The 57671-nt window shown below is 74.4% G+C and carries 46 protein-coding genes (2 of these 46 cut by a window edge); 23 read left to right on the top strand and 23 right to left on the bottom strand.

The features are described from left to right. The 5 genes in view from ACTMTB_RS00460 to ACTMTB_RS00440 are tightly spaced (at most 8 nt apart) and all read left to right on the top strand, a layout consistent with a single transcriptional unit that may run on beyond the window. Positions 1–2902, top strand: partial view of an ATP-binding protein gene (locus ACTMTB_RS00460; protein ID WP_441141982.1) — the 3' portion only. 602 nt of this gene lie to the left of the window's left edge; only the last 2902 of its 3504 coding nucleotides appear in the window; its start codon lies beyond the left edge, outside the window; its stop codon occupies positions 2900–2902. A 1-nt stretch (position 2903) separates the two neighbouring features. Then, entirely contained in the window at positions 2904–4853 is a 1950-nt protein-coding gene (locus ACTMTB_RS00455) for an MFS transporter (RefSeq protein ID WP_441141981.1), read from the top strand. A 4-nt stretch (positions 4854–4857) separates the two neighbouring features. Next, the gene (locus ACTMTB_RS00450; RefSeq protein ID WP_441141980.1) at positions 4858–5406 is read left to right on the top strand and encodes a hypothetical protein; all 549 of its coding nucleotides are present in this window, start codon (positions 4858–4860) and stop codon (positions 5404–5406) included. An 8-nt stretch (positions 5407–5414) separates the two neighbouring features. Beyond that, positions 5415–6602 carry a M23 family metallopeptidase gene (locus ACTMTB_RS00445; RefSeq protein ID WP_441142590.1) on the top strand — a complete coding sequence of 396 codons (1188 nt, stop codon included), beginning with the start codon at positions 5415–5417 and terminating at the stop codon, positions 6600–6602. Further along, on the top strand, positions 6599–7201 hold the full coding sequence (locus ACTMTB_RS00440) for a hypothetical protein (protein ID WP_441141979.1): 603 nt from the start codon (positions 6599–6601) through the stop codon (positions 7199–7201). Before ACTMTB_RS00445 ends, ACTMTB_RS00440 begins: the two co-directional genes overlap by 4 nt. A 4-nt stretch (positions 7202–7205) precedes the next feature. On the opposite strand, the gene ACTMTB_RS00435 is transcribed toward ACTMTB_RS00440, so the two are convergent. Beyond that, positions 7206–7760 carry a hypothetical protein gene (locus ACTMTB_RS00435; RefSeq protein ID WP_441141978.1) on the bottom strand — a complete coding sequence of 185 codons (555 nt, stop codon included), beginning with the start codon at positions 7758–7760 and terminating at the stop codon, positions 7206–7208. Positions 7761–7962: 202 nt separating this feature from the next. Here ACTMTB_RS00435 and ACTMTB_RS00430 point away from each other — a divergent pair, with 202 nt between their 5' ends. Both ACTMTB_RS00430 and ACTMTB_RS00425 read left to right on the top strand, forming a co-directional pair. Beyond that, positions 7963–10530, top strand: coding sequence for an FtsK/SpoIIIE domain-containing protein (locus ACTMTB_RS00430; protein WP_441141977.1), 2568 nt, complete (start codon positions 7963–7965; stop codon positions 10528–10530). Next, a complete protein-coding gene (locus ACTMTB_RS00425; protein ID WP_441141976.1) occupies positions 10527–11261 on the top strand; it encodes a hypothetical protein in 735 nt (244 codons plus the stop codon). Before ACTMTB_RS00430 ends, ACTMTB_RS00425 begins: the two co-directional genes overlap by 4 nt. Before the next feature lie 59 nt (positions 11262–11320). Here the strand turns inward: ACTMTB_RS00425 and folE are convergent, their stop codons facing one another. The 4 genes from folE to ACTMTB_RS00405 form a co-directional block, all read right to left on the bottom strand. After that, the gene (gene folE / locus ACTMTB_RS00420) at positions 11321–11986 is read right to left on the bottom strand and encodes a GTP cyclohydrolase I FolE (RefSeq protein WP_210774414.1); all 666 of its coding nucleotides are present in this window, start codon (positions 11984–11986) and stop codon (positions 11321–11323) included. Between the two features lie 35 nt (positions 11987–12021). Beyond that, complete coding sequence (ftsH, locus tag ACTMTB_RS00415) at positions 12022–14025, bottom strand: ATP-dependent zinc metalloprotease FtsH (protein WP_441141975.1); 2004 nt, start codon at positions 14023–14025, stop codon at positions 12022–12024. A 441-nt stretch (positions 14026–14466) separates the two neighbouring features. Next, positions 14467–15042, bottom strand: a complete 576-nt coding sequence (gene hpt, locus ACTMTB_RS00410) for a hypoxanthine phosphoribosyltransferase (protein ID WP_179802179.1) — start codon at positions 15040–15042, stop codon at positions 14467–14469. A gap of 100 nt (positions 15043–15142) precedes the next feature. Beyond that, complete coding sequence (locus ACTMTB_RS00405) at positions 15143–15280, bottom strand: hypothetical protein (RefSeq protein WP_210774141.1); 138 nt, start codon at positions 15278–15280, stop codon at positions 15143–15145. A 150-nt stretch (positions 15281–15430) separates the two neighbouring features. On the opposite strand from ACTMTB_RS00405, the gene ACTMTB_RS00400 reads away from it, so the two are divergent. Then, positions 15431–16396: a GlxA family transcriptional regulator gene (locus ACTMTB_RS00400; RefSeq protein WP_441141974.1), complete on the top strand. Its 966-nt coding sequence runs from the start codon at positions 15431–15433 to the stop codon at positions 16394–16396. Between the two features lie 312 nt (positions 16397–16708). Here the strand turns inward: ACTMTB_RS00400 and ACTMTB_RS00395 are convergent, their stop codons facing one another. The 4 genes from ACTMTB_RS00395 to dacB form a co-directional block, all read right to left on the bottom strand. Continuing rightward, complete coding sequence (locus ACTMTB_RS00395) at positions 16709–18343, bottom strand: gamma-glutamyltransferase family protein (protein ID WP_441141973.1); 1635 nt, start codon at positions 18341–18343, stop codon at positions 16709–16711. 141 nt (positions 18344–18484) lie between these two features. Next, positions 18485–19480 (bottom strand): tRNA lysidine(34) synthetase TilS, encoded by a 996-nt coding sequence (gene tilS / locus ACTMTB_RS00390; protein ID WP_441141972.1) that lies wholly within the window; start codon positions 19478–19480, stop codon positions 18485–18487. Between the two features lie 10 nt (positions 19481–19490). Continuing rightward, entirely contained in the window at positions 19491–20558 is a 1068-nt protein-coding gene (locus ACTMTB_RS00385; protein WP_441141971.1) for a zinc-dependent metalloprotease, read from the bottom strand. Between the two features lie 66 nt (positions 20559–20624). Beyond that, a complete protein-coding gene (dacB, locus tag ACTMTB_RS00380) occupies positions 20625–22475 on the bottom strand; it encodes a D-alanyl-D-alanine carboxypeptidase/D-alanyl-D-alanine endopeptidase (protein ID WP_441141970.1) in 1851 nt (616 codons plus the stop codon). Between the two features lie 228 nt (positions 22476–22703). Here dacB and ACTMTB_RS00375 point away from each other — a divergent pair, with 228 nt between their 5' ends. After that, positions 22704–23210, top strand: a complete 507-nt coding sequence (locus ACTMTB_RS00375; RefSeq protein ID WP_280837316.1) for an inorganic diphosphatase — start codon at positions 22704–22706, stop codon at positions 23208–23210. Between the two features lie 71 nt (positions 23211–23281). On the opposite strand, the gene eccD is transcribed toward ACTMTB_RS00375, so the two are convergent. Then, entirely contained in the window at positions 23282–24682 is a 1401-nt protein-coding gene (eccD, locus tag ACTMTB_RS00370) for a type VII secretion integral membrane protein EccD (protein ID WP_441141969.1), read from the bottom strand. Positions 24683–24783: 101 nt separating this feature from the next. Between eccD and eccCa the strand changes: the two genes are divergently transcribed. From eccCa to ACTMTB_RS00350, 4 genes are all read left to right on the top strand, one after another. Next, positions 24784–28734, top strand: coding sequence for a type VII secretion protein EccCa (gene eccCa / locus ACTMTB_RS00365; protein ID WP_441141968.1), 3951 nt, complete (start codon positions 24784–24786; stop codon positions 28732–28734). A 75-nt stretch (positions 28735–28809) separates the two neighbouring features. Continuing rightward, complete coding sequence (gene mycP / locus ACTMTB_RS00360; protein ID WP_441141967.1) at positions 28810–30171, top strand: type VII secretion-associated serine protease mycosin; 1362 nt, start codon at positions 28810–28812, stop codon at positions 30169–30171. Between the two features lie 41 nt (positions 30172–30212). Further along, positions 30213–31013, top strand: coding sequence for a phosphatase PAP2 family protein (locus tag ACTMTB_RS00355; protein WP_441141966.1), 801 nt, complete (start codon positions 30213–30215; stop codon positions 31011–31013). Positions 31014–31043: 30 nt separating this feature from the next. Then, on the top strand, positions 31044–31766 hold the full coding sequence (locus ACTMTB_RS00350) for a phosphatase PAP2 family protein (RefSeq protein WP_441141965.1): 723 nt from the start codon (positions 31044–31046) through the stop codon (positions 31764–31766). 35 nt (positions 31767–31801) lie between these two features. Here ACTMTB_RS00350 and ACTMTB_RS00345 read toward each other — a convergent pair whose 3' ends face one another. Genes ACTMTB_RS00345 through ACTMTB_RS00320 form a run of 6 tightly spaced genes read right to left on the bottom strand, consistent with a single transcriptional unit; the run spans position 31802 to position 37085 of the window. Continuing rightward, positions 31802–32980, bottom strand: a complete 1179-nt coding sequence (locus ACTMTB_RS00345; RefSeq protein ID WP_441141964.1) for a MarP family serine protease — start codon at positions 32978–32980, stop codon at positions 31802–31804. Between the two features lie 58 nt (positions 32981–33038). Next, entirely contained in the window at positions 33039–33734 is a 696-nt protein-coding gene (locus ACTMTB_RS00340; protein ID WP_441141963.1) for an NUDIX hydrolase, read from the bottom strand. Then, positions 33731–34381: a TlpA family protein disulfide reductase gene (locus ACTMTB_RS00335; RefSeq protein WP_441141962.1), complete on the bottom strand. Its 651-nt coding sequence runs from the start codon at positions 34379–34381 to the stop codon at positions 33731–33733. The genes ACTMTB_RS00340 and ACTMTB_RS00335 overlap by 4 nt, the downstream gene beginning before the upstream one ends. Beyond that, positions 34378–35157, bottom strand: a complete 780-nt coding sequence (gene nth, locus ACTMTB_RS00330; RefSeq protein ID WP_441141961.1) for an endonuclease III — start codon at positions 35155–35157, stop codon at positions 34378–34380. Before nth ends, ACTMTB_RS00335 begins: the two co-directional genes overlap by 4 nt. 51 nt (positions 35158–35208) lie before the next feature. Further along, complete coding sequence (locus tag ACTMTB_RS00325) at positions 35209–36366, bottom strand: CapA family protein (RefSeq protein ID WP_441141960.1); 1158 nt, start codon at positions 36364–36366, stop codon at positions 35209–35211. 56 nt (positions 36367–36422) lie between these two features. After that, positions 36423–37085, bottom strand: coding sequence for an adenosylcobinamide amidohydrolase (locus ACTMTB_RS00320; RefSeq protein WP_441141959.1), 663 nt, complete (start codon positions 37083–37085; stop codon positions 36423–36425). A gap of 222 nt (positions 37086–37307) precedes the next feature. On the opposite strand from ACTMTB_RS00320, the gene ACTMTB_RS00315 reads away from it, so the two are divergent. The 9 genes from ACTMTB_RS00315 (at position 37308) to ACTMTB_RS00275 (ending at position 48579) form a co-directional block, all read left to right on the top strand. Next, on the top strand, positions 37308–37985 hold the full coding sequence (locus ACTMTB_RS00315; RefSeq protein WP_067306583.1) for a Crp/Fnr family transcriptional regulator: 678 nt from the start codon (positions 37308–37310) through the stop codon (positions 37983–37985). Between the two features lie 121 nt (positions 37986–38106). Further along, entirely contained in the window at positions 38107–38850 is a 744-nt protein-coding gene (locus tag ACTMTB_RS00310) for a metallophosphoesterase family protein (RefSeq protein WP_441141958.1), read from the top strand. A 417-nt stretch (positions 38851–39267) separates the two neighbouring features. Beyond that, on the top strand, positions 39268–39924 hold the full coding sequence (locus ACTMTB_RS00305) for a TetR/AcrR family transcriptional regulator (RefSeq protein ID WP_441141957.1): 657 nt from the start codon (positions 39268–39270) through the stop codon (positions 39922–39924). Between the two features lie 41 nt (positions 39925–39965). Continuing rightward, positions 39966–40823 (top strand): TIGR03084 family metal-binding protein, encoded by an 858-nt coding sequence (locus ACTMTB_RS00300; protein ID WP_441141956.1) that lies wholly within the window; start codon positions 39966–39968, stop codon positions 40821–40823. After that, positions 40820–42538 (top strand): acyclic terpene utilization AtuA family protein, encoded by a 1719-nt coding sequence (locus tag ACTMTB_RS00295; protein WP_441141955.1) that lies wholly within the window; start codon positions 40820–40822, stop codon positions 42536–42538. Before ACTMTB_RS00300 ends, ACTMTB_RS00295 begins: the two co-directional genes overlap by 4 nt. Then, on the top strand, positions 42535–43731 hold the full coding sequence (locus ACTMTB_RS00290) for an acyl-CoA dehydrogenase family protein (RefSeq protein ID WP_441141954.1): 1197 nt from the start codon (positions 42535–42537) through the stop codon (positions 43729–43731). Before ACTMTB_RS00295 ends, ACTMTB_RS00290 begins: the two co-directional genes overlap by 4 nt. Continuing rightward, positions 43728–45329, top strand: coding sequence for an acyl-CoA carboxylase subunit beta (locus ACTMTB_RS00285; RefSeq protein WP_441141953.1), 1602 nt, complete (start codon positions 43728–43730; stop codon positions 45327–45329). The genes ACTMTB_RS00290 and ACTMTB_RS00285 overlap by 4 nt, the downstream gene beginning before the upstream one ends. Positions 45330–45340: 11 nt before the next feature. After that, complete coding sequence (locus ACTMTB_RS00280) at positions 45341–47392, top strand: acetyl/propionyl/methylcrotonyl-CoA carboxylase subunit alpha (RefSeq protein ID WP_441141952.1); 2052 nt, start codon at positions 45341–45343, stop codon at positions 47390–47392. Further along, entirely contained in the window at positions 47389–48579 is a 1191-nt protein-coding gene (locus tag ACTMTB_RS00275; RefSeq protein WP_441141951.1) for an acyl-CoA dehydrogenase family protein, read from the top strand. The genes ACTMTB_RS00280 and ACTMTB_RS00275 overlap by 4 nt, the downstream gene beginning before the upstream one ends. Positions 48580–48683: 104 nt before the next feature. Here the strand turns inward: ACTMTB_RS00275 and ACTMTB_RS00270 are convergent, their stop codons facing one another. From ACTMTB_RS00270 to ACTMTB_RS00255, 4 genes are all read right to left on the bottom strand, one after another. Then, positions 48684–49724 carry a hypothetical protein gene (locus ACTMTB_RS00270; protein ID WP_179802206.1) on the bottom strand — a complete coding sequence of 347 codons (1041 nt, stop codon included), beginning with the start codon at positions 49722–49724 and terminating at the stop codon, positions 48684–48686. After that, the gene (locus ACTMTB_RS00265) at positions 49721–50659 is read right to left on the bottom strand and encodes a transporter substrate-binding domain-containing protein (RefSeq protein ID WP_154941329.1); all 939 of its coding nucleotides are present in this window, start codon (positions 50657–50659) and stop codon (positions 49721–49723) included. Before ACTMTB_RS00265 ends, ACTMTB_RS00270 begins: the two co-directional genes overlap by 4 nt. Positions 50660–50809: 150 nt before the next feature. After that, a complete protein-coding gene (locus ACTMTB_RS00260; RefSeq protein ID WP_441141950.1) occupies positions 50810–52612 on the bottom strand; it encodes an alpha/beta hydrolase in 1803 nt (600 codons plus the stop codon). A 170-nt stretch (positions 52613–52782) separates the two neighbouring features. Then, a complete protein-coding gene (locus ACTMTB_RS00255; protein WP_441141949.1) occupies positions 52783–53241 on the bottom strand; it encodes a hypothetical protein in 459 nt (152 codons plus the stop codon). Between the two features lie 118 nt (positions 53242–53359). On the opposite strand from ACTMTB_RS00255, the gene ACTMTB_RS00250 reads away from it, so the two are divergent. Continuing rightward, entirely contained in the window at positions 53360–53680 is a 321-nt protein-coding gene (locus ACTMTB_RS00250; protein WP_441141948.1) for a hypothetical protein, read from the top strand. Here the strand turns inward: ACTMTB_RS00250 and ACTMTB_RS00245 are convergent. The 3 genes from ACTMTB_RS00245 to ACTMTB_RS00235 all read right to left on the bottom strand — a co-directional run. Beyond that, entirely contained in the window at positions 53667–55190 is a 1524-nt protein-coding gene (locus ACTMTB_RS00245; protein ID WP_441141947.1) for a serine/threonine-protein kinase, read from the bottom strand. The genes ACTMTB_RS00250 and ACTMTB_RS00245 overlap by 14 nt on opposite strands. A 31-nt stretch (positions 55191–55221) precedes the next feature. Then, a complete protein-coding gene (locus tag ACTMTB_RS00240; RefSeq protein ID WP_441141946.1) occupies positions 55222–55713 on the bottom strand; it encodes a hypothetical protein in 492 nt (163 codons plus the stop codon). Positions 55714–55928: 215 nt separating this feature from the next. Next, positions 55929–57671, bottom strand: partial view of an adenylate/guanylate cyclase domain-containing protein gene (locus ACTMTB_RS00235; protein WP_441141945.1) — the 3' end only. Its footprint extends 1851 nt past the window's final position; only the last 1743 of its 3594 coding nucleotides appear in the window; its start codon lies off the right edge, out of view — the gene reads right to left on this strand; the stop codon is at positions 55929–55931.

The following is a 57671-nucleotide window of genomic DNA, read 5'->3' as shown; positions in this document are numbered from 1 at the left end:
CGAACGCAGCCGGCGGGAGGCCGTCGAACGGGCCCGGCGGGAGGCCGCCGCGCGGGCCCGCCGGGAGACCGTCGCACCGGTCCGTCCCGAGCCGGCCGAGCCGGCCGAGCCGGACTGGCCGGAGCCGGAGGAGCTGCCCCGGTCTGCGCCCGTCGGGCCGTCACGACGCGAGATCGAGGAGCCGGCCCGGCACGCGATCGCCGAACCGGGCCGGCGCGAGCTGGCCGAGCCCGGACCGCAGGAGCCGGCGGAACGGGCGTCCCGGGAGCTGGCACCGCCGCGCCAGCGCGCGGCCAGCCGGCGCACCCCCGCCAAGCCCGTCCGGGTACGCCCTCCGAAAATCAAGTTCGGTGACCGGGACCCGTCGATCGACCTGGCGATCACCGAGATCGCCGGCCACCTGACCTTCACCCCCAACACCGTCACCGCCTGGTACTGGCTGCCCGAGGTGCGCTGGGCGTTCCGCCCGGACGCCGAACGGGAGGCGCTGCTCTCGGCGATCTCGGAGCAGTACGCCGGCCTGGCCGGGTTCCGGCTGCACCTGCGCCGCACCACCCGCCCCTTCCCGGCCGACGAGTGGGCCCGCACCATCGACGCGCACACGGCCACGCCGCTGCCCGACGTCCCCGGCACGCCCGGCTGGGCCGACCACCTGGTCGCCGCCCAGCGGCACCTGATGTCGGTCAACCACGCCGAGGGGCAGACCTACCTCGGCGTCACCTTCGCCCGGCGCTCGCTCGGCGACTCGCTCACCGAGCGGCTGCTGCGCACCTTCGGCCGGGGCACCGCCGACGGCGAGCGCCGCAGGCTCGGCCGCACCGTCGAGCAGTTCGACGAGGTGCTGGGCGCGTTCGGCATGCGCGGCCGCCGGGTCACCGCGCAGGAGCTCGAATGGCTGCTCTACCGCTCGGTCGCGCTCTGCATGGCGCCCCCCGGCACGCTCTCCCCGGTGACCAACGGCCGGTGGGAGCGGGGTGACCTGCTCGCCCTCACCGAGCAGGTCGAGCGGTACCGCACCCCGTACGGCTCCACGGTGAAGCTGGTCAACCGGATGACCGGCGAGGAGCGGCACGTCGCCGTGCTCGCCGTCGGCCGGATGGAGCCGCTGGAGATCCCCGAGCGGCACGAGCCGTGGCTGCACTTCCACGAGCGGCTGCCCTGGCCGATGGAGATCTCCACCCGGGTCGACATCCTCGGCTCCGGCGACTCCTTCCGTAACCTCGAGCACCGGCTGCGGATGATCCGCTCGCAGCAGCTCGACTACGCCGAGCACGGCATCGACGCCCCGCCCGAGCTGGAACGACTGGCCAAGCGGGCGCTGGTGATCGGCGACGAGATGACCACCGGCCTGCCGGTGGACTCGGCCCGCGCGCACGGCTGGCACCGGATCGCGGTCGGCGGCCGGACCAGGGAGGAGTGCCTGGAACGGGCCCGCCGGCTCATCCAGCTCTACTCCCGCGAGCTGCGCATCTCGCTGCAACACCCGAAGAGCCAGGACTGGCTGGCCCGCGAGTTCATCCCCGGCGAGCCGATCGCCAACACCGGCTACGTCCGGCGGATGCCGGTCAACCTGCTCGCCGCCGCGCTCCCGCAGGCCGCCTCCACCGTCGGCGACCGCCGGGGCGACCTGATCGGGCGTACCGCCGGCACCTGCCGCCGCCCGGTCTTCCTCGACCTGCACTTCCCGATGGAGGTCCGGGAACGCTCCGGCCTGGCGGTCTTCGTCGCCGAACCCGGTGGTGGCAAGTCGACCCTGCTCGGTGCCCTCGGCTACCTGGCCGCACGGCGCGGGGTGCAGGTGACCCTGCTGGACCCGTCCGGCCCGCTGGCCCGGCTCTGCGCGATGCCGGAGCTGCGACCGTACGCACGGGTGCTCAACCTGACCGGGTCGGAGCACGGGACGCTGGCCCCGTACTCGCTCATCCCCACCCCGCTGCGCAGCGAGTTCGGCAGTGGCGCGGCGGGCGACCGGGAGTTCGAGATCGCGGTCTCCAACGCCCGGGCCGAGCGCCGGATGCTCGTGCAGGACATCTGCATGATGCTGGTGCCGCCACAGGTGGCCCGCGAGGCGTCCACCGCGACCCTGTTCCGGCACGCCGTACGCCAGGTGCCGGCGGAGGAGACCTCCACGCTGGACGACGTGGTCGCCTGCCTGCAGGGGATGGACGACGACGCCGGCCGGGAGCTGGCCAACCTGCTGCTCGACACCGCCGAGATGCCGCTGGCGATGCTCTTCTTCGGCCGTCCGCCGGAGGGGCTGCTCGGCGCCGATGCGGCGCTCACCGTGATCACGATGGCCGGCCTCCGGCTCCCCGACCTCAAGATCGAGCGGGAGTACTGGTCCGCCGAGGAGGCGCTGGCCCTGCCGATGCTGCACACCGCGCACCGGCTCGCGGTGCGCCGCTGCTACGGCGGGTCGATGTCGTCGCGCAAGCTGGTCGGCCTGGACGAAGCGCACTTCATGGAAGGCTGGCGCTCCGGCCGGTCGTTCCTGGTCCGGCTCGCCCGCGACTCCCGCAAGTGGAACCTCGCCGCCCTGGTCGCCTCGCAGAACCCGAAGGACATCCTCGGCCTCGACGTGCAGAACCTCGTCTCCACCGTCTTCGTCGGGCGGATCGCCGAGGACGCCGAGATCGCCTCCGAGGCGCTGCGGCTGCTCCGGGTGCCGGTCGACGACGGGTACGAGGCCACCCTCGCCTCCCTCTCGGCCGTGGACGCCACCTCGGCGGACCGGCTCGGCTTCCGCGAGTTCGTGATGCGCGACGTGGACGGCCGGGTGCAGAAGGTCCGGGTCGACGTGTCGTACGTCGAAGGGCTGCTGGCACACCTGGACACCACCCCCGGCGGGGTCGCCCAGGTGGCCGGGCAACTGCCGACCGTCCTGGCTGACCTGGAGGCGTGACATGGCGAGGGCCCGGGCACGGATCGCGGCGCTCCTCCTCGCGATCGGCGTACTCGCCGGTGCCACGATCGCCTGGCCGGTGATCGGGGCGACACCGGCCTCGGCGGCCCCGCCGGTGACGGCCCAGGCGGCGGCGGAACTGTGCAGCACCAAGGAGTGGCAGGCCGACTTCCGCGCCTGCGTCGCCAAGCTGCAGGACGTGACCAGTGCTCGCGCGGAGTGCCTCGATCCGCCCACACCGGGCGCTCCCGACGCCGGTCTGGCCGGGTGGTTCGCGAGCGAGCCACCCGCGTCCTCGACCGGCGGAGTCACCGGGCGGTACAGCCTCTACGGCTATGCCGGCTACAGCTACAACACGTATGACCTGGGCTGCGGATCCTCCGTGCTTCATGCGGACTACAAGTTCACCACGACGGTGGCCAACGGCGAATTCATGTTCGCCACGGCCATCATCGGTGCGTCGAACGCCCTGCGGGAGCGGGCGTGGGACCCGCGCTCGATGTGGGGCTGGGCCGACCCGCTGGTGGAGAAGGCGACCAAGGCCGTCTACCAGAAGGTGTTCAGCGTCTTCGGCATCGTCACGCTCTGCGTGGTGGGCCTCTACCTGCTCTGGCGTTCCCGCCAGTCGGACATGAGCAACGCGATGACCACCGCTGGGTGGGCCCTGCTGGTGATGGTCGCGGTGACCGCCCTGGCCGCCTGGCCCGTCAAGTCCGCCAACATCGCTGACGGCACGCTCATCACCTCCCTCGGCGTCGTCCACGACGCGGTGGGTCCGCAGGCAACGGAGCCGGCACCGGGACGCTGCATCGATCCCAATCCCGACCGCTGCAAGGACCTCCGCCCGCCGGCCGTTCGCGCCAGCGACACGGCAACCGAGACCATGCTCTACCGGAACTGGCTGCGTGGCGTGCTCGGCTCCGCGGACAGCGAAACCGCGAAGAAGTACGGCCCCGCGCTCTACGACGCCCGCTCACTGACCTGGGGAGAAGCCAAGTCGATCCGGGCGAATCCGGCTACCCGCCCTGCCACGATCAAGGCCAAGCAGCAGCAGTGGATGAAAGTCACCGAGCAGATCAGCAGGGAAGATCCGGAGGCGTACGAGTACCTCCAGGGCACCCGTGACATGGACCGCATCGGAGCGGGTTTCATCGCGGTGCTTGCCTCGCTGCTCTTCGCGATGTTCGACCTGACCGCGTCCCTGCTGGTGCTGCTCGGCTTCCTGATCTTCCGCTGGGCGGTCATCGCGGCACCGATCCTGGGCACGGTCGGCCTGCTGAGACCGGCCAGCGCCGGGCTGCGGCGACTCGGCAACGCGGTCGTCGCGGCGGTGTTCAACATCGCCATCTTCGGCACCGGGGCCGCCATCTACCTCTTCGCGGTGGACCTGATCATGAGTACTCCCACCCTGCCCGGGTGGCTGCAGGTGGTGCTGGTCTGGCTCTGCGGCGTGGTCGGCTGGCTGCTGCTGCGGCCGTACCGGCGGATCACCCAGCTCGGCGGCAAGGACAGCAGCGAGGCGGTCAGCTCGGCCGGCTCCTGGCACCGTCGCTTCTTCCGGGACATGCGCGTCGCCGCCCGGCTCGACGTGGTGGAGCCGGGGGGCACGGCCGAACCGGCCCTCGCCCGGCGGCGCGGACTGGCGCTGGAACCGTCGAAGCTGCGCCCCGAGGCCCGCCGGGAGGACCCGTCGCACTCCTCCACCACTCTCGCCGTGCGGGAACGACCCGACGGCCGGGAGCGGGCGGACGAGACCGAGCAGCCGGAGGTGCGGTCCGGTGGCGGCGAGCGGCCCTCCGCACCGCGCCCCCGCCGGCAACAGCCGGCGAGCTGGACGGAGCCGGACGTGCCCGAGGAACCGCCGTCCTTCGTGGTGTACCGACCCGACTCGGCCGAGCGCGCACCGGCCAACAACAGGCCCGGCCCTCGAATCCGGTCCGAGGCACGGTGACGGCATGCGTCGAGGCATCGAGTTCCTAGTCACCCGGGTCCTGCGATCACGGATCGGCATCGCGCTCGCGATCGCCGTGCTGGTCTTCGGAGTGATTGGTACCGCCCGGCTGGTCAGCGGCCCGGCCGACTCGACCAGTGGGCTCAGCAGCCGGCCACGCGGACCCATCACGACGGTGGAACCGGAGACGGGCGACGACGGCGTGATCGGCACGCCGTTGCCACAGTCGCCCAAAACGCGTGCCGGGGAACTCACGCCTGAGCAGACGGCGAACCGCTTCACCTCGGCCTGGCTCGGCGGACCGGCCACCACAACAGAGAAGTGGCAGGCAAACCTGCGGCCACTGTCGACGGTATCGCTGACGGAGAAGTTGACCGGCGTGGACCCGACGGAGGTGCCGACGGTGAAGGTGATCGGTGAACCGACTGTTCGACCACGCACGGAAGCCTTCGTCGAGGTGCTGATTCCGCTTGATGCCGGGCGACTCCGTCTGGAACTGGTGGCACCGGACGGACGTTGGTTGGTCGATGCGGTGGATTGGGAGCGAGAGTGAGTGCCGACCTGGCGGGCGCGGATCAGCCCCTCCGCCGCCGGCTCCGCCTCGGTGTCCTGCTCTCCGCACTCACCGCGACGCTCGCTCTGCTCTGTTGCGGTGGCGGCACTGCGGCGTTCTTCCTCACCAACCTCGGTAACGAGCAGAAGAACCTGACTAGCGAGGAACTGAGCTGCGAGAAGGATCATCGGGTCAAGGTCACCGGTGACATGCCTCGACTGGCCAAGTACGGTCCGACCCAGATGCGCAACGCTGCTGTGATCATCAAGGTCGGCCAGGAGATGAAGGTTCCGCCCCGCGGTTGGGTGATCGCCGTGGCGACCGCCATGCAGGAGTCCGCGCTCCGCAACCTTGCCAACAGCATGGTCGCGGGTTCCGGCCGGTACTCGAACGAGGGCGTAGGAGCGGACCACGATTCGGTCGGCCTGTTCCAGCAGCGGGCCGGCTGGGGCAGCGTCGCGCAGCGGATGAGCCCGGACTACGCCGCCCGCAAGTTCTACGAGAAGCTGCTCAAGGTCGACGGTTGGGAGCGGCTCCCGCTGACCCTCGCCGCCCAGCGGGTCCAGATCAGCGCCTACCCGGACGCGTACGCCAAGCACGAGGACACCGCCGGCCGGATCGTGAACGCGCTGGCCAAGGGTGCCGCCCGGACGGTGCAGATCGCTGACAAGACCGTCTGCGACCGGGCGTCCGCCGAGACGATCGCCGCCTCCGGCTGGACCTCGCCAATCCCCGGCAGAGTGGGCTCGGGCTTCCGGACCGCGAGCCGACCGCAGCACAACGGGGTGGACATCGGCGCGCCGAAGGGGACCACGCCGATCCACGCGGCGGCCGCCGGGCGGGTGCTCGTGGCGCGCTGCGACCCCGACCACCGGGGCCGGCTCGACTGCGACGTAGACGGCTACCCCGGCAAGGGCGGCTGCGGCTGGTTCGTCGACATCCTGCACGCCGGCGGGTACATCTCCCGCTACTGCCACATGGTGGAGAAGCCGCTGGTCGTCCCCGGTCAGGAGGTGCGGGCCGGTGAGGTGATCGGGCGGGTGGGCAGCAGCGGCAACTCCTCCGGCCCGCACCTGCACTTCGAGGTGCACCGCGACGGCGACCGCAGCTCCCATGGGGCGATCGACCCGGTGCCGTTCATGCGGCAGCGGGGTGCGCCCCTCAACGGGTCGAGCGTGAGGCAAGCAGCACGATGACCGGTCCGCTGCCGGATCCCTTCGCCGGCCAGCCCGACTGGGCGCCACTGACCCCCCGGCCGGTCGAGATCGTGCCCGCCACCGGGCGGGTCGAGCTGCGCGGCCGGCGGGTCCTGGTCGGGCTGCCGGGCCTGGGCTGGCGGGGTGACCTGCGGGCCGACGAGCGGGTGGTGCAGGGCAGCCGCACCTACGTGCCGGTGATCCCCGAGCACGAGTGGTACCGGGCCGAGTCCGACCAGGTCGAGGTGTTCGCGCCGTTGATCCCGGTGGAGCGGGTCTGGGTCGAGACGCTCGGCGAGCGCCCGTCGCCGGGGGCGGCCGCCCGGGAGCAGGGCATCCGGCTGGTCTCGTTGGACGAGCCGGCCAACCGGATACCGACGCCGGTCTTCGAGGCCGACACGGTCAGCGGCCGGCGGGTGGTGCACGTCGAGGATTCGGTCGAGCACCGGGATCTGCGCGCGGTGACCGAGACCTACTCCGGCGCCGACGGCGACATCTGCGTCCGGGTCACCCCGGAACTCGAGTGGTATCGCTGGGCCTGGCGCGGGCAGCCACCGACCACCCTGGAGGTGCCGGTGCACCTGTTGTGGATCGAGTGAAGCGCTAGGCGGAGGCAGCCGAGCAGACCCGCCACCCCTCCTGCTGGTCGGCGACTTCAAAGCGCCAGGTGTCCGTCAGACTCTGCTGGACACCGTCGATCGTGGCGCTTCTCCTGATGACAGCGTCGACGACGGCAGACTTGTCGCCGGTTTTGGTTACGGCGACGTTCTCGATGTTGACGGAAAATGCGGTGTCTAGCTGTTGCTCGCGGGCCGCCATCCGGTCTCGGAACTCATCGACAGCCGGCAGCGGACCGCCACAGGTGAAAAGGTTGGCCTTGCTGTCGTCCCGCGCCACCAACACCGCCTGCAGGTAGTTGACGACGACCACGTCCGGCGCGCTGCGGTCCGGCGCTGTCGCTCGGTCGTACAGCACGTAGCCGATCACCGCGCCGCTCACGCACAGCAGCGCCAGCACCCCCGCGACCACGGTGAGGACGGTGCGGGTCCGGCGGGGCTGCTGCTGTGGCGCCGGCGGGGCGGCCGGGGGCGCCAACTGGTCCGGCGGGGTCCGCTGCGCCGGTACGCGGGAGACCTGGGAACCGGCGGGGGGCTGCACTGATTCCACCCCCTGAGGCTATCGGCTGAGCGCCCCGCACCCAATGCCCCAGATCCTGCGGATCGTGACAGGACGAACCCGTGACGTGAGAGTTCGCCACGCTTTGCGACAAGACGGTCCCGCACCGCCGCGCTTCCCGGGTGAGCGGTCGGACCTGGGATACCGTCGGGGCTCGGGGAGGTTTCCAACCTCGGAAAGAGGGGTGGACACGGTGGCCGGTCCGAAGTCGCGTACGAACCGTGCCGCCGCCCTGCACCGGCGGGCCGCCGCCACCGCCGTAGCCGCCGCCGGCGTGCTCGACGAGACCCGCCCGGCCCCCGCCGACCAGCGCCGGCAGTACGAGCTGGCCGATCGGCTGCGGACCGCGGCGACGGTGCTCGCGCCGGGCTGGGCCGGTGCCCCGCTGGACACCCTGCCGCCGGACACCCCGGCCGGCGAGGAGAACCCGCCGTTCGTCCGGGTCGGCACCGCGGCCCCGCTGGACGACGCGCGCTTCCCCGCGCTGGTGCCGCTGCTCGGCGCCGGCCACCTGACGCTCGACGTCGATGCCCGGGAGCCCCGGGCGGTCGGCCTGCTCCGGGCCGTACTGCTGCGGCTGCTGGCCGCGACGCCGGCCGGCTGCCTGCTGGTACGCGCGGTGGACGGCGCGAGCGCGGGCGACACCTTCGCGTCCTTCGCGCCGCTGGCCGACGCGGGCCTGCTGCCGCCGCCGGCGGTGGACGTGGCCGGCCTGCGGGCGGTGCTGACCGAGGCCGAGCAATGGGTCTCCCCGGGCACCGGCCGGCCCCGCCGGCACGACCGGACGCTGCTGCTGGTGATCGCCGGGCTGCCGGAGCTGACCGGCCCGAGCGACCTGGCCCGGATCGAGGCGCTGGCCGCCCAGGGCCGCCCCGCCGGCCTGCACCTGGTGGTCGCCGGCTGGCCCCCACCCGGCCCGTACGCGGCCCGCCCGCCGCTGCCGGAGGCCACCCGGCTGGAGCTGCGGACCGCGTACGCGCTGCTCGGCGATCCGCCCGGCAGCCCGTTCGGTGGGCCGGGCGGCGACGGGCCGGGCGGCTTGAACTCTCCGGTCTTCGTGGACGAGGACCCGGGGCCGGACCTGATCGGGCAGGTCTGCCGGCGGTTGGCCGCGCAGGTGGAGGAAGGTTCCCGGCTCTGCCTGGCCGAGCTGCTGCCGCCGCCGGAGGAGCCGCTCTGGCAGGCCGGCTCGACCGACGGGCTCTCCACCACGGTGGGCGACGCCAACGGGCGGCCGGTGACCGTCGGCTTCACCGAGCTGACGCCGCACTGGCTGATCAGCGGTCGCTCCGACGCCGGCCGGTCGGCGTTCCTCACCAACGCACTGCTCGGCCTCGCCGCGCGGTACGGCCCGGACGAGCTGGTGCTGCACCTGGTGGACCTCGGTGACGGCGAGTCCTTCGTGGAGTTCCTGCAGACCGAGCGGGACCGCTCGTGGGTGCCGCAGGTCCGGGCCGCCGCGATGGCCGCCGACCCGGAGTACGTGCGGGACCTGTTCGACCAGTTGGCGGCGGAGACCCACCGGCGGGAGGAGGCGGGCGCCCGGGCCGGCGGGCAGCGCTACGCGCAACTGCGGGAGCACCAGTCGCTGCCCCGGATCGTCTGTGTGATCGACAACTTCCCGCTGCTGCTGGCGACCCGGGATCCGGTCGCCGCGGACGTGCTCGCCCGGCTGGACGGCCTGGCCCGCGCCGGGCGCGCGTACGGCATCCACCTGGTGCTGGCCGGCGCGGGTGACCTGGGCATCGGGGCGGGCCCGGCGCCGCGCGACTCGGTGTTGGGCCAGTTCCCGGTGCGGGTGGCGCTCTCCGGTGGCGGGGCGGTGCTCGCGCCCACCAACGACGCGGCGGCGGGCCTGGCGGTGGGCAGCGCGGTGGTCAACACCGCGGGCGGGTTGGGCGGGCCGCGCGGCGCCACCCGGGGTCACGAGCGGCTGGTCCGCTTCCCCGACCCGCACGACGCCCCGGAGACGATCGAGCAGCTCCGGCACCGGCTCTTCGAGGCCCGCCCGGAGGGGACCATCCCGCCGGTGGTCTTCGCGGGCTGGGCCCGGCCGCTGCTGCGCAACGACCCCCGGCTGCGGGCCGCCCTGGCCGGCCGGGCCGGTGGGCCGGCCGCTCTGCTCGGCCGAGCGGTGGACGTGGCCCGGACGACGGTCGCCGTCCCGCTCGGCCCGGTGGCCGGCCGCAACCTCGCCGTCCTCGGGGCGGGTACGGGGGCGGCCGGGTTGCTGGCGAACGCCGCGCGGAGCACCGCTGCCCACCATCCACCGGGTGCCGCCCGGTTCGTGCTCGCGGCGCTGGCCGAGGGCTCCGCCGCGCTGGCGGCCGGGTTGGCGACCGAGCTGGCGCAGCGGCAGCGGGTGGAGACGGTCGACGCGGCGGGCCTGCTGGCGGCGATGGACGGCGACGGGCCGGCCTACCTGGTGGTGTTCGGGGTGGACCTGGCGACGGCGGAGGAGCTGCCGGTGGAGCGGTTGCGCACGCTGCTGCGCGAGGGTCCGCCGACCGGCATCCACCTGCTGGGCTGGTGGCGTACCGTGCCGCCGTTCGCGGCGCTGCTGGAGCCGGACGGCGAGGTCGACAAGCTGGCCGCGGTCGCCGCGGTGGACGTGCCGGGGGCGATGCTCGGCGCGGTCTTCGGGCGACCGGTGGAGTGGCGGCCGCGCCCCGGCCGGGTGGTGCTCTGGGACGGCCCGGGTGAGCGGGGCACGGTGCTGGTGCCCTTCGCGGACGGGGAGGAGCCGGCGTGAGCGGGCGCGACGAGCGGGCCGGCGCGGCGGGCGTCGACGAGGCGTCCCCGGCGACGCCGGTCCGGCAGCGGATCGGGAACGAGCCGGTCGGCGCGGTGGCCGCCGCCTGGACGGACTACCTGGCCGCCGCGCGGCAGCTGGACGGGGTACGCCGCGCCGCCGCCACCGCCGCCGCCGAGCAGGCCCGGGCGGTGGAGGCGGCCCGCGAGGAGCTGGCCGGGCTGCACGCCCGGTTGGCGCCGCAGCAGGCCGGGCTGCGGGAGCTGGGCGTACCGGCGATCACGCTGACCCCGACGCCGCCGGAGCTGACCGAGGCGGCCCGGTCGATGGTCGGTGGCCCGGCCGCCGTGCTGGCCGCGTTGCGGGTGGCCCGCGGCTGGGCGGACGCGGCCGACGCGACGCTGGCCGCGCGGGGTCCGCTGCGACCGGCGGCCTGGCCGCCCCGGGCCCGCAACCTGCTGGTGTACGGCCCACTGGCGCTGCTGGTACCGATGGTCCAGCTGATCGTCCTCGCGGCCGCCGGGGCCGGCGCGGCGAGCCTCGTGGCGCTGGTCGTCGGGCTGCCGATGCCGGCGGTCGCCTTCGGGGCGGGCTGGGTGGCGGTGGGTCGGCTCTTCCCGCCGCGCCCGGGCGAGCGGCTGGACCGGACGGCCCGGCTGGGGGCGCTGACCTGCCTGCTCCCGGCGTTGGTGACGGCCAGCGTGATCATGCTGGCGCTGCTGGCCGGCTGAGACGCGACGGCCGCCCCGCCCCCACGGGGGAGCGACGCGGCCGGTCGGGATGCTACGGGTCAGCGCGGAATGATCAGGGCCATCGCCTCGGCCCGCGACTTCGCGTCGTGCTGGAGGGTGCCCCGCACCGCGGAGGTGATGGTCTTGGCGCCACTCTTCTGGATGCCGCGCATCGCCATGCACATGTGCTCGCACTCGAGCACCACGACGACGCCGCGCGGCGCCAGCTTGCTCATCAGCAGGTCGGCGATCTGCGAGGTGAGCCGCTCCTGGACCTGCGGGCGGCGGGCGAAGACCTCGACCAGCCGGGCCAGCTTGGACAGCCCGGTGATCCGGCCGTCCGGCCCGGGGATGTAGCCGATGTGCGCGCTGCCCCGGAACGGCAGCAGGTGGTGCTCGCAGAGGCTCATCACGTCGATGTCCCGGACGAGCACCAGCTCCTGGTGGTTGGCCTCGAAGGTGGTGCTGAGCACCTGGGCCGGGTCGACCCGGAGGCCGGCGAAGAGTTCCGCGTACGCCCGGGCCACCCGGGCCGGGGTCTGCTGGAGTCCGTCCCGGTCGGGGTCCTCCCCGACCGCGATGAGGATCTCGCGGACGGCCTTCTCGATCCGGGCGAGGTCCATGGTGTCCTCGATCGGACGGCCGGTCAGCTTGCCGCTGATCAGCCGGGCCGCGACGTAGTCCAGGGCCTCGTCGCCGTCGGGCTCGGTCGACGAGGCGGCCAGCCCCGAGTTCTCGGGGCTGGCCGCAGCGTCCGTGTTCAGTGGGTACCGTCCGAGTTGTTCGAGCCGCCGACCGACGCGCCGTCGGCCTGCGCCTGGGCCTTGAGCTTGTCCTTCTCGGCCGGGGTGAGCACCGGGGGCTCGGTGGAGGGCTGACGCTTGCCGAAGCCGTTGTAGGGGGCCATCGGCGGACGCTTCGCCACCCGGGCACAGATCCGGGCCATGTCGGCGGTGGAGAGGGTCTCCTTCTCCATCAGCTCCAGGACGATGTTGTCCAGGACGTCCCGGTATTCCACCAGGATCTCCCAGGCCTCGTCGTGGGCCAGCTCGATCAGGGCCCGCATCTCGCCGTCGATCTCGGCCGCCACCACGTCGGAGTAGTCCCGCTCGTGGCCCATGTTGCGGCCGAGGAACGGCTCGTCGCCGCTGGTGCCGTACTTGATCGCACCGAGCTTGGAGCTCATGCCGTACTGGGTGATCATCGCGCGGGCCAGCTGGGTGGCCTTCTCGATGTCGTTGCCGGCGCCGGTGGTCGGCTCGTGGAAGACCAACTCCTCGGCGGCCCGGCCACCCAGCGCGTACGCCAGGGTGTCGACCATCTCGGCGCGGGTCTGGGTGTACTTGTCCTCGGTCGGCAGGACCAGGGTGTGGCCCAGCGAGCGGCCGCGGGACAGGATGGTCACCTTGTGCACCGGCGCCGCGTGCGGCAGCGCCCAGGCGACCAGCGCGTGGCCACCCTCGTGGTACGCGGTGATCTTCTTCTCCTGGTCGCTCATCACCCGGGTCCGGCGCTGCGGACCCGCGATCACCCGGTCGATCGACTCCTCCAGGGAGTCGTTGGTGATCGCCCGCTGGTCCTTACGGGCGGTGAGCAGTGCCGACTCGTTGATCACGTTGGCGAGGTCGGCGCCGCTGAAGCCGGGGGTACGCCGGGCCACCGAGTCGAGGTCGACGTCGGGGGTGAACGGCTTGCCCTTGGCGTGCACCCGCAGGATCGCCTTGCGGCCCTCCATGTCGGGGGCGTCCACCGGGATCTGCCGGTCGAAGCGGCCCGGGCGCAGCAGCGCCGGGTCGAGGATGTCCGGCCGGTTGGTGGCGGCGATCAGGATGACCCCGCCCTTGGTGTCGAAGCCGTCCATCTCGACGAGCAGCTGGTTGAGGGTCTGCTCGCGCTCGTCGTGGCCGCCGCCCATGCCGGCGCCACGGTGCCGGCCGACGGCGTCGATCTCGTCCACGAAGACGATCGCCGGGGCGTTCGCCTTGGCCTGCTCGAAGAGGTCGCGGACCCGGCTGGCGCCGACACCGACGAACATCTCCACGAAGTCGGAACCGGAGATCGAGTAGAACGGCACCCCGGCCTCGCCGGCCACCGCGCGGGCGAGCAGCGTCTTACCGGTACCGGGCGGGCCGAAGAGCAGCACGCCCTTGGGGATCTTGGCGCCCAGGGCCTGATACTTCGCCGGGTTCTGCAGGAAGTCCTTGATCTCGTGCAGCTCCTCGACGGCCTCCTCGGCCCCCGCCACGTCCGCGAACGTGGTCTTCGGCGTGTCCTTGGTGATCATCTTCGCCTTGGACTTGCCGAAGTTGAGCACCCGGGAGCCGCCGCCCTGCATCTGCGACATGAAGAAGATCAGCAGGAGCACCAGCAGGGCGATCGGGAGCAGGTTGACCAGCAGGCTCACCCAGATGCTGTCGGACGACACCTTGGCGTCGGCCGGGCCGGTGACCCGGTTGGCCGCCTTCGCCGCGAGGACGTCGTTCCAGACCTCGTCGCCGACCTCGTACGGGAACTGGGCCTCGATACGGTCGGTCGTGGTGTCGCCGAACTTGGCCTTCTCGGCCAGGTTGAGCTGGAGCGTCTGCTCCTTGTCCTGGAAGACGACCTTGTTGATCTTGGCAGTGTGGAGCTGGTCGAGCGCAACGGAAGTGTCCACGCGGTGGTAGCTGGGACCAGCGGTGAACAGCTGACTGAGCACAACGGCGCCGAGGATGACCAGGATGATCCAGACCACCGGTCGGCGGAAGAAACGCGTACGTTCCATGCTGTTGTCGAGCGCCGAGACGCCCGCATCCTCCTGATCGACGTCCTGACCGTCTGAATGGTGTCGCCGCGTTGGCGGCGCCGAGCCGCCGTGCGGGCCGGCCTCGACCCCGAGGCGCGCCAACTGCCGCGCCGCGGTCATTCGACGGTACACCGTGTGCGCCAGGAGTGAGCTTCTGAGCCCAGCACTTACGCGGACGGCGAACCGGGGTTCAGCCGGCGTGGCGGGAGCTCCGCACCCGGCCACCCGACCGCCGGTCACACACCAGTCGAGGGGTCGGGCGTGGAGATTGCCTCCACGCCACCGGCACCTACCGTAGTCCGATTTGCTGAGAGCCCGCTGAACGTCCGCTCGATGGACACCGATACGAGCAGCTCTCGGCCCGGCCTGACGGGACCACCGCCGGGCCGGCGGCGGGAGCGGACCCGGCCGGCGAGGGGCTCAGGCCCGGGCGTAGACCTCCGGCTTAAGCACGCCGACGTAGGGCAGCTCGCGGTAGCGCTCGCCGAAGTCGAGGCCGTAGCCGACCACGAACTCGGTCGGGATGTCGAAGCCGACGTACTTCACCGGGACGGGGACCTTCACCGCCTCCGGCTTGCGGAACAGGGCGACCACCTCGACGCTGGCCGCGGAGCGGGACTCCAGGTAGCGCAGCAGCCAGGAGAGGGTCAGCCCGGAGTCGACGATGTCCTCGACCACCACCACGTGCCGGCCGGCGATGTCCCGGTCCAGGTCCTTGAGGATGCGGACCACGCCGGAGGAGGTGGTGCCCTGGCCGTACGAGGAGATGGCCATGAAGTCCAGCTCGGCCGGCGGACCGTTCCGGCCCAGCGCCCGGGCGAAGTCGGCCATGAACATGATCGCGCCCTTGAGCACGCAGACGAGCAGGAGTCCGTCCTCGACGCCGGCGTAGTCCGCCGAGACCTGCTTGGCCAGTTCCGCGGTCTTCTCGCGGATCTGCGCCTCGGAGATGATCACGTGATCGATGTCGGCGTCGTACCAGGAGCCGTCAGCCATGACTCCTAGCCTGCCGTACGCCGGCTGGCCTCCGTCGGCGGGGCCGCCCCTTTTGGAGCGGTCCCGCCAGGGATTTTTTCGGCAATCCGGACCAATCACCTCAGCAGGTGCGGGACTGCCAGCGGCGGCCCTGGTCGGTCGGCTTCCAGTCGGCCGAGTCGTGGCTGTCCGCGGTGAGGCCGGCGGCCGAGGCGACGGCCAGACCGACGAGGAAGAGCAGAAGCAGCAGGAGTTCCATGGCGGCGCTCGCTTTCGCGTTGTTTGGAGTGTTATCGCCGCCGGTGCGCACCGGACTGGTACCAGTTTCCGTCCGCCACGAGGAGCCGGACAGTGGCAGAAATGCCATTGCCCCTCGATTTCCTGCCACCGGCGGGGTTACCCTCGTCACATGCTCCGATCCGTCGCCGTCCTCGCGCTGGACAAGGTCGCCCCGTTCGAGCTCGGCGTGCTCGCCGAGGTCTTCGGCACCGACCGCACGGCGGACGGGTTCCCCGGTTACCGGTTTGCCGTCTGCACCGCCGACGGCGGCCCCGTCCGCACCTCCTCCGGCTTCGGGCTGACCCCGCACGCCGACCTCGGCCCGGTCGAGGAGGCCGACCTGGTCGCCGTGCCGGCGCACAGCCAGGGCTGCGCGGTGCCCGAGCCGGTGCTGGACGCGCTGCGCCGGGCGGCCGACCGGGGGGCGTACCTGCTCAGCGTCTGCTCGGGCGCGTTCGTGCTGGGCGCCGCCGGGCTGCTCGACGGACGCGAGTGCACCACCCACTGGCGGTACGTCGACGAGCTGCAACGCCGCCACCCGGCGGCCCGGGTCCGGTGCAACTCGCTCTACGTCGCCGACGGGAGGGTGCTCACCAGCGCCGGCACCGCCGCCGGCATCGACGCCTGCCTGCACCTGGTACGCCAGGAGCACGGCTCCGCCATCGCCACCCGGCTGGCCCGCCGGATGGTCGTCCCCCCGCACCGCGACGGCGGCCAGTCCCAGTACGTCGAGGCGCCGATCCCGGTCACGCCGGAGGCCCCCACGCTGGAGCCGGTGCTGAGCTGGCTGATCGGGCACCTGGACCGGCCGACCACGGTGGACGAACTGGCCGCCCGGGCCGGCATGTCGGCGCGGACCTTCGCCCGCCGGTTCCGGGCCGAGACCGGCACCACCCCGCACGACTGGCTCACCAACCAGCGCGTGCTGCTGGCCCGCCGGCTGCTGGAGGAGACCAAGCTCAGCGTCGACACCGTCGCCGACCGGGCCGGCTTCGGCGACGCCGCCGCGCTACGCCACCACTTCACCCGCCGCGTCGGCACCACCCCGCACGCCTACCGCACCACCTTCCGCGACCGCGTCACCACCACCACCTGACCCACACCCAGCCCCACGTCGACCGCAACCAGCCCCACGGCCACCAGCCCCCGCCACGACCGGAACGACCGCGCCCACCCCGCGGGCTACGGACCTGCGGAGAAGGCTGGTTCCAACCACCGCGACCACCGCGACCACCAAAAGATCCACCCACCCGACCGGCGGGACCCACCCAGCTCGGCCACCCGGGTTTCGCCGGAGCCCGACCCGCGCAGGGATCAAGCCTGACCGCCCGGAGCGGGTCGGGCTCCGGCGAAACCCCACCCCGCCCCCGACGAACCGAAAGCGCCAGAACCACCCGGCAACCGAAGATCAGAACCCGACCGCAGCCCCGTCCACCCGCGACTCCGACCCCACCACGTACCCGCCGGACGGACCCCGCCACACCGCCTGCCCGTACCCGAAGACCGAAGGCTCCTCCGCGACGGTGACCTCGTGCCCCCGCGAGCGCAACCCCGCGACCAGGCCGGGCACCGCCGCCAGTGCCGGCTCGACCAGCAGGGTCCGGCCGGCGTGCCAGTACCAGCGGGGAGCGTCCAGCGCGGCCTGCGGGTCGAGGCCGGCGTCCAGGGTGGCGGAGACGAGCTGGACGTGCCCCTGTGGCTGCATGTGCCCGCCCATCACGCCGAACGGGCCGACCGGCGCGCCGTCGCGGGTCAGGAAGCCCGGGATGATCGTGTGGAAGGGCCGCTTGGCCGGCCCGACCACGTTCGGGTGCGCCGGGTCGAGACGGAAACCGAGGCCCCGGTTCTGCAACGCGAAGCCGTGCCCGGGCAGCACCACCCGGGAACCGAACGCCAGGTAGGTGGACTGGATCAGGCTGACCATCATCCCGCCCGCGTCGGCGGTGCACAGGTAGACGGTGCCGCCGCGCTCCGGGTCGCCGGCCACCGGGTCGCCGGCCCGGTCGGTGACCAGGGCCCGCCGGGCCGCCGCGTAGCCGGGGTCGAGCAGGGCGGCGGTCGGCACCGGGGCCCGCTCCGGGTCGGCCACGTGGGCGTGGGCGTCGGCGAAGCCGAGCTTGACCGCCTCGATCTGGCGGTGCAGCCGCTCCCCGGCGTCGAGCGCGGCGAGGTCCGTGCCGTCCAGGATGTTCAGCGCGAGCAGGGCGGCGATCCCCTGCCCGTTGGGCGGCAGTTCCCAGACCTCGTGCCCCCGGTAGCGGGCGCCGACCGGGTCCACCCAGGTGCCGGCGTGCCGGGCCAGGTCGTCGCCGGTGAGCAGGCCACCCGTGCGGGCCGCGTGGGCGTCGAGCGCGGCGGCGATGTCGCCCCGGTAGAAGTCCTCCGCGCCGGTCTCGGCGATGCGGCGCAGGGTGCGGGCGGCGTCCGGGTTGCGCCACCGCTCGCCGGGGCGCGGCGCCCGCCCGTCGATGGTGAACACCCGGTCGAACTCGGCGTACTCCTCGCCGCCCGGCTCGACCCGCGCGGCCAGCGCCCGGTCCCAGGTGGCGGCGGTGCCGGCGGCGACCGGGTAGCCGTGCTCGGCGTAGGAGATCGCGTCGGTGAAGAGGTCCGCGAAGGGCAGCGACCCGAACCGGTCGTGCAGGTCCCGCCAGCCGGCCGGCGCGCCGGGCACGGTCACCGGCAGCCAACCCCGGGCCGGCATCGCCGGACCGCGCGCCTGCGCGCCGCCGAGCGCGTCCACCGCCGCCGGCGCGCGCCCTGCGGTCGCGGTGAGCACCACCTCCCGGGTCAGCGCGGCCGGGGACCGGCCGGAGGCGTTCAACCCGTGCAGCCGCTCGCCGTCCCAGACGATCGCGAACAGGTCACCACCGATGTCGTTGGAGGGCGGCTGCACCACGGTGAGCGCGATCGCCGTGGCCAGCGCGGCGTCGACGGCGTTGCCGCCGCGCCGCAGCACGGCCAGACCCGCGGCCGCCGCGAGCGGCTGGCTGGTCGCGACGGCACCGTTCGGGGCGAAGAGCGGCTGTCGCGGGTACGCCATCCGCCATGTCTACCGCCTCCGGCGGCTCCCGGGGAGGGCCCGCCTCGCCTCCCCCGTGATCGGAACCCGGGAACCGGGACGACCCGCCGTCGGACCTCCTCGGAAATCGTCACCCGATCGACCGGCGGCCACGGCCCTGCCTCAGTCGACCCGGAGCAGACGGCCGGCGCGGCGGGCCACCCGCAGCCCGCCCGGCAGGTGCGTCGCGCCCTGCCCGCGCCAGTCGGTGACCAGCGCGTCCAACGCGGCCACGTGCCGGTGCGACAGCGCCGCTGGAGAAGCGCCCAGTTCCCGGGCCCAGGCGTGCAGCACCCGGGTACGCACCGCCGGGGCCAGCGCGGCCAGGGCCGCCACGGAGAGTCCACCGTCGACGGCCCGTACCCCGGCCGGGGCGGCGAGCGCGGCGGCGGCCAGGTCGTCCAGGGCGGCGGTGTCGGCGGCCACCAGTCGGGCGGTCCGGGCCAGGTTGTCCAGCACCCCCGGGCCGAGCGCCCGCAGCAGCACCGGCAGCACGTCGGCGCGCACCCGGGCGCGGGCGTACGAGGGGTCGGCGTTGTGCGGGTCCTCCCACGGGGTCAGCCCGAGCGCGGCGCACGCCTTGCGGGTGTCGTCCCGGGTGACGTCGAGCAACGGGCGCAGCAGCGGCACCCCGTCCAGTTCGCGGCGCTCGGGCATGCCGGCCAGTCCGCGCGGTCCGGCACCCCGGGCCAGCGCGAGCAGCACCGTCTCGGCCTGGTCGTCGCGGGTGTGCCCGACCAGCAGCGCCGCCGCGCGGTGTCGCCGGGCGGCGTCGACCAGCGCCTGGTAGCGGGCCTCGCGGGCGGCCGCCTCCGGGCCGCCGGGGCGTCCGGCCACGGTCACCGGCACCGCCTCGACCGGGTCGAGACCGGCCTCGACGGCCCACCGGGCCACCGCCTCGGCCCGCCCGGCCGAGCCCTCCTGCAACCCGTGGTCCACGGTCACCAGACCGGCCCGCCGGCCGAGCCGAGGCGCCACGAAGGCGGTCGCGGCGGCCAGCGCGAGCGAGTCGGCCCCGCCGGAGCAGGCCACCAGCACCGGCCCGTCGGCCGGCAGCGGGGTCAGCGCGCGGCGGACGGCGATCCGGATCGCGGCGACCGGCGGGGCGAGGGCGGCCACGGCCGTCCGCTCAGCCGGCGGTCGGGGTGGCGCCGGCCGGCCCGTGCACCCGGGCCACCCAGGCGTCCGGGTCGCCCAGCTCGTTGAGCCGGGGCAGGGTCAGCGGGGAGCCGAAGATCTTGTTGAAGCCGTCCATGCCGACCCGGTCGACCACGCCGTGCACGAACTTGCGGCCCTCGGCGTACTGGCGCATCTTGACGTCGACGCCGAGCAGCCGGCGAATCGCCTTCTCCAGTGGGTTGCCGGCCTCGCGGCGTCGGTTGAACCCCGCCCGGATCCGCTCCACGCTGGGGATGACCTGCGGGCCGACGCCGTCCATCACGAACTCGGCGTGCCCTTCCAGCAGGGTCATCAGCGCGGTGAGTCGGTCCAGCACGGCCCGCTGGGCCGGAGTCTGCACGATGTCCAGCACACTGGTGCGGCTCTCCGGGTCCTTGATCGCGTCGGAGAGGGTGGCGACGCCCCGGCGCAGCCGCTCCAGCAGGTGCTCGTTGCCCTGCGCGGCGTCGACGAAGGCGTTCACCTCGCCGAGGAAGTACGCCCGCATCCAGGGCACCGAGGTGAACTGGGTGCGGTGGGTGACCTCGTGCAGGCAGACCCAGAGCCGGAAGTCGCGCGGGTTCGCCTCCAGCTTCCGCTCCACCTCGACGATGTTCGGCGCGACCAACAGCAGCTGCCCCGGGTCGGCGGAGAACACCTCGTACTGGCCGAGGACCCGGCCGGAGAGGTAGGCGAGCACCGTGCCGGCCTGCATCCCGGTCAGCCGGGAGCCGATCGCCTCGGTGAGCGGCCCGGGACGCTTGTCGCCGGAGAGCCGGTTGACCAGCGGGGTGATCACCTCGCGCAGGCCGGCGATGTTGGCGGCCGCCCAGTCCCGGCGGTCCACCACCCGCACCGGCGGGTGCGTCACCTGCGAGCGCAGCCCGGTGTAGTCGGCGACGTGCCCGGCCGCCTCCTCGGTGAGCCGTCGCAGGTCGACGACCACGTCGGTGGCCTCGGCGTACGACACCCGGGGGCCCGACTTGCCCAGCGCCCCCGCGGTCGCGGCGGCCAGATCCCAGTCCACGAACTGCGCCATGCACCCACCGTACCCGCGCCGGAACACCCCGGCCCGGCGTGCGAGCAGGGGCTCCGGCGGTCCGGGTCAGCGGCAGCCGCAGCCGGCCAGGGCACCGGCGATCCGGTCGAGGGCCTGACGGCTGACGTCCGAGTCGCCGGCCGGGGCCCGGTCAGTGAGGACCGCGAAGGTGAGCAGCCGCCCCTCGGCCGTGGTGACCAGTCCGGCGATGGCGTGCACCCCGGTCAGCGTGCCGGTCTTGGCCCGGACCACCCCGGCACCGGCTTCGGTCGCGTCGACCCGGTAACGGTCACCCAGGGTGCCGGACCACCCGCCGACCGGCAGGCCGCCGAAGATGGCGCCCAGTTCCGGGTGGTCGCCCTTGCCGGCGAGCGCGATCAGGTCGGTGAGCAGGGACGGGCTGATCCGGTTGTTCCGGGACAGCCCGCTGCCGTCGGAGAGGCTGATCTCGCCGGCCGGCAGGCCCAGCTCGCCGATGACCTCGTCCATCGCCGCCGCCCCGCCGACGAAGCTCGCCGGCTGGTTGCGAGCCAGCGCCACCTGCCGGGCCAGCGCCTCGGCGATCACGTTGTCGCTGTCGCTGATCATGATGTCGACCAGGCGGATCATCGGCAGCGACTCGACCTTGCCCAGCTCGGTGCCGGGCGCCGGGGCGCCGCTGGCCGCGGCCCCGCCCCCGGCCGGTGGGGCGGTGCCCCGGGTGACCTGGGCGTCCCCGCCGAGGCCGAGGAGCCGGGCGAAGGAGCGGCCGGCGGTCAGGTCGGGCTCCGGGGCCCGCTCGGCCGCGCCGTGGGTGTCGTCGAAGGTCTTCCGGGCCGCCTCGGGGTCGCTGCGCGCGCCGTCGGTCATCAGCGCGGTGATCGACGCGCCGTAGCCGCCGGTCGGGATGTCGTCGTCCCAGCCGGGGCCGTGCACCGGGCCGGGGAAGAGCGAGGAGTCGACGACGACCTTGGTGGGAGCGGTGCCGCCGAGCGCCTGCTTCACCTGCTTGGCCAGCGTGTCGAGGCGGGCCGCACCGGGGTAGAAGCCCTTGCCGTCCACGGCGAGGGTCGGGTCGCCGCCACCGACGAGCACCACCTCGCCCGGGTTCGCCCCGGCCACCGCCCGGGTGGGGATGCGGTACCCGGGGCCCCGGGCCTCCAGCACGGTCACACCGGTCGCCAGCTTGGTCACCGAGGCGGGCACCGTGCCGTCGTCGCCGCCCCGGGCGTAGATGGACTGCCCGGTGGTCAGGTCGGCCACCGAGATGTTCACCCGGCTGCCCAGGGCGGCGGCCCCGAGCAGCGGCTCCACGGCGGCGCGTACCCCGGCGGCGGTGGGCAGCGGGGCGTTGGCGTCCGGGCCGGCGAGCACCGGCGACGGGTCCGGCTCCGGCGCCTGAGCGGCGGCGGCCGGTCCGGCGGCGTCGTCGCCCAGCCACCCGGCGACCGGCCCGGGGCGGAGCACCACGGCGACCCCGGCCAGCGCGAGCAGCAGCACCGTGGCGAGCGCCGCCACCGGCAGCAGCCGGCGACGCCGGCGCGGCGCGGGGGGCGGCGGAGCCAGCGGCCCGGCGCCCGCCGGCGGCGGGGAGACGGGCACGGAGCCGGCGGCCGGGGAGACCGGACCCGACGGGGGCGAGACCGGCGCGGCGCCGTAGACGTGGCCCTGGCCGGCGCGGTGCACCTGGCCGGGCCCGGTGGCCGGGGCGTCCCAGGTCGGCGGCGGGACCCGGGCCGACCCGGCGGCCGGCGGCGGCCCGGACGGCACGCGGGCGGAGCCGGCGGCGGGACGGCCGGGCGGGTTCACCTCGGGGAACCGGCCGGTGTTGCGGGAATCGCCCGGCCAGGCCGGCGGAACCGGCCCCGACGGCGGCTGCCCGGCGCCGGGCCCGGGCGGTGCAGAACGGTCGGACGGGTGCACACCGGGCACCGGCATGCGCCCGCTCGCGGATCCACCGGACCCGCGCCCGTCAACCCCCTCCGGGCGGTAGTGTGAATCTTCCCTCCCCACGACCCCCTCCTCCCGCCTCCGGAACCAGCCTGGGTGACACTACTTCGGTCCGAAGACTATGCGGCGTCCGGAGCCGGTGGGTGGCCAATCACCCGTACCGGGGGCGTCTGTGGTTCCGTTCAGCCAGCGTGGGCAGACGAGGGAGCGTGGGAGATGGATTTCGACGTCACGGTTGAGATCCCGAAGGGTCACCGAAACAAGTACGAGGTGGACCACGTGACCGGCCGGATCCGGCTGGACCGCACCCTCTTCACGTCGACCCAGTACCCGGCCGACTACGGCTTCATCGAGGGCACCCTCGGCGAGGACGGCGACCCGCTGGACGCGCTGGTGCTCGTCCCCGAGCCGACCTTCCCGGGCTGCCTGATCCGCTGCCGCACCATCGGCATGTTCCGGATGACGGACGAGAAGGGCGGCGACGACAAGGTCCTCTGCGTGCCCTACGAGGACCCGCGCCAGGAGCACCTGCGCGACATCCACCACCTGGGCGAGTTCGACCGGCTGGAGATCCAGCACTTCTTCGAGGTCTACAAGGACCTGGAGCCGGGCAAGTCGGTCGAGGGCGCCACCTGGGTGGGCCGGGTCGAGGCCGAGGCCGAGATCCACGCGTCGTACCAGCGGGCCAAGGACGCGGAGGAGCGCGGCGACACCGCGCACTGACCAGCACCGCCACGTTGGGCCCGGGTTCACCCCGGGCCCTTCGTCGTCCGCTCAGGGCCGGTGTCAGAGCCCTAACCGAGCAGGCCGCGCGCGGCGTCGTAGAGGCCCAGCACCGCGCAGGCCACCGGTACCACGGAGACCACCAGCGCGGTGTCGGTCAGGTCGGCCACCCGACCGACGTACGGCGACACCGGCCGCCGGGCGTACGTGGTGCCGGCCGCCACGGCGGTGAGCGCCACCAGCAGCCCGCCCACGGTCAGCGCCAGCACCCCCGCATCGCCGGCTCCGGCGGCCAGCACCACGCCGAGCACCGCGAACCCGGCCAGCCCCGCCAGCACGGGCGGCACCCGGTGGCGGACCGCCACGAAGAGCCGGGACCGCAGCAGCAGCACCGCCGAGACGACGGCCACCAGCAGCCGCCCGGCCAGCCCACCGGTCACGCCGAGCACCAGCGCCGCGGCGAGCGCCAGCGCGCCGTGCCCGATCAGCATCCCGGTCAGCATCTCCTCGGTCCGGGCCACCGCCGCGTGCACCCGCGCCCGGTCGGGCAGGTCCCGCACGCCGTCCGGGCCGCCGGTCGGGCCGGTGGGCAGGGTGATCGGCGGCAGCGGCAGCTTGCCCAGCCGGATCGCCAGCAGCGGCAGCCCGCCGAGGGCGAAGACCAGCACGCAGAGCAGCACCGCCGCGGTCTCCGCCGGCCCGAGCAGCAGCCCGCCGAGGGCGGCCGCCGCGCCGACCGCGCCGAGGGTCGCGCCGGCCACGAAGACCCGCAGCCGGGTGGCGGTGCCGAGCAGGCCGAGCACCGACACCAGCAGCAGCGCCACCGCGCCGGCCAGCAGCTCGGGGGCGCCCAGCCAGGGCAGCGGCCGGAACTCACCGACCGGGTCGCCGGAGCTGACCGCGAGGGCGCCGGCCGCCGCGGCGTACGGCAGCGCGTACCCACCGAGGGTGGCGCCGGTCGGGCCGTCCCCGTAGGCGCGGGAGGCGACCGTGCCGGCGAGCGCGAGCAGCAGCGCGACGGTGACCGCCAGCGGCCAGCCGGCCCGGTGCTGCGGCCCGCCGGCCAGGACGGCGACCAGTCCGACGGCCAGCGGCACGGCGGCACCGGCGAGCGCGGCGGCCCGGGTGGCGGCCGGGGACCAGGCACTGCCGCGCCGGCGGGCGCCGTCGGCGATCGCCTCCACCACGTCGTCGTACTCCAGCTCGGGCCACTCGGCGTGGGCCGGCACGAGGTGCAGCACCTCGCCGTCGCGCACCCCCTGCGGGAGCAGCGCCTGCGCGGTCGCCAGCACCGCCCCGTCGGTGCGGCGCAGCACCCAGCCGCCGTGCCGCTCGCCGTCGTCGGCCAGCCCCTCGCCGGCGTGCCGCAGCACCTCGGGCAGCAGCTCGGCGAGGGGCACCTGCTCCGGCAGGGCCACGTCGACGCGTCGTTGCGGGGCGCTGATGGTGACCCTTGCCAGCCCGGTAGTCATCGACTGATCTCCATATCGAGCGGGAGCGGTGGCTGACGGACGACAGGACTTTACCTACCATGAGCCAGGCTCGGGTTACCGAGCGCCACCTTGGAGGGTCAGTGTCCACTGTCGTCATCAAACGACCGCCGCGCCGTCCGGCGCCGGAGATACCGGTCGGTGAGCTGCCCGTCGAGGCGCCGCCGGAGATCCCCGCGGTGACCGGCGGCCGCTGGCAGCAGGCGCTGATGGTGCTGCCCATGCTGGGCGGCACGGTGGCGATGGCGATGATGTTCGGCCGCGGCGGCGGCGCCTACTCGTACGTGGTGGGCGGCATGTTCGGGCTCTCCTCGGTGGCGATGCTGGTGACCTCCTGGGGCAGCGCCGCCGGCACCCCGAAGAAGTCGGAGATGATGGCCGCCCGCCGCGAGTACCTGCGGCACCTGGCCGCGCTGCGCCGCCGGGTCCGGCAGACGGCCGGCCAGCAGCGGGCCGGGCTCTTCTACCGGCACCCGGATCCGGGCCGGCTCTGGTCGACCGTCGACAGCCACCGGGTCTGGGAGCGCCGGCCGGGTGACCCGGACTTCGCCGTGGTCCGGGTGGCCGTCGGCCCGCAGACCCTGGCGACGCCCCTGATCCCCCCGGTCACCCGGCCGCTGGAGGAGCTGGAACCGATGACCGCGGGGGCGCTGCGGCGCTTCCTCGACGCGTACTCGGTGGTGCCGGACCTGCCGGTGGCGCTGTCGATGCGCAGCTTCGCCCGGGTCTTCGTCCGCGGCGAGGCCGGGGACGCGCGCGGCGGCACCGGCTCGCCCGGGGCGCAGGCGCTGGCCCGGGCCATGCTCACCCAGCTCGCCGTCTTCCACGCCCCGGACGAACTGCTCATCGCGGTCTGCGCCGGGCCCGAGCGGCGGGCGCTCTGGGAGTGGGTCAAGTGGCTGCCGCACGCCCACCACCCCGGCCGCACCGACGCGCTCGGCCCGGTCCGGCTGGTCACCAGCTCCGCCGCCGAACTGGAACGCCTGCTCGACGAGGTGCTGGCCAGCCGGTCCCGGTTCAGCCCGGCCGGCCCGGCCACCGACGGGCCGCACGTGGTGGTCCTGCTCGACGGCGGCGACCTGACCGGGGCGACCGACCTGGCCGGGGACGGCGGCATCGACGCGGTCACCGTCATCGACCTGGACACCCCGCCGCCACGGCTGCTCGACCGCTTCGCCCTCCTGCTGGAGCTGCGCGGCGACCGGCTGCACTCCCGGTCGGCCGAGGGGCACGCCGAGGTGGGCACCGCCGACCGGCTGGAGGTCGCCGACGCCGAGGCGGTGGCCCGCCGGCTCGCGCCGCTGCGGCTGGCCACCACCGTACGCGGGGGCGAGACCGCGCCCGGGGCCGAGCTGGGCCTGCCCGAGCTGCTCGGCATCGGCGACCCGGAGGGCTTCACCGCCGAGCAGGGCTGGGCGCCCCGGTCGGGGCGGGACCGGCTGCGGGTGCCGATCGGGGTCGGTGCCGACGGCGGCGCGATCGAGCTGGACCTGAAGGAGTCGGCGCAGGACGGCATGGGTCCGCACGGCCTGCTGATCGGCGCGACGGGCTCCGGCAAGTCGGAGCTGCTGCGCACCCTGGTGCTCGGCCTGGCCGCCACGCACAGCTCGGAACAGCTCAACTTCGTGCTGGTCGACTTCAAGGGCGGCGCCACCTTCGCCTCCTTCGACCGGCTGCCGCACACCGCCGCCGTGATCACCAACCTGGCCGACGCGCTGCCGCTGGTGGACCGGATGGTGGACGCCATCAACGGCGAGCTGATGCGCCGCCAGGAGCTGCTGCGCCGGGCCGGCAACTTCGCCAGCCTGCGCGACTACGAGCGGGCCCGGGCCGCTGGCACTCCGCTGGCCCCGCTGCCCTCGCTGCTGCTGATCTGCGACGAGTTCTCCGAGCTGCTCTCCGCCAAGCCGGACTTCATCGACCTGTTCGTCCAGATCGGACGGCTGGGCCGGTCGCTCGGGGTGCACCTGCTGCTGGCCAGCCAGCGCCTGGAGGAGGGGCGGCTGCGGGGGCTCGACACCCACCTGTCGTACCGGATCGGGTTGCGCACCTTCTCGGCGCTGGAGTCCCGGACGGTGCTCGGGGTGCCGGACGCGCACGAGCTGCCCCGCTCGCCCGGGCACGGCTACCTGCGCGCCGGCACCGACCCGCTGGTCCGGTTCAAGGCCGCGTACGTCTCCGGGCCGGTCCGCCGGCGCGGCGCGGCGGCCGGCGGCGCGGGCGGCAGCACCCGGCTGCTCACCTTCTCCACCCACCTGGTGCCGGTGTCGGAGCCGGCCACCCCGGCGCTGCCCGCCGTCGAGGAGGAGACGGAGAAACTGCTCGACGTGCTGGTCGGCCGGCTCGCCGGGCAGGGCCCGCCGGCGCACCCGGTCTGGCTGCCCCCGCTCGACACCGCGCCCACCCTGGACGAGCTGCTCGGGCCGGCCGCCATCGACCCGCAGCGCGGCCTCACCGTGGCCAACCCGGAGCTGCACGGCGCGCTCCAGGTGCCGGTGGCCGTGGTGGACAAGCCCTTCGAGCAGCGCCGCGACCTGCTCTGGCTGGCGCTGGACGGCGCGGCCGGGCACGTGGCGGTGGTCGGCGGGCCGCAGAGCGGCAAGTCGCACCTGCTCCGTACGCTGGTCTGCGCGCTGGCGCTCACCCACACGCCGGCCGAGGCCCAGGTCTACTGCCTGGACTTCGGCGGTGGCGGGCTCGCCGCGCTGCGCGACCTGCCGCACGTCGGTCAGGTGGCGGGGCGGTCCGACCCGACCGTGGTGCGCCGGACCATCGGTGAGATCGCCACCCTGCTCGCCGAGCGGGAGCGCCGCTTCGCCGAGCTGGGCGTCGAGTCGATGGCGGCCTGGCGGCAACGCCGGTCCGGGTTGGCGGGGGCCGGCCAGCCGACCGTCGACCCGTTCGGCGACGTCTTCCTGGTGGTCGACGGCTGGGCCACCCTGCGCGGCGAGTACGACGACCTGGAACCACTGGTCACCGACCTGGCCACCCGCGGCCTGTCGTACGGGGTGCACGTGGTGGCGAGTGCGGTCCGCTGGATGGACTTCCGGCCGGCCATCCGGGACCTGTTCGGCTCCCGACTGGAGCTGCGCCTCGGCGACCCGGCGGACTCGGCGGTGAAGCGGGTCGCCGCGGCGGGCGTGCCGGAGAAGTCACCCGGCCGGGGCATCACCGCGCAGAGCCTGCACTTCCTCACCGCGCTGCCCCAGCTGGCCGGGGCCGAGCCGGCCGACCTGGTGAAGGCGGTCGCCGGAGCCTGGTCCGGTCCGCCCGCCCCGCGGGTGCGACTGCTCCCGCCGGTGCTCCCCTACGCCGACCTCGACACCTCCGCCGCCACCGGGCTGGCCTTCCCGATCGGCGTGGCCGAGGCGGACCTGCGCCCGGTGGCGGTGGACTTCGCCAGCGAGCCGCACTTCGTCGTCTTCGGCGACGCGGAGTGCGGCAAGTCCTCGTTCCTGCGCGCACTGGCCACCTCGATCATCAACCGGTTCACCCCGGAGCAGGCCCGGATCATCCTGGTCGACTACCGGCGCAGCCTGTACAGCCTGATCGACGACCCGCACGTGATCGGGTACGGCAGCGCGGCGGCGCACACCGCCGAGCTGGTCGAGTCGGTCGCCGGCTACATGCGGGCCCGGCTGCCCGGGCCGGACGTGACCCCGGCGCAGCTGCGGGAGCGGTCCTGGTGGTCGGGGCCGGAGCTGTTCGTGCTGGTCGACGACTACGACCTGGTGTCCAGCGGCCCGGCGAACCCGCTGCGCGGCCTGGAGGAGCACCTGCCGCAGGCCCGCGACATCGGGCTGCACCTGGTGCTGGTCCGCCGTTCCGGCGGTGCCGCCCGGGCCCAGTACGAGCCGATCGTGCAGCGGCTGCGCGAACTCTCCACCGCCGGGCTGGTGATGAGCGGCAGCCCGGACGAGGGACCGCTTGTCGGGCAGGTCCGTCCCGGGCCGCTGCCGCCCGGGCGGGGCCGGCTGGTCACCCGGCGTGAGGGCGTACGCCTGCTCCAGTTGGCACATCTGCCCCCACCGTGAGCGTGTCCGGCGGAACGCCCCGCCGGGGAGGGGAAAACCGGTAATCTGCCGAGCAGCACGTGTCATGGACGATGAATGGCGGAGGATGTGACCAGGGTTCGGCACGGCTCCCCGACTGCGCTCAACCGGTTCGCCGGCCGGGCGTTGCTCGGTGTCGCGGCGACCGCCGTGACGGTCGTCGGCGCGGTGCCACCACCGGCGTCGGCCGCCCCGTCCCGACCGGTCGCCGTCGCCGCGCGGGCCGCCGGCGCGCCGCTGGCCGAGCCGGGTTTCGTCCCGCTCGAGACCACGGCCCGGGCCGACCGGGTCCGCGACGACCAGTGGCAGCTCAATGAATTGCGGGCCAGCACCGCGTGGAGCGCCTCCACCGGCCGGGGGGTCACCGTCGCGGTGATCGACTCCGGTGTGGACGCCGCCCACCCGGATCTGGCCGGCCAGGTGCTGCCCGGCATCGACCTGGTCTCCCCCGCCGGCGCCGACGAGCCGGACCCGGTGGGTCATGGCACCACGGTGGCCAGCCTGATCGCCGGGCGCAACGACGACCGGAAGGGCGTGGCCGGGCTGGCCCCGGGTGCCCGCATCCTGCCCGTCCGGGTGCTCGACGACGAGAACCGCTACGACGACGCGATGATCGTCGCCAAGGGGGTGCGCTGGGCGGTCGACAACGGCGCCCGCGTGATCAACCTGTCCCTCGGTGGCAGCGGCGACAGCCCGGCGCTGGCTGCCGCGCTCGACTACGCCTTCGCCCGGGACGTGGTCGTGGTCGCCTGCACCGGCAACCTCGCCACCTCGTCCAGCCCCAAGGTCTGGTACCCGGCCCGGGAGCCCGGCGTGATCGCCGTGGCCGGGCTGGAGGGCAGCAGCGAGAACCTGTGGTCCGGCTCGATCACCGGGCACGCCACCACCCTCACCGCACCGGCCACCCGCCTGGTCGGGGCCCGTCCACCGGACGGTTACTGGGGGGTGCAGGGCACCAGCTTCGCCGCACCGCTGGTGGCGGCGACCGCCGCGCTGGTGCGCGCCCGGTTCCCGGAGATGTCCGCCGGGGACGTGGTCAACCGGCTGCTGACCACCGCGAAGGACATCGGCCCCACCGGTCGGGACGACCGCTTCGGGTACGGCCTGGTCGACCCGGTGGCCGCGGTGACCGCGGACGTGCCGCTGGTGCACCGCAACCCGCTCGACGACCAGGCCTCCCCCGGCGTGGTCGGCTTCGGCCCGGCACCCGGGTCGACCGACGACGCCCAGGCCGGCGGCACCGGCTCCGAGCCGCTCGGCTTCACCGCGCCCCGGCAGCACACCCGCTGGTCCGCCCAGCCGGCCGGCGCGGAGGACGACACCGCGCCGCGCCGGCTCTGGACCGGCGTGGCCATCCTCGTCGCCCTGGTCACCGGCACCGCGCTGATGATCCGCCGGTTCCGTCTCTGGGGCCGCTGACCCGGCCTGATCGGCCACCTCGCTGGGTAAGAGCTGACGCCATGAGCAATTCCGGCCAGCGCACCTCCGTACGCCCGTCGACCCGCTCCTGGCGGGGTCGGCGCCTGGACCGCGACCACTCGCTGGGTCTGCGGCTGACCCTGGCCTCGGCGGCGGCGTTCCTGGTGCTGGTGCCGTTCGCGCTGCTGGCCGTGCTGGTGGTGGGCGCCTGGCCGCCGCTGCACCACCTGGACGCGGTGGTGACCGACGCGCTGTACCGCTACGCCGTCGACCACCCCGCCTGGGTGCGGGCGATGAACGGGTGGACCAACCTCTTCGGCCCGGGGCCGCTGCGGGTGGCGGCGCTGGCCCTGGTGGTCTGGCTGTGGACCCGCCGGGCCCGCCGGCTGGCCCTCTGGGTGGTCACCACGATGACCGTCGGCGGGCTGCTCGGCGCGCTGCTGAAACTGCTGGTCGGCCGGAGCCGGCCGGATCTGCTCGACCCGGTGGCCCGGGCGGCCGGCTTCGCCTTCCCGTCCGGGCACACGCTGAACGCCACCCTGGCCGCCGGCGTGCTGCTGCTGGTCTTCCTGCCGTACGCCCGGGGCCGGACGCCGGCGCGGGTGGCGCTCTGGGTGGCGGCGGTGCTGGTGGCCGGGGTGACCGGGCTGAGTCGGGTGGCGCTCGGCGTGCACTGGACCAGCGACGTGCTGGGTGGCTGGCTGCTCGGCGTGGCGGTGGTGGTGGCGACCTCCGCCGCGTTCACCACGTGGCGGGAGCGGACCGGCCGGCCCGCCGCCCGGCCCGCCGCCGAGGGCGTGCAACCGGAGCTGGCCGACGGCCGGAACGAGCCCGACGCGTAGTTGTGGCCCGGCGGGGGTAATGGGCGGCCCATGTCCGACTTCGCGGTGCAGGTCGTCAAGCGGGTGCTGGTGCCGGTGGCCCTGCTGCTCGCCTTCATGGTCCTGCTCGGGGTGCTGGTCACCCGGGTGCTGGACCGGGTCTGGCCGTTCACCGTGGAGGACGCGGTCAACCGGGAACTGGCCGCCGACCGCACCGGCGGCTGGAACGACGTCTCGCTGGTGTTCAGCACGCTCGCCAGCACCCAGGTGGTCGTCCTGGTCACCGTGGTGGCGGCGCTGGTCCTGCGGCTGGTGCTGCACCGCTGGCGGGAGCCGCTGTTCCTGTGCGCCGCGGTCAGCGCCCAGGCGCTGGTCTTCCTGCTGACCACGATGGCCATCGACCGGCGTCGCCCGGCCGTCGAGCAGATGGACGTCTCGCCGCCCACCTCCAGCTTCCCGTCCGGGCACACCTCGGCGGCGGTGGCGCTCTACGTCGGCATCGCGCTGCTGCTGGCGCTGCGGGCGAGGAGCACCGCCGCCAAGGTCACCTGGTGGGCCCTGCTGGTCCTGGTGCCGGTCGGGGTGGCGCTGACCCGGATGTACCGGGGCATGCACCACCCGAGCGACGTGGTGGCGTCCTTCGTCAACGGCGGCACCTGCGTGGCGGTGATGGCCCGGGCGGCGCTGGACCGGACGCTGAACTGGGGCCGGGCGCGGCTGCCCGGGGTCACCCCGTCGGGCGGGGACGTGGCCGCCGCCCGCGCCCGGAGCTGACCCCGGCCGCGGTCACCCGGCCGCCGCGGCGGGGCTCAGGTGCAGTCGCCCGTGCCCACCCCACGGGTACGCTCCGCGCCCTCCAACGCCACCGACCGCGCCTCCGCCGCGGTGACCGCGAAACCGGTGTTCGGGTCGTCCGCCGCCGCCGCGAAGATCACGCCGAGCACCAGGCCGTTGGAGGAGACCAGCGGGCCGCCGGAGTTGCCGCTGCGGACCAGCGCCCGGATCGTGTAGATCTCCCGGGTCACGTCGCCCGAGGAGTAGATGTCCGGCCCGGTGATCCGGTCGACGTCGCGCACCCGGGCCGGCCGCGCGTCGTACGGGCCGTCGAGGGGGAAGCCGAGCACGATCGCGTCCGAGCCGCTGCCGGCCTGCCCGGCGGCGAAGCGCAGGGACGGGCCGGGCAGCCCGGGCACGTGCAGCACGGCGAGGTCGCGGTCCGGGTCGTAGACGACCACCTCGCCGTCGTACCGCTCGCCGCGCAGTTCCACGGCGACGGAGCGGGTGCCGGCCACCACGTGCGCGTTGGTCATCACCCGGTCGTCGGCGTACACGAAGCCGGAGCCCTCGATGCGGCGCGCGCAGCTCGGCGCGGAACCCAGCACCTTGACCACCGACCGCTGGCTGTTCGCCACCACCTGGGAGCCGGCGAGGGCCGGGTCGGGCGGGGAGACCTGCCGCGCCTGGGTGCGGCCCAGGCCGTTGAAGACGTCCGGGAAGCCGTCGGTGTCCACCGTGTCGCGCAGGGCGGTGGAGAGCTCCTGGGCCCGGTCGGGCAGCACCCGGTCCACCACGGTCAGCAGCGCGCTGTTCTTGACCGAGGCGGACAGCCAGGGCAGCGGGGAGGAGGCCAGCGGGACGGCGACCAGCCAGGCCACCAGCATCACGGCGAAGAGCGAGACGAACGCGCCGCCGATGTCGTCGGCCCGCTTCGCCACGTCGTTGGTGATCGTCCTGCGCAGGTGCGAGCCGAGCCAACCGGCGAGCGCCTGCCCGAGCACGGCCAACCCGAAGACGGCGACCAGGGAGATCAGTACCCGGGTGCCGCTGTCGACGAACTGCCGGGCGAAGATCGGGCCGACCTGGAGGCCGAGGAGCGCGCCCAGGAAGAAGCCGGAGAGCGAGAGCGCCCCGATGGCGAAGCCCTGGCGGTATCCGCTGATCGCGAACACGAGCATGAGCAGGAGCAGGACGAGATCCACGACGGACACGCGTCAAGGGTACGGGCACCGGGCACGACCGGGGCGTTGCGCTTGCGGAACGTGACGGTCAGGTCAGCGGGCCAGCCATCTCGTCGACCTCGTCGGTGCCGGCGGAGGGCGCCGGGGTGGCCCCGACGGGCGGCAGTTCGATCACCCGGCCGCGCGGCCAGGGACGCGCCCAGCCCCCCATCTCGAGGAGCGTGGCGAGCACCCCGGCGGTGAAGCCCCAGACCAGCATGCCGCGCACGGAGAAGGCGGGCCCGATCCAGCCGCTCGGATGGCGTACCCGCATCCGGTTCTCCGGGTCGACCAGCTCGGCGACGGGCAGCCGGGCGACGTGGGCGACCTCGGCCGGCTCCCGGGGGTGCACCGGGTGCGGCGCGTGCCACCAGGCCAGCACCGGGGTCACCACGAAGTCGCTGACCGGGATCCACAGCCTGGGCAGCTCGGCCAGCACGGTCACGCTGGCCGGGTCGAGGCCGACCTCCTCGTTCGCCTCGCGCAGCGCGGTCGCGGAGGCGTCGGCGTCCTCCGGGTCGGCCGCGCCGCCGGGGAAGGCCGGCTGGCCGGCGTGGTTGCGCAGGGTCGCGGCCCGCTGGAGCACCAGCACGTCCGGGCCGACGCCGGGCTCCTCGCCGAGCAGCACCAGCACCGCGCTCTCCCGGCCGCCCTCCTCCGGGGTGGTGAGCCGGGTGAAGTCCTCCACCCGGGCGGTGCCGAGCCGGCCGAGCAGCGGGTCGATCCAGGCCGGCGGGCGGGTCATGCGGCAACCTCCACGCCGAGGTGCTGCCGGACCAGCGCGGCGAGCCGGGCGTCGTCGAGGGCGCCGGTGGCGTCGGTGTGGCGTACCCGGCCCTGCGCGTCGACGAGGAGGGTCAGCGGAAGGGCGTTGCGCCCCAGCTCCCGTTGCAGCGCCTCGCCCTGGTCGAACAGCATCGGGAAGCGGATGCCGTAGTCCTCGCCGATGGACTGGGCGGCGCTGCGGGTGTCCCGGCTGTTGACGCCGATCACCTGGAGCCGGCCGGCCGCACGCTCGCTGAGCCGCTGGAAGGCGGGCAGCTCCTTGCGGCAGGGCGGGCACCAGGAGGCCCAGACGTTGACCACGGCGGGGCCCCGGACGTCCCGCAGCGCCACCGGCGTGCCGCCGGTGAAGCAGGACAGGATCAGGCCCGGCAGCACCGCCCCGGCACCGCCCGCCCCGACGGCTCCGCTGGCGGCCGGCGCGGCGGCACCTGACGGGGTGGCGGCACCGGCCGTGGCCGGCGGGCGGGTCAGCGTCGCGCAGTCGGCGAACGGCGAGGGGCGTTCGGCCCGGGCGGTCGGGGTGGTGGCGCTGCCCTGACCGGTGGCGGTGCAGCCGGCGACGGCCAGCACCGCCGGGACGAGCAGGGCAGCCAGCCGCCGGTTCACGGCACCTCCGCGGCGACGGCCTGCCGGGGCACCAGCTCGGGGTCGACCCCGGCGGCGGCCGCGAGGTCCCGGGCCCGGGGGCCCTTGAGCAGCTTCGCGGCGGCGGCCGGCTCGGTCGGCCCGGTCCCGTACGACGGGCAGAGCTTCGCCAGCGTGCAGGCCCCGCAGGCCGGCTTGCGGGCGTGGCAGACCCGCCGGCCGTGGAAGATGATCCGGTGCGAGAGCATGGTCCACTCGCGCTTGGGGAAGAGCGCGCCGATCTCGTGCTCGATCTTCACCGGGTCGGTCTGCGCGGTCAGCTTCCAGCGCTGCACGAGCCGCTGGAAGTGGGTGTCGACGGTGATCCCCGGGACGTCGAAGGCGTTGCCGAGAATGACGTTGGCGGTCTTGCGGCCGATCCCGGGCAGCGTCACCAGGTCGGCCAGCCGGCCGGGGACCCTGCCGTCGTACCGCTCGACCAGGGCCTGGCCCAGCTTGATCAGCGAGTCCGTCTTGTTGCGGTAGAAGCCGGTCGGCCGGATCAGCTCCTCCAGCTCCGCCCGGTCGGCGCCGGCGTAGGCCGCCGCCGTCGGGTAGCGGACGAAGAGCTTCGGGGTGACCTCGTTGACCTTCTTGTCGGTGCACTGCGCGGAGAGGATGGTGGCGACGGCCAGCTCCAACGCGTTGGAGTGGTCGAGCTCACAGTGCGCGTCGGGGTGCGCCTCGGTCAGCGCCCGGCCGATCCGCCGGGCGCGCCGGGTCCGGCCGAGGTCCGTCTCGGTGGAGCTGATGGTCACGCCGGCCAGCCTACGTCGCCGGGACGACCACCCGCCGGGCCCACGCCCGGCTCAGCCGGCCTGCGGCGCGCTGATCCTGCCCTCGGCGTCGAACCGGGCCCCGGTACGCGGGAAGTCGGCCCGGCTGAGCTGCTTGACCAGCCCGAGGCCCTGGTCGGCGGAGTCCATGGTCGGCTTGCCGACGGAGTTCATCCGGGTGGAGGTGAAGGAGCCGCCGGCGAAGCTGCCGTCCGGCTTGAGCGACACCTTGAGCACCCCGCCCCAGCCGAGCCGCCCGCTCGGGTTGAGCGACCGGCCGCCGCCGGCGAAGTTGCCGAGGCTGTAGGCGATCAGCCGGCCCTGGTAGAACTCCATGCCGCGCAGCACGTGCGGGCCGTGCCCGACGATCAGGTCCGCCCCGGCGTCGATCATGGCGTGGGAGAACTTCACCGGGTCGCCCCGGTTCTCGCCGTAGAACAGCTCGGTGCCCGGCTTGACCTTGGTCCGGTCGGCGCCCTCGGCACCCATGTGCACCTGCACCACCACGAGGTCGGCCATGGTGGCGGCCTTCTCGATGACCGCCGTCGCCGCGTCGATGTCGGTCAGGCTGTTCGACCAGGGGTACGACGAGAAGCCGGCCACCGCGATCTTGACGCCCTTGACCTCCACCACGGTGATCTGGTCCGGCGCGCCGGTGTGCTTGAGGCCCTGCTTCTCCAGCGCCTTCTGGGTGTTCGCGTACCCCTGCGGGCCGTAGTCGTAGCCGTGGTTGTTGGCCTGGTTGAGCAGCTCGAAGCCGGCGTCCTTGAGGTGGGCGGCGTAGCTGGACGGGGCCCGGAACTGGAAGCAGGCGGTGGAGTTGGCCCCGCACTTGCCGGTGCCGGTGTCCTCGGTCAGCGGCTCCTCCAGGTTGCCCATCACCAGGTCGGCGTCGAGCGCGTCGGAGATCTCGTCGAAGAAGCCCCGCCCGCCGTTGGCGGGGAGCCGGGAGGGGGCGTTGCCCATGATGATGTCGCCGGTCGCCGAGAGCGAGACGGCCTCGCCGGCCGGCTCCGAGGCGCCGCCGGACGGGACCGGCGCACCGGTGGCGCCCCCGCCGCCACCGCGCTGCCAGACCGGCGTGGCGTCGTCGTCCGACGTGCTACAGCCGGCGGTGAGCAGCACGGCGAGGACCGCGCCGACGGCGAGTGCGGCACGGCGGCGGGCCCTGGCAGGCGCGGGAGCGGACATCGCTGGCGACCCTACCCGGTAGGTAACGGCACGACGATGGCCTTTCGGACCAAAGTTCAGCCCGCCCGCCGGTCGGACCAGGGCACGCAGGGCACCGACCCGCCGTCGCGGACGGCGGCGTGCACGGCCCGGGCCAGCGGGGCGCCCCAGGTGGACCGGGGGCCGCCGTAGGGCTCGGCGGGGCCGTCGGCCGGGCAGAGGACGGTGACCGCGTCGGTGGGCGTACCGGTGGCGGGCAGGCCGAGTTCCCAGATCGCCTGGGCCTTCGCCTCGGTCGCCGTGGCGACGGCGTTGACCAGCGCGGCGTCGCCGAGCGCCGCCGGGACGTACACGACGATGTTGACCGTGCCCACCCGCTGGGCCGGCGCCGCCGGGGCCGGCGCGGCGGCCCAGACCGGCATGCCGAGCCCGACCGTCGCCCAGGCCCGCACGCCGGTGTCGACCCGGGCCACCACCTCGGCGACGTCCACCCCGGTGAGCAGGCCGATCCCGGGTCCGGCCAGGCCGAGGCCGCCGGCCAGCGCGGCCAGGTGGGCGGCCGGGTCGTCCCGGTGGTACGACATCGGCACGGTCGCGTTCACCACCCAGTTCCGGACGCCGATCCCGCCGCCGAGCGGGCCGGAACTGGCCGCCCGCAGGGGCGCCCCGGCGCGCCACACCAGCAGCGGGATGTCCCGGCCGTCCTCGGGACGGCTGGTCAGGGTGGGGTCGCTCAGCACGCCCGTCACCCTACGGCCATCGACGGCGACGCCCGGTCACCACCCGGACACGGCCGCGCGATACTAGCCCCTGATCAGGGCGGGAAGGTTACGTCCAAGGATCAAGATTCCAGGGGTGCGCCTCTGATTCGTGCTCACGTGCGCCTAGACTTGTCGGCGCGCGAGGGATAAGCGGACGGCGGACCCCGCCGACGGACGGCGACGCGCAACCGGAGGTGCGCGATGGACGAGGTACTGGCCCGCAGCGGGATCTTCCAGGGTGTCGACCCGGAGGCTGCCGAGGCGCTCGCCAAGGAGATGGAGACGATCGACGTCCGCAAGGGCGAGATCGTGTTCAACGAGGGCGAGCCCGGCGACAGTCTCTACATCCTCCTGTCAGGCAAGATCAAGGTCGGGCGTCGGGCGGCCGACGGCCGGCAGAACCTGATCGCCGTGATGGGCCCGTCGGACATGGTCGGTGAGCTGTCGCTCTTCGACCCCGGTCCGCGTACGGCCACGGCCACCGCGGTCACCGACACCCGGCTGGTGCGGCTGCGCAAGCAGGCGCTGCGGCCCTGGCTGAACAACCGGCCCGAGATCGCCGAGCAGCTGCTGCGGGTGCTGGCCCGCCGGCTCCGCCGGACCAACGACTCGCTGGCCGACCTGATCTTCACCGACGTGCCGGGCCGGGTCGCCAAGAACCTGCTCCAGATGGCCGGCCGCTTCGGCACCCGCGACGGCGGCGTGCTGCGGGTGACCCACGACCTCACCCAGGAGGAGATCGCCCAGCTCGTCGGCGCCTCCCGGGAGACGGTCAACAAGGCGCTGGCCGACTTCGCCTCGCGGGGCTGGCTGCGGCTGGACGGCAAGAGCATCATCATCCTCGACCCGGAGCGTCTGGCCCGCCGCGCGCGGGTCTGACCCGATCGACGACCGAGGCCAGGGAACACTCCAGGGTGTCCCTGGCCTCGTCGTGTCCGGGGTTTCTCTGCCGGGCGCAGAATTCCTCGACATCGTGACGGCCGCCCGGCACGGTGAGCGCATGCTCGAACGCGTAGCCGTACTCTCCGACATCCACGGAGCGCTGCCCGCGCTGGAGGCCGTGCTGGCCGAGCCGGACGTGGCCGCCGCCGACCTAATCGTGCTCACCGGTGACATCGCGGCCGGACCGCAGCCGGTCGAGGTGCTGGACCTGCTCGCCGACCTCGGCGACCGGGCCTGCTGGGTGGGCGGCAACGCCGACCGGGAGCTGGTCGAGGCCCGGGCCGGTCGGAGCTCTCCGATCGCGGTCTCGAACTGGGCCGCCCAGCAGCTCCGGGACGATCAGGCGGCCCGGCTGGCGGCGCTGCCGCTGACGGTGACCCTGGAGGTGGCCGGCCTCGGTCCGGTGCTCTTCTGCCACGCCACGCCCCGCGACGACGAGGAGGTGGTGCTGGTGGACTCCCGGATGGACCGCTGGGCCGAGGTGCTCGCCGGGGTGCCGGCCGAGGTGGGCACGATCGTCTGCGGGCACACCCACATGCCGTTCACCCGCCTGGCCGACCGGCGGCTGGTGGTCAACCCGGGCAGCATCGGGATGCCGTACGGCGGCGCCGGAGCCTGGTGGGCCCTGCTCGGACCGGGCGTGCAACTGCGCCGCACCCCGTTCGACGTGGATGCCGCCTGCGCCCGGGTCGCCGCCGAGTCGGGCTTTCCCGATGCCGCCGCATGGGCCGACGAGTACCTCCGCTCCCGGCACAGCGACTTCGACGCGCTCACCGTGTTCGGCCTTAGGGACGGTCGCTGACCCCGGCGAACCTGAGCAGAGAACTCCGCCGTGCGATGCTGCGCGGCTCACGCGGCCGGCGCGGCCGGTGCGGCCGGTGCGCCTGGGCACGGCCGGTGCGGCCCGCGCGGTGGCCGGTGCGGGCGGCTGTCAGGGCTCGTCCCATCGCCCGGTTCACTGGCGGGTCCTTTCGAGCTGATGACGTAAACGGATCGCCCGCTGAGTCGAATACGTCATCAGCTCCAAAGGACCGCAACACCACCACAAGGACCGGGAAGAGGTCGTTCTCGCGGGCCGAAAACAGACCCGGGCAAGGCCGGAGCGGACCCAGGCGGGCGGCCCCTGGGCGGGCGGCGCGGACCCGGGCGGGCGCGCGGGGCGGTGAAAGCAGAAAAAGTCAGGCTTGACTGTTTGTTTCGGGGGCGGCACGCTGTCCCCGTGTCCACCGCATCGACGCGCGTCCCTCAGCAGGAGCGCAGCCGCGCCACCCGGGCCCGGCTGCTCGAGGCGACCGTCGACTGCCTGGTGGAGTACGGCTGGTCCGGCACCACCACCACAGTGGTCGCGGCCCGGGCCGGCGTCTCCCGCGGCGCGCAGCTGCACCACTACCCGACCAGGGCGGCCCTGGTGACCGCCGCCGTCGCCCACCTCGCCGACCGACGGGCGGCGGAGCTGCGCACCGAGGCGGAGGCCCTGCCGGCCGGGCCGCAGCGGCTCGACCGGGTGGTCGACCTGCTCGGCGTGGCCTTCACCGGGCCGCTCTTCGTCGCCGCGCTGGAGCTCTGGGTCGCCGCCCGCACCGACGCCGAGCTGCGCCGCGCCCTGGTGCCGCTGGAGGCCCGGGTCGGCCGGGAGATGCACCGGCTGACCGTGGCGCTGCTCGGCGTGGACGAGCGCCGCCCCGGCGTACGGGAGGCCGTGCAGGCCACCCTCGACCTGCTCCGCGGACTGGGCGTGGCCAACCTGCTCAACGACGACTCGGCCCGCCGTACCGCCCTGCTGCACACCTGGAAACGCCAGCTCGCCGCCCTGCTCACGCCCGATGCCGGCCCACCGGGGCGCGCCACGCCGGGGCCCGAGCGCGACAGGCAGTGACCCGCCCGTCCTGACCGGCACACCCCGCCCCCGGAGGCACCATGGTCGACCTGACAGCACTGCTCGCGGATCTGGCCGCCGAGTCCGAGCAGCTCGACGCCCTCGTCGCGCCGCTGCCGCCGCAGGCGTGGGCGCGGCCCACCCCCGCTCCCGGGTGGACAGTCGGCCACCAGATCGCCCACCTCGCCTGGACCGACGAGATGGCCCGGCTCGCCGCCACCGACGTCGACGCCTTCTACGCCTCGGTCACCTCGGCGCCGGACGTGAGCCGGCTCGTCGACGACGGCGCGGAGCGGTTCCTGGCCCCGCCGGCCGAGCTGCTGGCCCGCTGGCGTGCCGGCCGGGCCGCGCTCATCGACGCCCTCACGGCCGTCCCCGCCGGGGAGAAGTTGCCCTGGTACGGCACCCGGATGTCGCCCGCCTCGATGGCCACCGCCCGGATCATGGAGACCTGGGCGCACGGCGAGGACGTGGCCGAAGCGCTGGGCGTCACCCGCGCCCCGAGCGCCCGGCTGCGGCACGTCGCCCACCTCGGCTTCCGTACCCTCGGGCACGGCTTCGCCGCCCACGGCCGGGCGCTGCCCACGGCCCCGGTCCGGGTCGAGCTGACCGCGCCGGCGAGCGCGAGCGGTGCGCTCGCGAGCCCCGCAGCCGCGAGCGCGGACGGCTCGGCCGGCGACGTCTGGGCCTTTGGGCCGGCGGACGCGGCGGACCGGGTCACCGGCCCGGCGCTCGACTTCTGCCTGCTGGTCACCCAGCGCCGGCACCGCGCCGACCTGGCCCTGACCGCCACCGGCGCCACCGCCGACGAGTGGCTGGACGTGGCGCAGGCCTTCGCCGGGCCGCCCGGCGCCGGCCGGGAGCCGCGCCCGGCGAGCGGCGCCGGAGCCCCGGCATGAGCGCCCCGCTCCGGGTCGGCAACGCCTCCGGCTTCTACGGCGACCGCGCCACGGCCTGGCGGGAGATGCTCGACGGCGGCGAGCTGGACGTGCTCACCGGCGACTACCTGGCCGAGCTGACCATGCTGATCCTCGGCCGCGACCGGATGCGCGACCCCGCCCTGGGATACGCGAAGACGTTCCTCCGCCAGATGGAAGGCTGCCTCGGCACCGCGCTGGACCGGGGCGTGCGGATCGTGACCAACGCCGGCGGGCTGAACCCGGCCGGCCTGGCCGCCGCGATCGGCTCGCTCGCCGACCGGCTCGGCCTCACCGCCCGGATCGGGTACGTCGAGGGCGACGCCCTCGCCCGTCCCGACGCGCTCACCGCGAACGTCTATCTCGGCGCGTTCGGCATCGCCGCCTGCCTCGACGCCGGGGCGGACGTGGTGGTCACCGGCCGGGTCACCGACGCCTCGCTGGCCGTCGGGCCGGCGATCGCCCGGTTCGGCTGGGGCCGGGACGACCTGGACGCGCTGGCCGGGGCGACCGTCGCCGGGCACCTGATCGAGTGCGGGGCGCAGGTCACCGGCGGCAACTTCAGCTTCTTCACCGAGCTGCCCGACGGCGGCCACCGGCCCGGTTTCCCGATCGCGGAGATCCACCCGGACGGTTCCTCGGTGCTCACCAAGCACCCCGGCACCGGCGGCGCGGTCACCGTCGAGACCGTCACCGCACAGCTGCTCTACGAGGTGGGCGGCCCGGCGTACCTGGGGCCGGACGTGGTTACCCGGCTGGACACGGTACGGCTGCACCAGGACGGGCCCGACCGGGTCCGCGTCTCCGGCGTCCGGGGCACGCCGCCGCCGGACACCCTCAAGGTCGGCGTCAACAACCTCGGCGGGTTCCGCAACTCGATGACCTTCGTCCTCTGCGGACTGGACGTCCCCGCCAAGGCGGCCCTGGTACGAGGGCAGCTTGAGGAGGCGGTCGGCAAGGAAGGGCTGGAGTTCACGCTGGCCCGCACCGACCACCCGGACGCGGCCGACACCGAGGCGGCGAGCGCGCTGCTGCACGTACACCTGCGCGACGGTGACAAGGCGCGGGCCGGGCGGGCCTTCTCGGCGGCCGCGGTGGAGCTGGCCCTGGCCTCCTACCCCGGCTGCACGCTGACCACGCTGCCCGGCGACGCCACCCCGTACGGCGTCTTCACCGCCGACACCGTGCCCCAGGACGCCGTCGAGCACGTCGCGGTACTGCCCGGCGGGGAACGGGTGCCGATCCCGCCGCCGACCCGGACCGACGCCGCCGCCGCGCACGCCACGGAGGTCGTACCGGACACCGGCGGTGCGCCGACACGGCCGGCGGGCACCGGCCCCACCCGACGGGCGCCGCTGGGCGAACTGGTCGGGGCGCGCTCCGGCGACAAGGGCGGCGACGCCAACCTGGGCGTCTGGGCCCGCACCGACGCCACGTACGTCTGGCTGCGCGGCTGGCTCACCGTCGAGCGGCTGGCCGAACTGCTGCCGGAGACCGCCCCGCTGACCGTCGAGCGGTACGAGCTGCCGCACCTGCGGGCGGTGAACTTCGTGGTGCGGGGGCTGCTCGGGCAGGGCGTGGCCGCCTCCACGCGGTTCGACCCGCAGGCCAAGGCCCTCGGGGAGCTGCTGCGCTGCCGGGTCGTCGACCTGCCCGCGGACCTGCCACCGGAACGAGTCGGGGAGGCCGGCGCATGACCATCGTGGACACCCCGGAACGGCGGCAGCTGCGCGAGCTGACCCGGGCCTTCGTCACCCGGGAGGTGCTGCCGCACCTGGCCGACTGGGAGCGGGCCGGCGAGGTGCCGCGCGAGCTGCACGCCACCGCCGCGAAGATCGGCCTGCTCGGCATCGGGTTCCCCGAGTCGGTCGGCGGCAGCGGCGGCGACCTGCTCGACTCGATCGTCGTCACCGAGGAGATCATCCGCTCGGGCGGCTCGTCGGGGCTGATCGCGGCGCTCTTCACGCACGGCATCGCGCTGCCGCACATGGTCGCCGCCGCCGGCGGCCAGAGCGGTGGCCTGCTCCGCGGCCGGCTCGGGGGCGGCCAGCTCCGGGGCGACGACGACCTGGTCGACCGGTACGTCCGGCCCACCCTGGCCGGGACGATGATCGGCGCGTTGGCGATCACCGAGCCGGACGGCGGCTCGGACGTCGCCGCGATCCGCACCACCGCCCGCCGCGACGGCGACCACTACGTGGTGAACGGCTCGAAGACCTACATCACCAGCGGAGTGCGCGCCGACTTCGTGACCACCGCGGTCTGCACCGACTTCCCGGGCAGCGGCGAGCTCAGCCTGCTGGTCATCGACAAGGGCACGCCCGGCTTCACCGTCGGGCGCCGGCTGGAGAAGCTGGGCTGGCACTGCTCGGACACCGCAGAACTGTCCTTCGTCGACGTCCGGGTGCCGGTGACCAACCGGATCGGCGAGGAGAACACCGGCTTCCTCGCGATCATGCAGCACTTCGCCGCGGAGCGGCTCTCGCTGGCCACCCAGGCGTACGCGACCGCGCAGCGCTGCGTGGAGCTGGCCACCCGCTGGTGCCGGGACCGGGCCACCTTCGGCCGCCCGCTGGCCAGCCGGCAGTTGATTCGGCACCGGCTCGCCGAGATGCACACCCGCGCCGAGGCGGCCCGGGCGTACGTGCACGAGGTGGCCACCCGGGTCGCGGCGGGCGAGCCGGTGGTGACCGAGGTGGCGATGGCGAAGAACGTCGCGGTGGCCGCCTGCGACCAGGTGGTCGACCAGGCGCTGCAACTGCACGGCGGCTTCGGCTACCTGCGCGACGCCGAGGTGGAGCGGCACTACCGGGACGCCCGGATCCTCGGCATCGGCGGCGGCACCACCGAGATCATGAACGAGATCATCGCGAAGGGCATAGGCCTGTGAGCACACTGGACAGCACGCTCGACCCCGCCTCGCCGACCTACCGGGCGAACCGGGAGGGGCTGCTGGAACGCCTCGCCGAGCTGGACGCCGCGTTGGACCAGGCCCGGGCCGGCGGTGGCGAGAAGTACGTGACCCGGCACCACGCGCGCGGCAAGCTGCTCCCCCGGGAGCGGATCGAGCTGCTGCTCGACCCGGACAGCCCGTTCCTGGAGCTGTCCCCGGTGGCGGCGTACGGCACCGACTTCCCGGTCGGAGCCAGCGTGGTGACCGGCATCGGCGTGGTCGAGGGCGTGGAGTGCCTGGTCGTCGCCAACGACCCGACGGTACGCGGCGGCGCGGTCAACCCCTGGTCGCTGGCGAAGACCCGGCGGGCCGGCGAGATCGCCCTCGCCAACCGGCTGCCGATGGTCAACCTGGTCGAGTCGGCGGGGGCGGACCTGCCCACCCAGGCGGAGATCTTCATCCCGGGCGGCCGGGTGTTCCGCGACCTGACCCGGCTCTCCGCGGCGAAGATCCCCACGGTCAGCGTGGTCTTCGGCAACGCCACCGCCGGCGGTGCGTACGTGCCCGGGATGTCCGACCACGTCATCATGATCCGGGACCGTTCGCAGGTGTACCTGGCCGGCCCGCCGCTGGTGAAGATGGCCACCGGCGAGGTCACCGACGACGAGTCCCTCGGCGGGGCGGCCATGCACGCGTCGACGTCTGGGCTGGCCGACTTCCTGGCCGAGGACGAGCGGGACGGCATCCGGCTGGCCCGGCAGTGCATGCGCCGGCTCAACTGGCGCAAGCAGGGCCCGCCGCCGCGCAACCCCGTCCCGCAGCCCCCCAAGTACGACCCGGAGGAGTTGCTCGGCATCGCCAGCGCCGACCTCAAGGTGCCCTTCGACCCCCGCGAGGTGCTGGCCCGGGTCCTGGACGGCAGCGAGTTCGACGAGTTCAAACCGGCCTACGGCACCGCGCTGGTCACCGGCTGGGGCGAGCTGCACGGGTACCCGGTCGGGGTGCTGGCCAACGCCCGGGGCGTGCTGTTCAGCGAGGAGGCGCAGAAGGCGGCCCAGTTCATCCAGCTCGCCAACGCCGCCGACACCCCGCTGGTCTTCCTCCAGAACACCACCGGCTACATGGTCGGCACCGAGTACGAGCAGCGCGGCATCATCAAGCACGGCGCGCTGATGATCAACGCGGTCTCGAACTCGACCGTGCCGCACCTGACGGTGAACCTGGGCGCCTCCTACGGCGCCGGCAACTACGGCATGTGCGGCCGGGCGTACGAGCCGCGGTTCCTCTTCACCTGGCCGAACGCGAAGTCGGCGGTGATGGGGCCGGCGCAGCTCGCCGGGGTGCTCTCCATCGTCGCCCGGCAGGCCGCCGCCGCCCGCGGGCGCGACTACGACGAGGAGTCCGACGCCGCGATGCGGATGATGGTCGAGCAGCAGATCGAGTCCCAGTCCGGCGCGCTCTTCCTCTCCGGCCGGCTCTACGACGACGGGGTGATCGACCCCCGGGACACCCGTACCGTCCTCGGGCTCTGCCTGTCGGCGATCCACAACGGACCGGTGAAGGGCGCCGACGGCTTCGGCGTCTTCCGGATGTGAGGGGCGGACCTTTGATCAACCGACTCTTGGTGGCCAACCGGGGCGAGATCGCCCGCCGGGTCTTCGCCACCTGCCGGGCGCTCGGCATCGAGACGGTCGCCGTGCACTCGGACGCCGACGCCGACGCGCCGTTCGTGGCCGAGGCCGACCACGCGGTGCGCCTGCCGGGAAACACGCCGGCCGAGACGTACCTGCGGATCGAGAAGATCCTGGACGCGGCCCGGCGGACCGGCGCGGACGCCGTCCACCCGGGTTACGGCTTCCTCGCCGAGAACGCCGAGTTCGCCGCGGCGGTGACCGACGCGGGGCTGACCTGGGTCGGCCCACCGGCCAAGGCGATCGCCGCGATGGGCGACAAGATGGAGGCGAAGGCGCTGCTCGCCGAGGCGGGCGTGCCGATGCTGCCGACCTGGACCGACCCCGACCAGATCACCGACTTCCCGGTGCTGGTCAAGGCGTCCGCCGGCGGCGGCGGGCGGGGCATGCGCGTGGTCCGCGACGCCGCCGACCTCGCCGAGGCCGTCGCCTCCGCGCGCCGCGAGGCGGCCGCCGCGTTCGGCGACGGCACGGTCTTCGTCGAGCGGTACGTGGAGCGCGGCCGGCACGTCGAGGTGCAGATCTTCGGCGACACCCACGGCACCGTGGTCGCCCTGGGCGAGCGGGACTGCTCGATCCAGCGCCGGCACCAGAAGATCGTCGAAGAGGCCCCGGCCGTCGTCGGGCCGCAGCTGCGGCAGCGGCTGCACGAGGCGGCGGTCGCCGCCGGCCGGGCCGTCGACTACGTCGGTGCGGGCACGGTGGAGTTCCTGCTCGCCCCGACCGGCGAGTTCTTCTTCCTGGAGATGAACACCCGACTCCAGGTGGAGCACCCGGTCACCGAGGCGGTCACCGGACTGGACCTGGTCCGGCTGCAACTGCTGGTCGCCGAGGGCGAGCCGCTGCCGGTGGCGGCGACCCCGCCGACCGACGGCCACGCGATCGAGGTACGCCTCTGCGCGGAGGACCCGGCCCAGGGCTTCCGTCCCGCGACCGGCACGTTGCACCGGTTCGCCGTCCCGGGGGTGGCCGGCGCGTTCGCCCCGACGAAGGGGCTGCGACTGGACTCGGGCGTGACGGACGGCTCGACGGTGGGCGTGCACTACGACTCGATGCTGGCCAAGCTGGTCGCCTGGGCGCCGACCCGGGCGGAGGCGGTCCGGGCGCTGGCGGGTGCGCTGGCCCGGGCCGAGTTCCACGGCGTCGCCACCAACCGGGACCTGCTGGTCCGGGTACTGCGCAGCGCTGAGTTCGCGGCGGCCGAGGCGGACACCGGCTTCCTGGACCGGCACCCCGAGGTCTTCGCCCCGCTGCTCCCCGCCGACCGGTCGCCGCTAACGGCGCTGGCCGCCGCGCTCGCCTCGGCCGCCGCCCGCCGCGCCGAGGCGGGCGTGCTCGCCGGGCTCCCCTCCGGCTGGCGGAACGTGCCGGCGTTCCCCCAGGTCACCCGCTACGCCGGGCCGGACGGCGGCGAGATCGAGGTGCGCTACCGGCTGGACCGCGCCGGCGCACTGGCGCAGTGGCACACCGACCCCGGCGTGACCTCGGCCGACGGGCCGCCGGCGGGGCCAGGGCCCGCGGCGGGGGCCGACCCGGTCGGAGCCGACCGGTCCGGGCAGCCGCCGACGGTCGCGCTGGTGCAGGCGAGGCCGGACCGGGTCGTGCTCGACGTGGACGGCGTGCGCCGGGCGTTCCGCGTACACCGGGTGGGGTCGGCGGTCTTCGTGGACGGCCCGGACGGGGCGACGAGCCTGACCGAGCTGCCCCGGTTCCCCCTGCCCACCACGGAGCTGGCGGCCGGGTCGCTGCTGGCGCCGCTGCCCGGCGCGGTGAGCCGGCTGCACGTGGCGGTCGGTCAGCGGGTCGCCGCCGGCGACCTGCTGCTGACCCTGGAAGCGATGAAGCTCGAACACCCCGTGCTCGCCCCGACCGACGGCGTGGTCGCCGAACTGCCGGTGCCGGCCGGCGGCCAGGTCGACACCGGCGCCGTGCTGGCCGTGGTCAACCCCGAGGAGGACCCGCGATGAACTTCGACCTCACCCCAGAGCAGGACCAGCTCCGCGACGCCGTCCGCGCGCTGGGCCGCAGGTACGGTCACTCCTATTTCGTGGCGAAAGCGAAGTCGGGGGAACACACCACCGAGCTGTGGAGCGAGGCCGGCCGGCTCGGCTACCTCGGCGTCAACATCCCCACCGAGTACGGCGGCGGGGGCGGCGGCATCACCGAACTGGCCCTCGTCTGCGAGGAGCTGGCGGCGGCGGGCTGCCCGCTGCTGCTGCTGGTGGTCTCCCCGGCCATCGCCGCCACGGTGATCAACAAGCACGGCACCGACGAGCAGCGCAAGCGCCACCTGCCCGGCCTGGCCGACGGCACCCAGAAGATCGTCTTCGCGATCACCGAGCCGGAGGCCGGCTCGAACTTCCACCGGCTCGGCACGGTGGCCCGCCGCGACGGCGACGACTGGCTGCTCTCCGGCCGCAAGTGCTACATCTCGGGGGTCGACGAGGCGCAGTACGTGCTGGTCGTGGCCCGTGTCGCCGTCGGGGACGGCCCGGGCGGCTCAGGGGACGCGTCCCCTCAGAAGCTGAAGCCGGCGCTGTTCATCGTGCCGACCGACGCGCCGGGGCTGACCCGCTCCAAGCTGGACATGGAGATCCTCTCCCCGGAGAACCAGTTCCTGCTCTACCTCGACGACGTGCGGCTGCCCGCCGACGCGCTGGTCGGCGAGTCCCTGGACGCCGGACTGCCGGCGCTGTTCGCCGGGCTCAATCCGGAGCGGATCACCGTCGCCGCGATGGGCGCTGGCACCGGCCGGTACGCGATCGAGCGGGCCAGCGAGTACACCGCGACCCGCAAGGTCTGGGGTGGGCGGAGCATCGGCTCGCACCAGGGCGTGGCCCATCCCCTCGCACACGCGGCGGTGCAGGTGGAACTGGCCCGACTGATGATCCACAAGGCGGCCACCCTCTACGACGCCGGCCGGGACCTGGAGGCCGGCATCTCCGGCAACATGGCCAAGTACGCCGCCGGCGAGGCCGCCGCGCTGGCCGTGGACACCGCCGTGCAGGCCCTCGGCGGGGCCGGCATGACCACCGAGTACGGCGTGGCCACCCTGCTCGGCGCGGTACGCGCCGGCCGGATCGCCCCGGTCAGCCGGGAGATGATCCTCAACTTCGTCGCCCAGCACGTCCTTGGCCAGGACAAGTCCTACTGAGCGAGTTCGACTCCCGGGCCGGGCCCGCTGGCCAGAATCCCCCGGCCCGGGCGGTCAGAAGCGGCGGAGGCGGATCGGTGGTCCAGCCGTCGTGGCGGTGGAGCTCAGCGCACGGCGCGGCAGGCGGCGTCGATGCGGTGCACCGGGCGCACCCGCCGGCCGGTCCCCTCCAGCAGCGAGTCCTCGACGTGGAAGTCGCGGATGCGCAACCGGTGCCGGGGCAGCTCCTCCTCGCTGGGGCAGAGCACCTGGGCGCGCACCTGGTCCACCGGCACGTAGCGGACGCCGCCGCGCTCCTGGAGCAGCACCACGTTGACGTCGTCCACGGTCACCACGTGCCCGCGGACGTCCTCGGTGACGCCGGGCGTCGACTCCACGGTGGTGACGGTGAGCGGCAGCACCGGCGTGCTGATCACCGGCAGCGCGGCCCAGACCAGCATGGCGAGCACGGCCGCCTCGGTCAGCGACGCCAGGGGCCGGATCACCGCCGCCGGCAGCGGACCGGTGACGCCGAGCGCGAGCAGCGGCGGCGCGACGAGCAGCAGCAGAGCCAGCAGTTCCCCCTGCCGCCAGGCGTCCCGCAGGGTCGGCGCGAGCAGCCAGGCGTACCCGACGAACAGGGCGGCGAGCAGCAGCAGCCGGGGCGCGACCTGCTCGTGCAGCCGGGCCGGGGTGAGCTGGAAGGCGGCGACGAACGCCGGGATCAGCAGCGGCAGGTAGAGCAGCTGCCAGGTGACCAGGGCGAGCAGGAAGCTGGCGACCACGAACCAGGCCGGGGTGATGTCCACCCAGCGGGCGAAGAGCGGCCGGCGGAAGCTGGCCGGCATCCGCTCCACGCTCACCCGGAGCACCGCGCCGAGCGCGAAGACCGCGACCAGGCCCGTGGAGAGCAGGCGGGCGGCCGTGGTGAGGAAGCCGGCCAGCAGGTTCACCGGGCCGACGTTCGCCACCAGGAGCAGGGTGGTCTGGAGTTCGCCGCCGGCCTCGACGCCGAGCCGGAGCACGGAGAAGATCGCCGGCACGCCGACCACGGCCGTCCAGAACGACTGGCTGGCCCGGGCCCGCCGCTCGGCCGGGTCGCTCCCCTCCCGCGCCGGCCCGGCGGGGCCCACGTCACGCTGGGCGGGCACCGCCGGGGCGCTCACCGCCGGGGCGCCTTGTCGTCGAAGTCGACCAGCTTGGGTACGTCCAGCGGCTGCGGCTGTGACTTCGGCGCCTTCATCCAGGGCCCCAGCGTTCGGTTGTACGCGGTCAGCCAGGGGCTGCTGATCCCGCTGCGCCCCTGCTGGTAGCTCTTGTCGAGGAAGAAGGCGACCAGGTCGCGCAGGGCCGGATCGCCGATCGGCACCCCGATGCCGAGCGTCTCGCTGGTGCCGAACGGCATGTCGACGATCTCGAACTCGGTCGGGTACTGGGAGAGGAAGCCGGCGAGGATGGTCTCGTCGGAACTGACCGCGTCGTACCGCCCCTCGCGGATGCCGTTGACGCAGTCGCCGACCCGCTTCACCACCAGCGCCTTGACCTGGTGTTTCTCCAGCTCGGCCTCGGTGGTGGAGCCGCCACTGGTGCAGATCTTGTACGCCGGGTCGCGAAGGTCCTCGATGGTGCGGATCTTGTCCTTCAACCGGTTCGGGACCATCACCTCCTGGGTGGTGACGAAGTACGGCCCGGCGAAGCCGACCTGCTTCTTGCGCTCCTCGGTGATCGAGAAACTGGAGACCACCAGGTCGACCACACCGCCCTGGAGGGCCGGGATGCGGTCCTCGGTGGCCAGCGAGACGAAGTCGATCCGCTGGTCGCCCTCGTAGCCCAGCGAGGCGGCGATGTACCGGGCGATCTCGACGTCGAAGCCGACGTACGTGCCGTTGCGCAGCTCGCCCATCAGCGGCTCGGTGGCCGCCACCCCGATCCTGATCTTCGGCTGGCCGTCGATGTGCGACTCGCGCAACTTGTCCAGCACCGAGGGGAGCGGCGGATCCTGCCGGTTGTCGCAACCGGCCGCGGCGGCCAGCGTCAGGGTCAGCGCCACGGCCAGCGTGGTCGCGACCGAGCGGAACCTCGGGGAGGAGCTGTCGTTCATCGAACTACCTCGCTGACGGACAGGGCCTGCGAAACACCGAGAGTAGCGGTTTCCCACCACTTCGGTGGTCATCGGAACGGCGTGGAAAGTGACCGGGGTACGACAGGCGACCCGAGCGCCCGCCGTACCCCGGCATCCTTCACCGAACCGTCAGCGCACCGTCAGCGTGCCCACGGCGGGCCGCGGCGCGACGACCGGGGGGAGCCGCTTCGGCTCGCCCCGGGCCGGCTCGCCCTCGGCGGCCAGCGCGCTCTTCGGCGCGGCGGCCCGCGACGTCTCCGGCGCGGCCGGCACCTCGACGAAGGGCTGCACGTCACCGGTGCAGAGGGTGCCCTTCTTCGGCAACGTGCCCTTGAGCAGGTAGGCGTCGACGGCGCCGGTCACGCAGGCGGACGTCCCGTAGGCGGTGTGCCCCCAGCTGTCGCTGCTGAGCAGCCGGCTGTTCGGCAGCAGCTTCGCCGAGCTGACCGCCGCGTCGTAGTTGGTGGCCGGGTCCCAGTAGTTGCCGACCACCAGCACCGGGGCGCTGGTCTTCCGGTTGAACGGACCGGTGTAGGCGTCCTCGTCGCGCACCGTCCAGGTGTCCCGGGCGCACGGCGCGGCGCTCCAGCCCCAGGCCCGCCCGAAGTACGGGGCCCGCTTGTCCTCCTTGGCCGTCAGCGCCGGCCAGGCACCCGCGTCCTTCGGGTGGTACGCGTCGGTGCAGTCGACACCGAGGAACGTCTCCAGCCCGTTGTTGTACGGGAAGTCGTACCGGCGCTGCTGCCGGGCCTGCTCGGCGCGCTTGGCGACGGCCGTGCGGGCCTGCGCCAGGCGGGCCGCGGTGGCCGATCCCGGATCGGTGAGCACCAGCAGGTCGGCGGTGATCGAGGCGATGTCGGCGTAGCCGTACGGGCTGTAGAGGGAGCTGAGGCTGGCGCCGACGAAGTCGGCGTAGGTGACGGTGAACGACCCGCCGTCCGGGTCCTCGATCACCACCGGCTTCTTGCGCAGCCGCTGCGCCACCAGCTCGTACGAGGCGACCGGGTCGCCGGCCGCCAGGGAGCACTTCTCCTCGCCGGCCTTGTCGCAGCGGAGCAGGATCTCGCGCAGCGCCTGGTACGCGCCGTCGGCGCTGCGCAGCCGGGTCTCCTGGAGCTCGCCGCGGGCCTTGCCCTGGCCGACCCAGGCGTTCGGGTCGAGCATCCCGTCGACGGCCAGCGCCCGGAACCGGTCCGGGAACATGTTGGCGTAGTACTGGCCGAGCGCGGTGCCGTAGCTGAAGCCGAGGTAGCTCAGCTTCTTGTCGCCCACCGCCCGGCGCAGCACCTCCATGTCCCGGGCGACCTCGGCGGTGGACATCGCCCCGGTGAGCGGCTTGCCCGTGGTGGAGCAGGCCCGACCGACCGCCTTCGACGAGGCGATGTACGCCTTCTCCTCGGCCTTCGTCCACGGGAACGCCACGTTCAGCCCGGCGTACGCCCTGGTCTGGTCCTTGACGGACGGGAAGCACTTGACGTTGTCGCTGGCGGCGACGCCGCGCGGGTCGACCCCGACGATGTCGAAGCGGTCCAGCAGTTCGTCGGAGAGGAAGTACGGCGCGGCGAGCGCGATGTCGGTGCCGGAGCCGCCGGGGCCGCCCGGGTTGAGGAAGAGGCTGCCGATCCGGCTCTGCTGGTCGCGGGCCTTGACCCGGAGCAGCGCGATCTCGGTGGTGGCCCCCTTGGGCTGGTCGTAGTCCAGCGGCAACCGGGTGGTCGCGCACTCGGCGTAGCCGTAGCAGGCGTACCAGTCGAGCTTGGGCGTGGGCACGCGGTCGACCCGCCGGGCCTCGGCGGGACTGGTGCGGTCCGATGTGGTGGGTCGACCCCAGCCGGTGGTGACGGGCGACGCGGTTGCGGGCGCGATCGCCGATCCGGCGAGGAAGAGGCCGGCGATTCCTGCCGCGGCCAGGGACCGGGAAGTACGTGGCATGTGCTGCCTTCCGGTGGAGGACGGGGATTGTCGAGGTGACCCTCGACCTCCGTCACCCTAGGGGCGGCAGGCAACGATCGCGGCCCGGCGAAACACCATCAATGGGACCAATTATCCAGACGATGTAACGAAATTTTCATTGTCGACGCTGTTTGGCATCCTTCCGCCACTCAGGAGCCGACCTCCTCGAACCAGTCCGGCTCCGGCCCGGATGTCGGCCCGCCCGACTCCGGCGGCACGTGATCGTCGACCACCCGCCAACCGGCGGCGTCCGCACGCAGCAGCAGGAAGGCGTCGATCTCGCTGTACGGCGCCCCGACGGCGTACACGGTGCCGGCGTCCACGATGGCCTTCTCCAGCGAGCAGACGCCCCGCGGGTCCGGTCGGGCGCCGGCGCAGTCGCCGACGTACCGGCGGTCACCGCCGTAGGTTTCGGTCACGTAGCGGGACAGGGCCTCAGCGCGGGACACCCGCGCCGCCGATCGGGTCGCCGCCGGCGGCGAGGGTGCGGCGGCGGAGGTGGTGACCAGCACGGAGGGGCGCGCCTCCTCCGGCGACGAGCCCGACCCGCAGGCGCCGAGCGGGCCCGACACCAGCAGTGCGACGACGATCCGGGACGTCCGGCGCATCGGCGTTCCTCCTTCGGACGAAGTGGTCGGATCATCGCACCGGGTCGCCGGCGGATCCGCCGCCGCGACCCACCGGTGCGCGGATTGACAGCGCGTCCCACCCGGAGATGCTTGTCGGGTGGGACGAATCCTCAGGCCGGACCCGCGCGCCGTGGCGGCGGTCGCGTCGCTCGCCGCCGTCGCGGTGCTGGTGACCCTGCTCGTGCGGCACCCCGCCAACATCCTGACGGTGGGGCTGGCGCTGCTCTGCGTGCTGCTCGCCACGGTCGCCGGCACCGCCGTGGCCGCCCTGCGCGAGCAGCCCTCGACGACGGGCGTCACCCCGCCGGGGCCGCCGGACGCCGGCCCCCCGGTGCTCGACGCGGACACCCTCGACGCGCTCGACAGCGCGGCCGTCCGCAGGAAGCTGGAGGAGCTGGACGACCTCAGGGACCGATGAGGGTGGGCGAGGCGAGTGCGTCCACGCCCTTGCCCGCCAGGCAACGGTAGGTCCGGCCGGCGTCCGTGCCGCTCGGCGGCAGGACCTCCAGGTTCCAGCCGGTGGGATAGGCCAACCCGCTGGTGAGCCGGAAGGTCCGCGCGTTGCAGACCCGGCGGACGGTCGGGTCCGCGCTGATCGCGGCGTGCCCGGCGCCGACCAGCGCGGAAGGCAGCTCACCCTCCACATAGGTCTCCCAGGTGTGCCGGCCGTCGCAGGACACCTGCGGCGCCACGGCCCGGTCGCCGCGCAACCGCACCGGCCCGAAGCACTCCAGCCCGGACGCGCAGTGTGCCCCGGGGGGCAGGGTCAGCGTGGACGAGCCGGCGCCGCAGCCCGGCAGCGAGCCCCACGCGGCCGGCGAGGCGGATCCGGTGGCGATCGGCGTCGGCGTGGGGGCGGCCACGGACGCGGCGTTGCCGGCGACCCAGGCACCGGCGCTCGCCGAGGCGGCCAGGGCGAGGACCGCGGCGCCGCCGAGGAACCACCGCCGCCGCCGGCGTCGCCCGTGCGGCACGGTCGGGTGGGCGTCCTCGGGCACCGGCCGCGGCGGGCCGGACCGGTCCACGGTGTACGGCCCGGAGGGGCCCCCGGAGATCGGCGCTCCGCTCACCGGCGCCCCGCTGACCGGGGACGACGGGACCGCGCCGAGCGGCAGGGCGGTGAGCAGGTCCCGCAGCTCAAGCGCGGACGGACGCGCGCCCGGGTCGTTGGACATCCCGGCGCGCAGCACGTCGACCAGTTCGGTCGGCACCCCGGGCAGCTCCGGGATGGGCTGGTTGAACATCTCCAGCACGGTGACCAGGCTCGGGTTCCGCTCCGACTGCCAGCGCGGCGGGCGGCCGTGCATCACCGCGTAGAGGGTGGCGCAGAGCGCGTACACGTCGACGGCCGGCGAGGGCGGGCTGTGGCTGAACATCTCCGGCGGGGCGTACGCCGGGGTGAGCACCTCCAGGGTGACCGAGGCGTCGCGCACCTCGGCCAGCACCGCCAGCCCGAAGTCGGCCAGCACCGCCGGGTTGAAGTGCGAGTGCAGGATGTTGGCCGGCTTGACGTCGCGGTGCAGCACCCCGGCCGCGTGGGAGTGGGCCAGCGCGTCAGCGATCTTGATGCCGAGGTCGCGGGTCTCCGCCGGGCCGAGCGGCGAGGTCCGCATCCGCTCGGCGTACGAGCCGTCGCAGAGCTCCATGATCAGATAAGGGTGCTGGTCGACGGTGACCCCGACGTCGAAGAGGTCCACCACGTGCGGGTGGGACGACATCTTCCCGGCGGCGCGCGCCTCCCGGAGGAACCGGGCCTGGTCCCGCTCGCTGTCCAGCGTGCGGTTCTCCACCTTGACGGCGACCTCGCGCCCCACCGAGATCTGCGTGGCCCGGTAGACGGTCGCATAGCCACCCCGGGCAAACACCTTCAGATCGGTCAGACCGGGCACATTGGGCAGCCGGAGGGCGCCGGGCGGGGTCTCGGTCACAGCTCTGAAAATACCCGTCCCGCCGGAGCGCTCAGCGGACCGTACCGGCGGCCGGTGCGGGACCGGCGCTCTCACCGGCACCCGGCCCGACGCCGTCCGGGCCATCGACGGCTGTCGGCGCGACCGCCCGGCGGGCGTCCCAGCGCAGGCCGACGGCGGTGGCGACCGCCCCCAGCCCCTCCCATGCAGCGACGCCGAGGAAGCGGTCCGGCGCGACGTCGGCCAGCACGATCAGGGTGAAGACGGTGAAGGTGACCAGCCGGAAGACGACCGTGAACCGGTAGAAGGCCCGCCACTCGGTGGCGACCGCCAGCAGGTAGTAGACGCCCATGTTGAACGAGGCCATCGAGGAGGCGGTGAGGAACGTGCCGGTGTAGTCGCCGGCCGACCGCCGCGCGGGCACCTCGAAGCCGAGCATCCGCAACTGCGCCTCGGGCCAGACCAACCCGAGCGCGCCGAGCAGGAGCGCCAGCACGCCGAAGACCGCGATCGTCCAGCCGGCGCCGGAACGCGGCAGCCTCATCTGTCCTCCCCACCCCCAGGGCGCGGCCGGGTGACCGACCGCGTGGAAGGACACGCTAACCGCCCCCACCGACGCGCACATCCCCGAAACCGCCAGACCTCCCTCCCGCAGCACCCCCACCCCCGCCGTCGCCGCTTGCTGAGAAAGAGTGGCTATTCCGGCGTGGACAGCCACTCCTTCTCTGAAAGTGCGGGCCATAGGGGGCCTGGGGTGGGTCAGGCTCCGGGGGTGAGGCGGGCGCGGAGGGCGTCGGCGGCGGCGCGTTCGCTGCGCTGCTCGGTCGCGTACGCCAGGCGGACCGCCTCCTCGGCGCAGGCCAGCGCCTCGACGGGCCGGCCGCAGGCGGCCAGCGCCTCGGCCAGCACCCTCGCCCCGATCACCTGGCTGCGCACGTCCTCGGCGGGGGCGGCCACGGCCCGGCGGGCCCAGTCCAGCGCCTGCTCCCGCTGACCGTGGGCGAGCAGGGCGGAGGCGTACCGGGCCATCGTCTGGCGGCGGGAGAAGAGCAGCGTCGGGGCGTTCGCGGCGGTGGTGGCCACCGGGGCGAGCAGCCCGACCGCGGTGGCCGAGTCGCCGGCGGCGAGCCGGGCGGTCGCCAGCAGCACCCGGGGCGCGACCTGGGCCGGCGCCTGCGGGTTGTGCGGTTCGACGGCCGTCAGCACCGCCCGGGCGTCCCGCTCGGCGGTCTCGCAGTCGCCCATGTCCAGCGCGACGAAGCCGCGCAGCGTGCCGGCCATCCCGGTGAGCAGCGGGTGCGAGGTGCGCTCGCCGTACGCGAGGGCGTCGGTGAGCAGGTCGGCGGCGTGCTCCGGCTCGCCCAGGCCACGCGCCACCACACCCCGCACCACCAGGGCGAAACCGCGCCCCCAGTCGTCGGAGACCTCGGCGAAGTCCCGGTACGCCCGGCGGGCCGACCGGTCCGCCTCGGCGATCTCGCCCAGCTCGGCGCCGGCGAACGCCTCGACCGCGCGCAACGTGCCGACCGCCCACGCCTCGCCGACCCGCTCGCCGAAGGGCAGGAAGACGTTCGCCAGCCGGCACGCCTCGTTCAGCCGGCCGGCGAGCAGCCGGGCGAACGCGGTGGTGCCGCGCAGCCAGGCCCGCCCGTACGGGTCCTTCAGCTCGGCGAAGAGCCGGGCGGCCCGGCCGAGCACCGCGTCGGTGCCGGCGAAGTCGCCCCGGGTGGTGGTCACCCAGGCCAGGTTCTGCAACGACCAGGCCTGCCCCCGCCGGTCCTGCGCGGCGAGGCTGACCTGGTACGACGCGGCGAGGCGGCTGCTGGCCTGGCCGAGCCGGCCGGCGACGAAGTCGGCCATCCCGAGCCGGCGCATCGCCGAGGCGCGCAGCGTCGGCAGCCCGCCGGCGCTGGCCACCTGCAGCGCCTCCTGCCAGCAGGTCACCGCCCGGGCCTGGTCGCCGAGGGTCTGGTGGGCCTGCCCGGCGAGCAGGAGCGCGCTCGTCCGGGTGGCCGCGTCGTCGCCGGCGTTGGCCGCGATCTTCTCGGCGAAGGCGAGCGCGTCGGCGGGGCGGCCCACCTGGAGCAGGGCCCGGGCGTGCACCACCCGGTCGGCGGCGGGCACCCCGTCGCGGGCCAGCTCGGCGGCGCGTTCGGCGTACTCGACGGCCAGGGCCGGCTCGCCGGCGTGCATCGACCGGCGGACGGCCCGGCCCAGCGCGGCCACGCCCAGCGGGGTGACCGTACGGGCCGGCGCGTCCGGCCGGAGCTTGACCGCGTCGGCGAGCACGGCGGCCCGCTCGACGTGCTCGGCGACGAAGTCGTCCCGGGCCGGGTCGGTGAAGCCGCCCGGCGGCGTGACCGGGCTGTCCGGCACCGGGGCAGCCCACCGGGCCAGCGCGGCGTGCCGCTCGGCCAGCTCGGCCTTGCTCACCCCGGCGTACGCGGCCTCCCGCATGAGCGGGGTGGCGAAGGCGTACCCGGTGCGGGTGCGGTGCAGCAT

Origin of the sequence: Micromonospora sp. L32, assembly GCF_052068055.1 — a bacterium.
GTDB lineage: Bacteria > Actinomycetota > Actinomycetes > Mycobacteriales > Micromonosporaceae > Micromonospora > Micromonospora purpureochromogenes.
Note: the sequence above shows the minus strand (reverse complement) of the source record. Positions and strands in the feature narration are given on the sequence as shown.

Bases quoted from the DNA above. Each gene is read 5' to 3' on its own strand.
- ACTMTB_RS00385 (WP_441141971.1), bottom strand. From the start codon at position 20,558: ATGGCGCAGTTCGTGGACTGGGATCTGGCCGCCGCGACCGCGGGGGCG.
- ACTMTB_RS00255 (WP_441141949.1), bottom strand. From the start codon at position 53,241: ATGCGCCGGACGTCCCGGATCGTCGTCGCACTGCTGGTGTCGGGCCCG.
- ACTMTB_RS00375 (WP_280837316.1), top strand. From the start codon at position 22,704: ATGGATTTCGACGTCACGGTTGAGATCCCGAAGGGTCACCGAAACAAG.
- ACTMTB_RS00440 (WP_441141979.1), top strand. From the start codon at position 6,599: ATGACCGGTCCGCTGCCGGATCCCTTCGCCGGCCAGCCCGACTGGGCG.
- ACTMTB_RS00310 (WP_441141958.1), top strand. From the start codon at position 38,107: ATGCTCGAACGCGTAGCCGTACTCTCCGACATCCACGGAGCGCTGCCC.
- ACTMTB_RS00405 (WP_210774141.1), bottom strand. From the start codon at position 15,280: ATGGAACTCCTGCTGCTTCTGCTCTTCCTCGTCGGTCTGGCCGTCGCC.
- ACTMTB_RS00355 (WP_441141966.1), top strand. From the start codon at position 30,213: ATGAGCAATTCCGGCCAGCGCACCTCCGTACGCCCGTCGACCCGCTCC.
- hpt (WP_179802179.1), bottom strand. From the start codon at position 15,042: ATGGCTGACGGCTCCTGGTACGACGCCGACATCGATCACGTGATCATC.
- ACTMTB_RS00395 (WP_441141973.1), bottom strand. From the start codon at position 18,343: ATGGCGTACCCGCGACAGCCGCTCTTCGCCCCGAACGGTGCCGTCGCG.
- ACTMTB_RS00450 (WP_441141980.1), top strand. From the start codon at position 4,858: ATGCGTCGAGGCATCGAGTTCCTAGTCACCCGGGTCCTGCGATCACGG.
- mycP (WP_441141967.1), top strand. From the start codon at position 28,810: ATGGCGGAGGATGTGACCAGGGTTCGGCACGGCTCCCCGACTGCGCTC.
- ACTMTB_RS00315 (WP_067306583.1), top strand. From the start codon at position 37,308: ATGGACGAGGTACTGGCCCGCAGCGGGATCTTCCAGGGTGTCGACCCG.
- dacB (WP_441141970.1), bottom strand. From the start codon at position 22,475: ATGCCGGTGCCCGGTGTGCACCCGTCCGACCGTTCTGCACCGCCCGGG.
- ACTMTB_RS00325 (WP_441141960.1), bottom strand. From the start codon at position 36,366: ATGTCCGCTCCCGCGCCTGCCAGGGCCCGCCGCCGTGCCGCACTCGCC.
- ACTMTB_RS00350 (WP_441141965.1), top strand. From the start codon at position 31,044: ATGTCCGACTTCGCGGTGCAGGTCGTCAAGCGGGTGCTGGTGCCGGTG.
- ACTMTB_RS00455 (WP_441141981.1), top strand. From the start codon at position 2,904: ATGGCGAGGGCCCGGGCACGGATCGCGGCGCTCCTCCTCGCGATCGGC.
- ACTMTB_RS00300 (WP_441141956.1), top strand. From the start codon at position 39,966: ATGGTCGACCTGACAGCACTGCTCGCGGATCTGGCCGCCGAGTCCGAG.
- ACTMTB_RS00275 (WP_441141951.1), top strand. From the start codon at position 47,389: ATGAACTTCGACCTCACCCCAGAGCAGGACCAGCTCCGCGACGCCGTC.
- ACTMTB_RS00265 (WP_154941329.1), bottom strand. From the start codon at position 50,659: ATGAACGACAGCTCCTCCCCGAGGTTCCGCTCGGTCGCGACCACGCTG.
- ftsH (WP_441141975.1), bottom strand. From the start codon at position 14,025: ATGGAACGTACGCGTTTCTTCCGCCGACCGGTGGTCTGGATCATCCTG.
- ACTMTB_RS00290 (WP_441141954.1), top strand. From the start codon at position 42,535: ATGACCATCGTGGACACCCCGGAACGGCGGCAGCTGCGCGAGCTGACC.
- ACTMTB_RS00295 (WP_441141955.1), top strand. From the start codon at position 40,820: ATGAGCGCCCCGCTCCGGGTCGGCAACGCCTCCGGCTTCTACGGCGAC.
- ACTMTB_RS00240 (WP_441141946.1), bottom strand. From the start codon at position 55,713: ATGAGGCTGCCGCGTTCCGGCGCCGGCTGGACGATCGCGGTCTTCGGC.
- ACTMTB_RS00340 (WP_441141963.1), bottom strand. From the start codon at position 33,734: ATGACCCGCCCGCCGGCCTGGATCGACCCGCTGCTCGGCCGGCTCGGC.
- ACTMTB_RS00400 (WP_441141974.1), top strand. From the start codon at position 15,431: ATGCTCCGATCCGTCGCCGTCCTCGCGCTGGACAAGGTCGCCCCGTTC.
- ACTMTB_RS00260 (WP_441141950.1), bottom strand. From the start codon at position 52,612: ATGCCACGTACTTCCCGGTCCCTGGCCGCGGCAGGAATCGCCGGCCTC.
- eccD (WP_441141969.1), bottom strand. From the start codon at position 24,682: ATGACTACCGGGCTGGCAAGGGTCACCATCAGCGCCCCGCAACGACGC.